55 protein-coding genes, 1 tRNA gene, 1 other RNA gene and 1 pseudogene (1 of these 58 cut by a window edge) are annotated in these 57,302 nt (G+C 50.8%); 38 read left to right on the top strand and 20 right to left on the bottom strand.

The window, feature by feature from the left end; translation table 11 throughout:
- The 5 genes from AWM70_RS03940 to AWM70_RS03955 form a co-directional block, all read right to left on the bottom strand.
- Positions 1-110, bottom strand: the start of a protein-coding gene (locus AWM70_RS03940; RefSeq protein WP_068694436.1) for a M42 family metallopeptidase. It extends 922 nt beyond the left edge of the window; the window shows 110 of its 1,032 coding nt (coding positions 1-110); the start codon lies at positions 108-110; its stop codon lies beyond the left edge, outside the window.
- Positions 111-139: 29 nt separating this feature from the next.
- Positions 140-523, bottom strand: coding sequence for a LapA family protein (locus AWM70_RS03945; protein ID WP_068694437.1), 384 nt, complete (start codon positions 521-523; stop codon positions 140-142).
- Between the two features lie 125 nt (positions 524-648).
- A complete protein-coding gene (gene pepF / locus AWM70_RS03950; protein ID WP_068694438.1) occupies positions 649-2,439 on the bottom strand; it encodes an oligoendopeptidase F in 1,791 nt (596 codons plus the stop codon).
- Positions 2,440-2,660: 221 nt separating this feature from the next.
- Complete coding sequence (locus tag AWM70_RS23395) at positions 2,661-2,831, bottom strand: hypothetical protein (protein ID WP_169823396.1); 171 nt, start codon at positions 2,829-2,831, stop codon at positions 2,661-2,663.
- 54 nt (positions 2,832-2,885) lie between these two features.
- A complete protein-coding gene (locus tag AWM70_RS03955) occupies positions 2,886-3,119 on the bottom strand; it encodes a hypothetical protein (RefSeq protein ID WP_068694439.1) in 234 nt (77 codons plus the stop codon).
- 249 nt (positions 3,120-3,368) lie between these two features.
- Between AWM70_RS03955 and AWM70_RS03960 the strand changes: the two genes are divergently transcribed.
- The 4 genes from AWM70_RS03960 to pfkA all read left to right on the top strand — a co-directional run bounded on the left by AWM70_RS03960 (position 3,369) and on the right by pfkA (position 6,359).
- Entirely contained in the window at positions 3,369-3,566 is a 198-nt protein-coding gene (locus AWM70_RS03960; protein ID WP_068694440.1) for a cold shock domain-containing protein, read from the top strand.
- A 232-nt stretch (positions 3,567-3,798) separates the two neighbouring features.
- On the top strand, positions 3,799-4,119 hold the full coding sequence (locus AWM70_RS03965; protein ID WP_068694441.1) for a hypothetical protein: 321 nt from the start codon (positions 3,799-3,801) through the stop codon (positions 4,117-4,119).
- Positions 4,120-4,207: 88 nt separating this feature from the next.
- Positions 4,208-5,287, top strand: a complete 1,080-nt coding sequence (locus tag AWM70_RS03970) for a tetraprenyl-beta-curcumene synthase family protein (protein WP_099093063.1) — start codon at positions 4,208-4,210, stop codon at positions 5,285-5,287.
- A gap of 100 nt (positions 5,288-5,387) precedes the next feature.
- Entirely contained in the window at positions 5,388-6,359 is a 972-nt protein-coding gene (gene pfkA, locus AWM70_RS03975) for a 6-phosphofructokinase (RefSeq protein WP_068694442.1), read from the top strand.
- A 523-nt stretch (positions 6,360-6,882) separates the two neighbouring features.
- On the opposite strand, the gene AWM70_RS03985 is transcribed toward pfkA, so the two are convergent.
- From AWM70_RS03985 to AWM70_RS03995, 3 genes are all read right to left on the bottom strand, one after another.
- On the bottom strand, positions 6,883-8,241 hold the full coding sequence (locus tag AWM70_RS03985; protein WP_068694444.1) for an MATE family efflux transporter: 1,359 nt from the start codon (positions 8,239-8,241) through the stop codon (positions 6,883-6,885).
- 223 nt (positions 8,242-8,464) lie between these two features.
- A complete protein-coding gene (locus AWM70_RS03990; protein WP_068694445.1) occupies positions 8,465-8,659 on the bottom strand; it encodes a hypothetical protein in 195 nt (64 codons plus the stop codon).
- Positions 8,660-8,862: 203 nt separating this feature from the next.
- Positions 8,863-9,684, bottom strand: coding sequence for a YitT family protein (locus tag AWM70_RS03995; RefSeq protein WP_068694446.1), 822 nt, complete (start codon positions 9,682-9,684; stop codon positions 8,863-8,865).
- A gap of 301 nt (positions 9,685-9,985) precedes the next feature.
- Between AWM70_RS03995 and cshA the strand changes: the two genes are divergently transcribed.
- The 4 genes from cshA (at position 9,986) to AWM70_RS04015 (ending at position 13,455) form a co-directional block, all read left to right on the top strand.
- Positions 9,986-11,551 (top strand): degradosome RNA helicase CshA, encoded by a 1,566-nt coding sequence (gene cshA / locus AWM70_RS04000; protein ID WP_068694447.1) that lies wholly within the window; start codon positions 9,986-9,988, stop codon positions 11,549-11,551.
- Between the two features lie 241 nt (positions 11,552-11,792).
- Positions 11,793-12,677 (top strand): YesL family protein, encoded by an 885-nt coding sequence (locus AWM70_RS04005; RefSeq protein WP_068694448.1) that lies wholly within the window; start codon positions 11,793-11,795, stop codon positions 12,675-12,677.
- Between the two features lie 77 nt (positions 12,678-12,754).
- Positions 12,755-12,944, top strand: a non-coding RNA gene (gene ssrS, locus AWM70_RS04010) — 6S RNA.
- Between the two features lie 118 nt (positions 12,945-13,062).
- Positions 13,063-13,455 carry a DUF1499 domain-containing protein gene (locus AWM70_RS04015; protein WP_068694449.1) on the top strand — a complete coding sequence of 131 codons (393 nt, stop codon included), beginning with the start codon at positions 13,063-13,065 and terminating at the stop codon, positions 13,453-13,455.
- A 106-nt stretch (positions 13,456-13,561) separates the two neighbouring features.
- On the opposite strand, the gene tpx is transcribed toward AWM70_RS04015, so the two are convergent.
- The gene (tpx, locus tag AWM70_RS04020) at positions 13,562-14,080 is read right to left on the bottom strand and encodes a thiol peroxidase (RefSeq protein WP_068694450.1); all 519 of its coding nucleotides are present in this window, start codon (positions 14,078-14,080) and stop codon (positions 13,562-13,564) included.
- Positions 14,081-14,236: 156 nt separating this feature from the next.
- Between tpx and AWM70_RS04025 the strand changes: the two genes are divergently transcribed.
- Together AWM70_RS04025 and AWM70_RS04030 are read left to right on the top strand one after the other, a co-directional pair.
- The gene (locus AWM70_RS04025; RefSeq protein ID WP_068694451.1) at positions 14,237-14,857 is read left to right on the top strand and encodes a rhomboid family intramembrane serine protease; all 621 of its coding nucleotides are present in this window, start codon (positions 14,237-14,239) and stop codon (positions 14,855-14,857) included.
- A gap of 62 nt (positions 14,858-14,919) precedes the next feature.
- The gene (locus AWM70_RS04030; protein ID WP_068694452.1) at positions 14,920-15,831 is read left to right on the top strand and encodes a glutamate biosynthesis transcriptional regulator GltC; all 912 of its coding nucleotides are present in this window, start codon (positions 14,920-14,922) and stop codon (positions 15,829-15,831) included.
- 71 nt (positions 15,832-15,902) lie between these two features.
- Here AWM70_RS04030 and AWM70_RS04035 read toward each other — a convergent pair whose 3' ends face one another.
- Together AWM70_RS04035 and AWM70_RS04040 are read right to left on the bottom strand one after the other, a co-directional pair.
- Positions 15,903-16,586 (bottom strand): zinc metallopeptidase, encoded by a 684-nt coding sequence (locus AWM70_RS04035; RefSeq protein WP_068694453.1) that lies wholly within the window; start codon positions 16,584-16,586, stop codon positions 15,903-15,905.
- 29 nt (positions 16,587-16,615) lie between these two features.
- Positions 16,616-17,044 (bottom strand): MerR family transcriptional regulator, encoded by a 429-nt coding sequence (locus tag AWM70_RS04040; protein ID WP_068694454.1) that lies wholly within the window; start codon positions 17,042-17,044, stop codon positions 16,616-16,618.
- Between the two features lie 302 nt (positions 17,045-17,346).
- Here AWM70_RS04040 and AWM70_RS04045 point away from each other — a divergent pair, with 302 nt between their 5' ends.
- The 3 genes from AWM70_RS04045 to AWM70_RS04055 are packed head-to-tail and all read left to right on the top strand — an operon-like array spanning position 17,347 to position 20,595.
- Entirely contained in the window at positions 17,347-18,738 is a 1,392-nt protein-coding gene (locus AWM70_RS04045; RefSeq protein ID WP_068694455.1) for an ammonium transporter, read from the top strand.
- 49 nt (positions 18,739-18,787) lie between these two features.
- Positions 18,788-19,864 carry a DUF294 nucleotidyltransferase-like domain-containing protein gene (locus AWM70_RS04050; protein WP_068694456.1) on the top strand — a complete coding sequence of 359 codons (1,077 nt, stop codon included), beginning with the start codon at positions 18,788-18,790 and terminating at the stop codon, positions 19,862-19,864.
- A complete protein-coding gene (locus AWM70_RS04055) occupies positions 19,861-20,595 on the top strand; it encodes an exonuclease domain-containing protein (protein WP_068694457.1) in 735 nt (244 codons plus the stop codon). Before AWM70_RS04050 ends, AWM70_RS04055 begins: the two co-directional genes overlap by 4 nt.
- Here the strand turns inward: AWM70_RS04055 and AWM70_RS04060 are convergent.
- On the bottom strand, positions 20,592-21,059 hold the full coding sequence (locus tag AWM70_RS04060) for a M67 family metallopeptidase (RefSeq protein ID WP_068694458.1): 468 nt from the start codon (positions 21,057-21,059) through the stop codon (positions 20,592-20,594). The two genes, AWM70_RS04055 and AWM70_RS04060, sit on opposite strands and share 4 nt — an antisense overlap.
- A gap of 104 nt (positions 21,060-21,163) precedes the next feature.
- On the opposite strand from AWM70_RS04060, the gene AWM70_RS04065 reads away from it, so the two are divergent.
- Positions 21,164-21,721 carry a TlpA family protein disulfide reductase gene (locus tag AWM70_RS04065; RefSeq protein WP_068694459.1) on the top strand — a complete coding sequence of 186 codons (558 nt, stop codon included), beginning with the start codon at positions 21,164-21,166 and terminating at the stop codon, positions 21,719-21,721.
- A 109-nt stretch (positions 21,722-21,830) separates the two neighbouring features.
- On the opposite strand, the gene cimA is transcribed toward AWM70_RS04065, so the two are convergent.
- Positions 21,831-23,450, bottom strand: coding sequence for a citramalate synthase (cimA, locus tag AWM70_RS04070; RefSeq protein WP_068694460.1), 1,620 nt, complete (start codon positions 23,448-23,450; stop codon positions 21,831-21,833).
- Positions 23,451-23,662: 212 nt separating this feature from the next.
- Between cimA and AWM70_RS04075 the strand changes: the two genes are divergently transcribed.
- The 3 genes from AWM70_RS04075 to AWM70_RS04085 all read left to right on the top strand — a co-directional run bounded on the left by AWM70_RS04075 (position 23,663) and on the right by AWM70_RS04085 (position 26,864).
- Complete coding sequence (locus AWM70_RS04075) at positions 23,663-24,892, top strand: DNA polymerase IV (RefSeq protein WP_068700353.1); 1,230 nt, start codon at positions 23,663-23,665, stop codon at positions 24,890-24,892.
- Between the two features lie 124 nt (positions 24,893-25,016).
- Positions 25,017-25,259 (top strand): ferredoxin, encoded by a 243-nt coding sequence (locus tag AWM70_RS04080; RefSeq protein WP_068694461.1) that lies wholly within the window; start codon positions 25,017-25,019, stop codon positions 25,257-25,259.
- Positions 25,260-25,439: 180 nt separating this feature from the next.
- Positions 25,440-26,864, top strand: a complete 1,425-nt coding sequence (locus AWM70_RS04085; RefSeq protein ID WP_068694462.1) for a L,D-transpeptidase — start codon at positions 25,440-25,442, stop codon at positions 26,862-26,864.
- Between the two features lies 1 nt (position 26,865).
- On the opposite strand, the gene AWM70_RS23400 is transcribed toward AWM70_RS04085, so the two are convergent.
- A complete protein-coding gene (locus AWM70_RS23400) occupies positions 26,866-27,003 on the bottom strand; it encodes a hypothetical protein (protein WP_169823397.1) in 138 nt (45 codons plus the stop codon).
- Positions 27,004-27,226: 223 nt separating this feature from the next.
- Here AWM70_RS23400 and AWM70_RS04090 point away from each other — a divergent pair, with 223 nt between their 5' ends.
- The 6 genes from AWM70_RS04090 (at position 27,227) to AWM70_RS04115 (ending at position 32,995) form a co-directional block, all read left to right on the top strand.
- Positions 27,227-28,321, top strand: coding sequence for a quinone-dependent dihydroorotate dehydrogenase (locus AWM70_RS04090; RefSeq protein ID WP_068694463.1), 1,095 nt, complete (start codon positions 27,227-27,229; stop codon positions 28,319-28,321).
- Between the two features lie 27 nt (positions 28,322-28,348).
- Positions 28,349-29,170, top strand: coding sequence for a GTP diphosphokinase (gene yjbM, locus AWM70_RS04095; protein WP_068694464.1), 822 nt, complete (start codon positions 28,349-28,351; stop codon positions 29,168-29,170).
- Positions 29,157-29,627: a DUF309 domain-containing protein gene (locus tag AWM70_RS04100; protein WP_418303198.1), complete on the top strand. Its 471-nt coding sequence runs from the start codon at positions 29,157-29,159 to the stop codon at positions 29,625-29,627. Before yjbM ends, AWM70_RS04100 begins: the two co-directional genes overlap by 14 nt.
- Before the next feature lie 113 nt (positions 29,628-29,740).
- Entirely contained in the window at positions 29,741-31,390 is a 1,650-nt protein-coding gene (locus tag AWM70_RS04105) for an RsmB/NOP family class I SAM-dependent RNA methyltransferase (protein ID WP_068694466.1), read from the top strand.
- Between the two features lie 37 nt (positions 31,391-31,427).
- Entirely contained in the window at positions 31,428-32,156 is a 729-nt protein-coding gene (locus tag AWM70_RS04110; RefSeq protein ID WP_068700355.1) for a pseudouridine synthase, read from the top strand.
- 20 nt (positions 32,157-32,176) lie between these two features.
- Positions 32,177-32,995 (top strand): Cof-type HAD-IIB family hydrolase, encoded by an 819-nt coding sequence (locus AWM70_RS04115; protein WP_068694467.1) that lies wholly within the window; start codon positions 32,177-32,179, stop codon positions 32,993-32,995.
- A 117-nt stretch (positions 32,996-33,112) separates the two neighbouring features.
- On the opposite strand, the gene AWM70_RS23710 is transcribed toward AWM70_RS04115, so the two are convergent.
- Together AWM70_RS23710 and AWM70_RS04120 are read right to left on the bottom strand one after the other, a co-directional pair.
- On the bottom strand, positions 33,113-33,208 hold the full coding sequence (locus tag AWM70_RS23710; protein WP_188793281.1) for a dihydroorotate dehydrogenase: 96 nt from the start codon (positions 33,206-33,208) through the stop codon (positions 33,113-33,115).
- A 117-nt stretch (positions 33,209-33,325) separates the two neighbouring features.
- Entirely contained in the window at positions 33,326-34,762 is a 1,437-nt protein-coding gene (locus AWM70_RS04120) for an RsmF rRNA methyltransferase first C-terminal domain-containing protein (protein ID WP_068694468.1), read from the bottom strand.
- 208 nt (positions 34,763-34,970) lie between these two features.
- Here AWM70_RS04120 and AWM70_RS04125 point away from each other — a divergent pair, with 208 nt between their 5' ends.
- Positions 34,971-36,098: a glycosyltransferase family 4 protein gene (locus AWM70_RS04125; protein WP_068694469.1), complete on the top strand. Its 1,128-nt coding sequence runs from the start codon at positions 34,971-34,973 to the stop codon at positions 36,096-36,098.
- Positions 36,099-36,214: 116 nt separating this feature from the next.
- Here AWM70_RS04125 and AWM70_RS04130 read toward each other — a convergent pair whose 3' ends face one another.
- Positions 36,215-37,264, bottom strand: coding sequence for a YkvI family membrane protein (locus AWM70_RS04130; protein ID WP_068694470.1), 1,050 nt, complete (start codon positions 37,262-37,264; stop codon positions 36,215-36,217).
- 171 nt (positions 37,265-37,435) lie between these two features.
- Between AWM70_RS04130 and AWM70_RS04135 the strand changes: the two genes are divergently transcribed.
- From AWM70_RS04135 to AWM70_RS04155, 5 genes are all read left to right on the top strand, one after another.
- Positions 37,436-38,038, top strand: a complete 603-nt coding sequence (locus tag AWM70_RS04135; protein WP_099093064.1) for a DedA family protein — start codon at positions 37,436-37,438, stop codon at positions 38,036-38,038.
- 93 nt (positions 38,039-38,131) lie between these two features.
- Positions 38,132-38,704 (top strand): xanthine phosphoribosyltransferase, encoded by a 573-nt coding sequence (locus AWM70_RS04140; RefSeq protein ID WP_068694471.1) that lies wholly within the window; start codon positions 38,132-38,134, stop codon positions 38,702-38,704.
- 109 nt (positions 38,705-38,813) lie between these two features.
- Positions 38,814-39,149, top strand: a complete 336-nt coding sequence (locus tag AWM70_RS04145; RefSeq protein WP_068694472.1) for a hypothetical protein — start codon at positions 38,814-38,816, stop codon at positions 39,147-39,149.
- A 117-nt stretch (positions 39,150-39,266) separates the two neighbouring features.
- Positions 39,267-39,497 carry a hypothetical protein gene (locus AWM70_RS04150; RefSeq protein ID WP_068694473.1) on the top strand — a complete coding sequence of 77 codons (231 nt, stop codon included), beginning with the start codon at positions 39,267-39,269 and terminating at the stop codon, positions 39,495-39,497.
- 162 nt (positions 39,498-39,659) lie between these two features.
- Positions 39,660-39,743: transfer RNA gene (locus AWM70_RS04155), tRNA-Leu, on the top strand.
- 149 nt (positions 39,744-39,892) lie between these two features.
- Here AWM70_RS04155 and AWM70_RS04160 read toward each other — a convergent pair.
- From AWM70_RS04160 to AWM70_RS04170, 3 genes are all read right to left on the bottom strand, one after another.
- The gene (locus AWM70_RS04160) at positions 39,893-41,143 is read right to left on the bottom strand and encodes an anaerobic sulfatase maturase (RefSeq protein WP_068694474.1); all 1,251 of its coding nucleotides are present in this window, start codon (positions 41,141-41,143) and stop codon (positions 39,893-39,895) included.
- 200 nt (positions 41,144-41,343) lie between these two features.
- Positions 41,344-42,534, bottom strand: coding sequence for an ROK family protein (locus AWM70_RS04165; RefSeq protein ID WP_068694475.1), 1,191 nt, complete (start codon positions 42,532-42,534; stop codon positions 41,344-41,346).
- A gap of 316 nt (positions 42,535-42,850) precedes the next feature.
- Entirely contained in the window at positions 42,851-44,389 is a 1,539-nt protein-coding gene (locus AWM70_RS04170) for a sulfatase family protein (RefSeq protein ID WP_068694476.1), read from the bottom strand.
- Between the two features lie 125 nt (positions 44,390-44,514).
- Between AWM70_RS04170 and AWM70_RS04175 the strand changes: the two genes are divergently transcribed.
- The 9 genes and pseudogenes from AWM70_RS04175 to AWM70_RS04215 all read left to right on the top strand — a co-directional run bounded on the left by AWM70_RS04175 (position 44,515) and on the right by AWM70_RS04215 (position 57,259).
- Positions 44,515-45,369, top strand: a complete 855-nt coding sequence (locus tag AWM70_RS04175; RefSeq protein ID WP_068694477.1) for an AraC family transcriptional regulator — start codon at positions 44,515-44,517, stop codon at positions 45,367-45,369.
- An 84-nt stretch (positions 45,370-45,453) separates the two neighbouring features.
- Positions 45,454-47,235 (top strand): sensor histidine kinase, encoded by a 1,782-nt coding sequence (locus AWM70_RS04180; protein WP_068694478.1) that lies wholly within the window; start codon positions 45,454-45,456, stop codon positions 47,233-47,235.
- 16 nt (positions 47,236-47,251) lie between these two features.
- Positions 47,252-48,844: a response regulator gene (locus tag AWM70_RS04185; protein ID WP_068694479.1), complete on the top strand. Its 1,593-nt coding sequence runs from the start codon at positions 47,252-47,254 to the stop codon at positions 48,842-48,844.
- Between the two features lie 116 nt (positions 48,845-48,960).
- A complete protein-coding gene (locus tag AWM70_RS04190; RefSeq protein WP_068694480.1) occupies positions 48,961-50,529 on the top strand; it encodes an extracellular solute-binding protein in 1,569 nt (522 codons plus the stop codon).
- 34 nt (positions 50,530-50,563) lie between these two features.
- Positions 50,564-51,524: pseudogene (locus AWM70_RS04195) on the top strand (ABC transporter permease).
- Positions 51,525-51,539: 15 nt separating this feature from the next.
- A complete protein-coding gene (locus AWM70_RS04200) occupies positions 51,540-52,439 on the top strand; it encodes a carbohydrate ABC transporter permease (RefSeq protein ID WP_068694481.1) in 900 nt (299 codons plus the stop codon).
- A gap of 23 nt (positions 52,440-52,462) precedes the next feature.
- A complete protein-coding gene (locus AWM70_RS04205) occupies positions 52,463-54,475 on the top strand; it encodes an alpha-L-arabinofuranosidase C-terminal domain-containing protein (protein WP_068694482.1) in 2,013 nt (670 codons plus the stop codon).
- A gap of 21 nt (positions 54,476-54,496) precedes the next feature.
- Positions 54,497-56,263 carry a glycoside hydrolase family 2 gene (locus AWM70_RS04210; protein WP_068694483.1) on the top strand — a complete coding sequence of 589 codons (1,767 nt, stop codon included), beginning with the start codon at positions 54,497-54,499 and terminating at the stop codon, positions 56,261-56,263.
- A gap of 288 nt (positions 56,264-56,551) precedes the next feature.
- Positions 56,552-57,259: a hypothetical protein gene (locus AWM70_RS04215; protein ID WP_169823398.1), complete on the top strand. Its 708-nt coding sequence runs from the start codon at positions 56,552-56,554 to the stop codon at positions 57,257-57,259.
- The last annotated feature ends 43 nt before the right edge of the window (positions 57,260-57,302 follow it).

Here is a 57,302-nt window from a genome sequence, read left to right on the forward strand (position 1 = left end):
TCCGCTTCTTCCTGAATCAATTGGATAATGTGGTGCGTGAAGCCGCTTGGACTTGGGGTATCCAGCAGTTTCTTCAGCAGGGTGATGACGTAGGGTTCATTAATCTTCATAAATGAGCAAACCTCCTATGTAAAATAAATCAGCGTCCGGCTTCCTTGTCCCCGGCACCGGTCAGACCGGACTGGGACGGGCTTCCTTCGTCAGAAGGCGGAACAGAAGCATCGGCAGGGGGGAGCGAATCAGCCGCAGGTTTGTCCAACTCGTAGCCTGTAGCTTCCTGAATGTGTGCGAGTTTGGCATTCAGCTGTTTGATCAGGCGCTGCTGGCGGTAACCGCGGTAAATCCCGAACGCGCCAACGATAATGCCACCGAGCAGCACAGAACCCAGAATCAGCAGAATCAAAGGCAGCTTCACCGAGCCGAACAATAAGTTCACTTCGACCTGTTCGACGTTAATGACGGCAAAAACAGCGGTGATCAGGGCAAAGATCAATGCCAGAATCAAAGACCATTGAATTTTCAATAGAGGAACCTCCTTCTCTCAGGGCGGGCTGCGGCATCCTTAAGATGGCTAACAGCATCTTTAAAAAGTATAAAATCCCTTACCCCGGGGGGCAAGGGATTTATTTAACACCGGTCTAGCCGCGATCACTTCGTCAGCTGTTCCATTTGAGCAATGACATTCTCAAATACGCTCATCGCTTCGCGGATCGGCTGAGGCGAAGACATGTCGACGCCGGCCTTCTTGAGGATGTTGATGGAGTAGTCGCTGCCGCCGCTCTTCAGGAAGCCGAGGTAACGGTCAACAGCAGGCTGGCCTTCTTCAAGAATCTGTTTGGAGAAGCTCGTAGCCGCCGAGAAGCCGGTTGCGTATTTGTATACGTAGAAGCTTCTGTAGAAATGCGGAATGCGGGCCCATTCCATTTCGATATCTTTGTCGACGACCATATCCTCGCCGTGATATTTTTTGTTCAGCTCATAGTAGATCGAAGACAGCTCCTGCGGCGTCATCGACACGCCGGCTTCCGCACGCTCGTGTACGATCTTCTCGAATTCCGCGAACATCGTTTGGCGGAAGACGGTAGTCCGGAACTGATCCGCATAGTAAGTAAGCAGGTACAGCTTTTGTTTCGGATTGTCGGCATGCTTCAGCAAATAGTCCATCAGCAGCGCTTCGTTTGTCGTGGAAGCTACCTCAGCCAGGAAAATCGTATACTGCGCATCCCGGTAAGGCAGGGCTTCGTCCGAGAAATAGGAATGCAGCGCATGGCCCATTTCGTGCGCCAGCGTGAACATGCTGTTCAAATTGTCGTTATGGTTCAGCAGCACATAAGGATGCGTGCCGTAAGCGCCCCAGCTGTAAGCGCCGGTCCGCTTGCCTTCGTTTTCATAAACGTCAATCCAGCGGTTGTTAAAGCCCTCCTGCAGCTTCGAGGAGTAGTTCTCGCCAAGCGGCTTCAAGCCCTCGATGCAAAGCTTCTTCGCTTCTTCATACGAAATGTCCCATTTATACTCTTCGACGAGCGGGGCAAACAAATCATACATATGAAGTTCATCGACGCCGAGCAGCTTCTTGCGCAGCTTCATGTACCGGTGGAGAAGCGGAAGGCTTTCGTGGATCGTGCCGATCAGGTTGTCGTAGACCTCTTTGGAGATGTTGTCCCCGTAAAGCGACATTTCCAGAACGGAAGGGTATTTGCGGGCTTTGGCATAGAAAATATTTTTGGTCACGTTGGCGCTGAGCGTAGCGGCCAGCGTATTTTTTTGTTTGGCATAGGTATCGTATACGGCTTTAAAAGCGCTGCGGCGCACTTCGCGGTCCGGACTTTCCAGGAACTGAATATAGCTGCCGTGGGTCAATTCAACCTCTTGGCCTTCGGCGTTTTTAATTTTAGGGAATTTCATATCCGCGTTGTTCAGCATGCCAAAGATGTTCTGCGGAGCCTGAGAAATGTTGCCGACCTGCGCCAGCAAAGCTTCTTCGGCTTTCGAGAGCACGTGGGCTTTCTCCCGTTTGATCTCCGTCAGGGTGAAGCGGTAGGCTGCAAGGTCCGGGCTGTCGATCAGCTTGTCGAGCTCGGCTTCGGGCAGCGATAAAATTTCCGGCGTCACAAAAGAAAGAGCTTCGCTGACTTCAACGCTCAGCTTTTTAGCTTTCTCGAGCAGCGCTTGGTATGTAGGGTCGGCCGTATCTTCGTCATGGTGCAGATTAGCATATACATACAGCTTCTCTGTAGCCTGACCGAGGCGGTCTTCAAGTTCAAAAATGGCTTTGATCTGCGGGGCGCTGTCCAGCTTGCCCTCAAATTCGGCCACTTTCTTCAAGTCTTTCTTCAGATCCTCATAAGCTTGGTCCCATGCCTTTTGATCGGCGAAAATATCCGACAAATTCCAGGTGTTCTCTTTAGCGACTTCTGAGCGTTTAGGCAATGTACTCACGTTTGGTGCCCTCCTTGAAAGAATATATGAAGACCTGTCATCCCGAACCTCTTGGTCAGCGGAATCCGCCTCCACCGGCATGGATGCCGTCAACAGACAGCAGGCAAGCAGAAGGGGAACAACTTTCCGTCTCTTCATCTCCAGAGCCTACTTTCATTTTTGACTCTAGTATGCTCCGGGTGGCTGTCAATTATTTGGCGGACCGCTCACAAGCGGGGATTTCAGGGGAAAAAACTGATGATAATAAGGACAAAAGCGATAACCACCATAATCAATGAAAACAAGGCCAGCCCGCGTTTGAATTTCGGCGGGATGTTGTTCCGGCTCATCAGAACAACCAGCGCAAGCGCAAAAGCGACAATAACAAAAATCGTAACATCAGAGGAATTCATATCTTTGTTCCTTGACTCCTTCAAAAATAAAATCGTAATTCCTGCAATTGGCCTTTACACTTCCTGAAAAGCTTTCATTAACTCTTCCCACTCCTGCTCGCGCCCGGCAAAATCCTCTTTGGGAAAACGCTGTTGAGCCCAGTTCATCAAAGCCGGACGGCTGAGAAAGGTATGGCATTCTTCGCCCCATTGGTCCGAGATTTCGCGGAGTACCAAGGTTTTGCCCTGGACCTCGACGGTCATCATGTTCCACTTGTCTTTTTTGTAAATCTCATGCTTTTTAATCATCTTGCAAATTCTCCATTCTTTGCTCCTGTTGAGGAGTCTTCATTAAGGGAAATCTTTTTTGTAAAATCATAACCCAGCACCTGCTGGAAAGCAAATAAATCAAGGAGGGAAGACGCTTGTGTTTGGTGCGAAATCCGGGCATGAAGCAAGCTAAGCAAGCGCTTTAAATCCTTCGTTGCATTATGATTGGGGATGGAGTATAATACAGTTATTCGTCCTCGATGACGATATTTTTAGGAGGTTGTTCACTTGAAAGGTACAGTTAAATGGTTCAACGCAGAAAAAGGCTACGGATTCATTCAAGTTGAAGGTGGCGAAGACGTATTCGTACACTTCTCCGCAATCCAAGGCGACGGTTTCAAAACTTTGGACGAAGGTCAAGAAGTTGAATTCGAAATCACTGAAGGCAACCGTGGCCCTCAAGCCGCTAACGTAATCAAATTATAAGAAAGTCTCCGCGTCTAAGCGGATAACTTATAAAGTTTAGGTTTCGGCACATGACAAAGGCACAGCTCCTCGCGGGCTGTGTCTTTTTTGCCGTTCTTTTCTTTCGGTCATCTTTTTTAGTCTTCAGCCAGCCTCATTTATGAGGTTTATTTATGGTTTTCTAGGGCAAATATCTTACGTCTCTTGTATAATAAAAGGTAACAATGACCTATGGGGGCGGTAATAGCGGATCATGGGAACCTTCGAATTTGTAATGGATGAAAGGCTGGGGATTAAGCTGCCGGATTTGAAGCAGCCTTATGAGGCCTATTCCTATCAGGAGCAGGCCGAAATTGTTGAGCATTGGGAAGAGATCAGAGGGAGAATTCCATCCCGGGTGATCGAACTGGAACGCATCATTGAACATAAGCTTTATCAGCTAGGGAATGAGGATAACTTTGAATGCTCCTGCGAGTTGAACCGGGAAATTGCCGAAATCGCCAGTATTATCAATGATCTTCATATTTGGTACAGGGTATCGGCCGACGTTTCCTCAATTAAACCACATTTGTGATATAGTTAATTTGTAGAAAGTTATAGGGCATATTATAATTAGGATTGTTTTGTTACGGATAACCCGACAACGTTGTGGAGGCAAAGCATTGATAGAACTTAATAAGAGCCGCCATCAAGTGCCAAGCGATCCGCTTCGTTTGATGAGCCGGGTATATAAATTCATATTGCCAACCGTCAAGACGGAGTTGAGCCGGATAAGACAGCTTGCTTCTATAATTCCCGATCCAGAACTGCGCAAGCAGGCTTTAGCCAGCATTCAGACCAAGGAATTCCATTGCCAGGGCGGCAGCGTTTATGCCGCGGCCAATCTGTCGCAGCGCCACGTGTTGATTCCGTTAATCGTGGCTTTTCAGACGATCAGCGATTACCTGGACAACCTGTGTGACCGCAGTACATCCATGGATGCGGACGACTTTCGCCTCATCCACCAGTCTATGCTTGATGCTGTCATTCCTGACCGTGAGCCGGCGGATTATTATGCGCTGCGCACGGAGAAGGAGGACGGCGGTTATCTGCTCGGACTTGTGAATCAATGCAGGATGTGCATTCGGGCACTGCCGGGTTATTCTGCGGCACAGCCTTATCTTGTGGATCTGGTTGGTTTATATATTGACTTACAGGTGTACAAACACATCAAACCGGAATTGCGCGAACCTGCGCTACTGGCCTGGAGACAGAAACATCAGGCAAGAGCGCCTCATCTGCATTGGAATGAGTTTGCGGCGGCAACGGGCTCGACACTTGGCATGTTTATGCTGTTCCTGTCCGCTTGCGACCCCGATCTTGATGATGCAGGAGCGTCCATGGTTCATCAAGCGTATTTTCCGCATGTTTGCGGTCTTCATATTATGCTTGATTATTTAATTGATCAGGCCGAGGACCGTCTGGGCGGGGATCTGAATTTTTGCAGTTACTATGAAAACGACAGCGAAACGCTGACCCGGATTGAAATGATAGCGGCATCTGCCAGACAGGATATCAAGGTACTTCCGGTTTCTTCCTTTCACCGGATGATTATAGAAGGGCTGCTGGCGCTGTATCTTTCGGATCCGAAAGTGGGCCAGCACATGGAGATTAAGGAAGTGTCCCGCAGGCTGATGCGTAGAAGCCCGCTTACACGGCTGTTTTTCTGGGCCAACAGCAGGTGGATACGAAAGTTTCTGTAAGGGAGCCGTTTCAGCTGCGAAACATCTCTTCGGACGTAGGGAGCTCTCCCCCGGGCTTTATTACGAAGGATAGGTTTATTTCATTTGAGGAGGAAATCATATGTCAGCAGTAAAAAAAATTGCAGTTTTAACTAGTGGTGGCGATTCCCAGGGGATGAACGCTGCAGTACGCGCCGTCGTCCGCAGCGCTATTTTTCATGGAATAGAAGTTTATGGAGTTCAACGCGGTTATCAAGGATTGCTGAACAACGATATTTTCTCCATGGATATTCGGAGCGTCGGCGATATTATTCAGCGCGGGGGAACCATCCTCCAATCGGCACGTTGTCTCGAATTCAAGACGCTTGAAGGCCAGCAGAAGGGCGCGGCTATTTTGCGCGAACGCGGCATTGACGGACTTGTTGTGATCGGCGGGGACGGCTCCTATCAGGGCGCTGCCAAACTCAGCGCGCTCGGCATCAAAACGATGGGTCTGCCAGGCACAATTGACAACGATATTTCCTTCACGGATTATACAATCGGGTTTGATACGGCCGTTAATGTTGTGGTGGACGCCATCAATAAATTGCGCGATACGATGTCTTCTCATGAACGTTCCTCTGTGGTAGAGGTTATGGGCCGCCATTGCGGGGATATTGCCCTGCATGCAGGTCTCGCTTCCGGGGCGGAGACGATCCTGATTCCAGAGGTTCCTTACGATCTGAATGAGGTTGCCGACCGGATGAGACAAAACTTCGAGCACGGCAAGAGACACAGTATTGTTATCGTGGCTGAAGGGGTTGGCCGAGGTGAAGACGTGGCCGATGCGCTGAAGGAACGTTATCCGAGCATTGACCCGCGTGTAACGGTTCTGGGTCATATCCAGCGCGGAGGTTCCCCAACGCCGTTTGACCGCAACCTGGCAAGCCGTCTTGGTGATTTTGCCGTCCGCAAGCTGATTGAGGGCGACTCCAACAAAGCCTGCGGCGTTATTAACGGCCAGCTGGTGGCAACGGACATCGAGAAAGTCGTCAAGACGAAAAAAGATTTTAACATGGAAATGTACGAATTGGCTCAACGTTTGTCTCAATAAGAGACTTCGCTTGGCTGCGATCTCCAATGTAGAAAGGCCTTCAGGAAGTGATGTCTTCCCGAAGGCCTTTTTTTGTGTGCTCCTTGCTTTGGCGTGGGTGATAACTTGGCTGTAGGGAAGACTTATACTTAAATGTCCTTAATGAGTACACAACCTGGACAACCAAACTGCCATAGCATTTTTAATCAATAACAATTGGATAAGGATAATGATACCTTATAAGGTATTATTTTGGTGATAGGAGGGAAATTTGTGATAAAAATATTTCTAGGCTGCACTTCGATTATTTGTGCCTTTATCGTCCTGTGTACCGGGTTTCTAATTTCTGCTCTAAGTTCCGTACAAAATGCAGCACATAATGTTAATTCGGGTGCTTTTGAATACAGCATCTTTAATATCAATTGGTTCTGGTTCTTGGTGCCTGTAATTCTGATTGTGATAGGTTTTTCTCTCCTGTATTCCGCGCGTGAGGAATAGAAGGGCAAAAAGGGTTCCCAGCTCGGGAACCCTTTTTTATAGCGCGTTAGGAGGGCAGTCGGAGGGCTTGCCGCTGTTCCACCTTTCTCAGGCGGAATAACAGCAGCACGGCTGCAATCGCAAGGCCGGTGATCAGGCCGACCCAATAGCCGTAAGGTCCAAGCTCCGTATACTTGGAGAGGACAAACCCTAAAGGCAGGGCGGCGCCCCAATACGAAAGCAAAGTAATCCAGAACGCTGAGTTGACGTCTTTGTACCCCCGGAGAACACCTTGTACCGGCGTTGCAATCGCATCGGAGATCTGAAAGAAAATCGCATAGATCAGAAAATGTTTCGTCATGGCGATCACAGCGTTATCGGTGGAATAAAGCTCCGCCACATCTTGGCGAACGATCATAAGAACGGCGGCGGTGATCAGGGACAGCAGCGCAGCGGAAATGACGCCGAGCCGGCCGTAAAGCTTGGCGTCTCTCAGGCGAGATGCCCCTGTTTCATAGCCGACAAGGATCGTCAGGGCCGAGCAGATGCTGAGCGGAATCATGTACAGGGTCGAAGCAAAATTGATGGCCGATTGATGGGCGGCGATAGTAATCGTATCAAACCCGCTCATCAGGAGCGTTACGGCTGCAAATACCGCTGTTTCAAAGAAGATCGCGAACCCGATCGGCACTCCGATCTTCAGCAGTTCTTTCCATTTGGCCAGCGAGATCTGGTACCCCTTCCTCAGAAGATTAAATTCCCTGAAAGTAGAGGTCTGCCGAACGATAAACAGCGCCAGAATGAAGATGCACCAATAGGTGAATGCGGAAGCTACCCCGGAACCGATGCCGCCTAGTTTAGGGAATCCGAATTTACCGAAGATTAGCACATAGTTAGCAGCTACGTTGATAGGCAGCGAGGCCAAAGTAATCACCATCGAAATCCGCGTTTGACCAAGCGCATCAATGGAGGATCTGAGCACGACATATCCGAACAGCGGGAGAACCCCCGCTCCCATGGCGGTCAAGAAATAGAAAGCAACATGGTGTACCTTTGGCGTCAAATGCATCCCATTCAAAATGGGGGAAACCAGCAGCGCTCCGGCCAAGATCACTACTAGCCCGACAACAACAGCGAGCATGAGGCCCTGCATCACCTGATATGCAACTTTGTCCTTATGTCCTTCGCCGATCAGATGCGAGATTACCGGAGTTACAGCCATCAAGATACCGCTTAAGCCGGTTTGAATGGGAACCCAGAGGCTGGAACCCACGGCAGCACCGGCCAAATCCGCCGGACTGGCATGTCCCGACATGACGGTATCAAAAAAGGTCATCAGCGACATGGTCACCTGGGTAATCAGTATAGGGATCAATATCTGCAGGAAAAGGGCATATTTCTGTTTAAGCGTCGATGTAGGTTTCATAAGAAATCAAAGGCTCCGATCCGTAAAAAGGTTACAAGTCATGTAAAATTATATTTTAGTAGATCCGATTCATTTTGACCAGGGGGCAATTGCCTGGTTTGAAGTTTGAGGGTCCATTTGCTGACCGGAGAACAAGCCGGGCAGTTAAAAAGCCGCCCCCAGAAGGAGACGGCTCTCATTACAAGACATGAAGTTCTTTAATTTCGAAAAGGATACACGTTCATTAATGAAGCAAATTTGAGTTTTGATGCTCGCAGATGCTGTATTGCATAATTTCCATCGCGTCTTCCTGTTCCAACATTTTAAATCCGTCTCTCAGCATGATGATGGAATCCAGTTCTTTCTGATTGAAGAACGGCAGCATGTCGGGAAACCACTTTATGACGATTTGTTCCAGTTTGACCGTTTCCATTTCCACAACAACCACTCCTTCTCCCTTAGAATCATTCGTTCACGAACAAACAGAATCATTCAAGATCATCGGAAAAGCAAAGTCTGTGAAATAAGGGGCAGAACAAGTACAGCTCATAAAAGGTGAAGAACCGGCGCAAGTTCATTGTATCATAAATCAGGGATAAAATCAGGTAACATCCACCTAAATGCGGGAATCCTGCCCGCATACTACCGTCTGCGGAACGCCCCCATAACGCCCACCGTCTCAACAATATTCACAAAGGCGGAAGGATCTGTTGATTTTATTATTTCGCGAAGTTCTGCCAATTCATACATGGTAGTAACTGTCATCAGCATGTCCTTCTCTTTGTGGGAGAAAGCACCTTCCGTTTTGATCAGGGTAACGCCTCGCGGATGGGTCAATAACCGTTCAAGCAAAGCCTGGGATTCGTTTGTAATGATATAAACCGTAATCTTGATGTGGCCCACATGAATGAAATCCAGCACCTTGCCAGTAATGTAAAGCGACAGGATGGAGGCCAGCACCAGATTCCAATCCTGGTTGATGTATCCCATAGCCAGGACGACGAGAGCGTTCATTCCGACCAGTACGTTGCCGATCGGGAAATCACGGTATCTCGTGACAATCGAGCCTAGGATATCAAACCCGCCCGATGATCCGCCCGCCCGGAAGGAGATGCCGCTGCCTAGTCCGACCAGCGCGCCGCCGAATACCGCGGAAAGAATGTTATCCGTAGCTACTCCTTTGTTGGGAATGATGGCTACAAACCAGGTGACGCAGACAACCGACAAGATGCTGAGCAGGATAAAACGTCTGCCGAGAAGAAAGAGTCCCGCTATCAGCAGCGGGATGTTGAAGGCAAAATATAAAAGGCTCAGATTAATGGGCGTCATATAATTTACAAGCATGGAGAGGCCGGATACCCCGCCGCTCAGCAGCTGATGCGGAACGAGGAACAAATTGAATCCCGCCGCAATTAGGGCAGCCCCGATAATAACAACTAAACCATTCCTTATTTCTTTAAGCAAACCTTTCACCTCATCGATAAAATTACCTTTTTAGAGCAACTGGTGTTTTGTGAATGTTTTGTGATATACTATTAAAGATATTCTTGAGTAGGTAGTGATTTCCATCTACGCAGAAGAGACCGGAAGCATTGTTTCATTTGAAACCGTGCCGTTTAGATATGTTTAAGATCGTCCTGGGTTGAATTTAGTTTGTCCGTGAAAAATTTTAGGTTCGTTGGGACAGTCTATAAACGTTTACCGCTACTTAAGAATAACGTCAAGATTGTGGAGTTGTCCACCATATAGAAGGAGTTTGAACATATTGAGCACATTCTCAGAATTCGGCCTTGAGCCAAAGGTATTGCAAGCCATTACGGAACTTGGTTTTGAAGAAGCTACGCCCATCCAGGCCAAATCCATTCCGTTTGCAATGGAAGGCAGAGACCTGATCGGCCAAGCACAAACAGGTACAGGCAAGACAGCAGCATTTGGTCTTCCTTTAATTAACAAGATTCCAAGGGAAGAGGAACGTATCGTTGCGTTGATTATGGCTCCTACTCGTGAGCTTGCCATTCAGGTTGCCGAAGAAATCGGCAAATTGTCGCGTTTCAAAGGCATCCGTTCCTTGCCGATCTACGGCGGACAAGATATTTCCCGTCAGATTCGCGCATTGAAGAAGAAACCGCAAATCATTATCGGTACCCCAGGACGTTTGCTGGACCATATCAATCGTAAAACCATCAAGCTGGACGACGTGCAAACTGTTATCCTTGATGAAGCGGATGAAATGCTGGACATGGGCTTTATGGAAGACATTCAGGCGATCCTGAAAATGGTTCCTGACGAGCGCCAAACAATGTTATTCTCTGCTACAATGCCTCCGAATATCCAAAAGCTGGCACAACAATTTTTGAAAAATCCGGAGCATGTTTCCGTGATTCCTAAACAAGTCAGCGCTCCATTGATCGACCAAGCCTACATTGAAGTGAACGAACGTCAGAAGTTCGACGCTTTGTCCCGCCTGCTCGACATGGAATCCCCTGAGCTGGCTATCGTCTTCGGCCGTACGAAACGCCGGGTTGACGAACTCTCCGAAGCTTTGCAGAAGCGTGGTTACTCGGCTGACGGCCTGCATGGCGACTTGTCCCAGAACCAGCGTGATAACGTTATGCGCAAATTCCGCGACGGCAGCATTGACGTCCTTGTTGCGACTGACGTTGCGGCCCGCGGTCTCGATGTTTCCGGCGTTACTCACGTCGTTAACTTTGACCTTCCGCAGGATCCGGAAAGTTATGTTCACCGTATCGGCCGTACAGGTCGTGCCGGCAAAGAAGGCGCTGCTTATTCCTTCGTAACGCCTCGCGAGATCGATCATCTGCATTTCATTGAACGGGTAACGCGCCACCGCATTCCGCGCAAACCTTTGCCAAGCATTGCCGAGGCGATTGAAGGCAAACAGCGCATTACGGCGGAGCGTTTGATTGATATCATCGAAAGCGGAGAGCTGAACGAATACAAAGGCATCGCGATTCAACTGCTGGAGCAGTATGATTCCGTGAACTTGCTTGCAGCAGCCATCAAATTGGTGACTGGCGACAAGAACGAGAACGCCCATATCGAATTGACTCCGGAAGAGCCAATTCGCGTGAAACGCCGCAAACCGGATATCCGTTCCAGCGGACGCAAGCCTTCCGGCTACGGCAATCGCGGAGGCAGCGGCTCCTACAAACGGGACAACCGTGACGGACGCGGCTTCGGCAGCGGCAAAGGCGGATACAGCAAGGAAGGCGGACGTGACTACAACCGTTCCTCTTCTTCCTCCTATGACCGCAAACCTCGTCCAAGCGGCGAACGCCGTCCGTACAACCGCAGTGAAGAGAATAACTAAGCTTTAGCTTTTAAGCTGAAGGCTGAATGAACAAGGCTGTGCCATCCGGCATGGCCTTGTTTTTCTTTTTTTTGGAGGAAATGAGAGGGTTCATTAGGCCCGGGCGTGGACTTTTTTGTGAAATAAAACAAAGATTTGGCTGGTTTGCTGAATTTACCGCGTGTCAAGCTGGATTGCTATTGTCGAATAAGGTATAGTTAAAGTAGAGACAGTTTATTGAATGGCGAGGGGGAGGACTTACTTGGAGTTTAGAGGAGTCATGGGCGGTTTGTACCGCATCACGGAATGGATTATGAGAATCGCAGGCAGCAACCTGCTGTGGCTGGTATGTTCATCTCCGTTTTTGTTTTTTCTGCTGACGAAATATCTGATGATTGTGAATGGACTGGAGAATGACGCATCATCGCTTTACGCCATGGCAATCTTGGCACCGTTTACATTGTTCCCGGCTACGGCCGCCTTGTTTACCGTTGTCCGCAAATGGGTTATGGGCGAAGCCGATGTCAGCGTTACCCGAACTTTTTTTAGAGGTTATAAAGAGAATTATAAGCAAAGCATGATCGGCGGGATTTTTTATACGCTGCTGTTCGTTATTATGGTGATCGATTACCGGGTTTATATGGTGAAGATGCAGAATTTGCAACTGATCGGCATTATTATGCTGCTGTTGCTCATTTTGCTGATGGTTTCGTTGTTTAACTTCTTCTCCATGGTATCGCACTATCATTTGAAAACCTCTACCATGCTGAAAAATGCCGTGCTGCTGACCATTATACGTCCTTTCCGCTCGTTCTCCACGCTTGCGGGCGCTGCAGTGCTTCTGTTCTTGACAGCTAAGTTTACCTGGCTGATCATATTTGGCACAGCGTCCCTTATTGCCTGGCTGGCATTCTTGAACTTCTATGCGACTTATATCAAGATGCAGGCCCAAATCGCCAAGATGAATGAAAAGGCCGAAGCCAAGGCAGCGGCGGAAGCTGGCGGCTCATTAGAAGCCGAAGTTCTGACGGGAGCTGAAAGCAAAGAGACTGCTGCTGGGGCTCCGGAGGGACAAGAACCGCTGGATAAAGAGTCTGAATCTGATGCGGGCCAGGAGAAAGATTCCCAAGGTTCAGATTCGAAATAAGTTTTGGAGATTTTTTCCGGGAGCGGAATCCCCGGTAGGTTGGTTTACTTTTGCCGGGGCAAGCTCTATAATGAATATACATCCTGCGATGTGCGTTGCGGTTATTTGTTGTTTTGAACCAATGACAATGTCTTGGGAGACTTATATGTCCAAGCGGCTGGAAAGCCCTATCTATACGATCAGGGGAATTCATAAACTTGGCTGCGGTCACCCACCTGCTGAGCAGGTTCACGGACGCTGTAACCGGACGGCATATGCGGGACCTACAACTATTCATTATAGCGCCGATCCGCCCTTGGGCTGGATGGGTGCTTTTTATTTTTGTGAATGTTACAATAAACAGCAAATAATGAAATTGTCGGATTTGACGGAGGAGGAAACGGTTTTGTCGCTAAAAAGAACGTTAACCGGGTTGTTCCGCAGTGTGGAGGGAACGAGTGACCGCGCCAAAGTGCCTGAGCTAAAGACCCGTTATTATCAATTGTCCAAAGATAAACTATGGGAAGAGGTTAGTTCTACGCTCAAGAAAGTGCCCGGCTATAAGGTCGTTCATGAGGTGCCTTCCGTAGGCGAGATTTTGCTTGAGAAAAGAACGGCTTTCGGACGGGTGATGGATATTACCGTCTCCCTGGTTGGAACCGGCCCCACACGAAGCGCGATCGACATCTATTCCGCTACCCGCGGTTCTCTGGGCGACCTCGGAGCCAATTACCGGAATATTCAGGGATTGTTCAGCATATTAGATAAGAAGCTGAGCCGTTACAAAACAACCGCCTGATCTGATCAAGGCTGAATCAAAATAATAAAAGCGAGTCCGAAACGCCGGCGCTCGCTTTTATTATTCTTACGGGGCAATCACATCCCCGTGGATAAGTTTGATTCTGTTACAGAAGCGCTTTGACAGCAGCAATCGCTTTGTCGTAATCCGGATGTTCGGACATTTCGGCCAGATATTCGACATAACGGATCGTATTGTCGGCATCAAGGACAAAGATGGAACGGTGGTCAAGCTGGAATTCCTTGATCAGCACGCCATAAGCTTCGCCAAAGGATCTGTGTTTATAATCGGATAAAGTGATGACACGGTCAATACCGGCTGCGCCACACCAGCGCGCTTGGGCAAACGGAAGATCGACGCTGACCGTAAGCACGGCTACCTGCTCGCCGAGATCGTGGCCTTCCTGGTTGAACCGGCGGGTTTGGGCATCGCAGACACCGGTGTCCAAAGAAGGGACAACGCTGATCAGCTTGATTTTTCCATCAAAGTCCTTCAGGGAAACTTCTTCAACAAGGCTTTTGCTGAGCGTGAAATCCGGAGCTTTGTCACCGACCTTCAGTTCAGGGCCAACCAGGGTGAGGGGATTGCCTTTAAAAGTAGCAGCATTCGCACGTTCTTGTGCCATTGTATATTCCTCCTTTGGTTTAACGGTTTGAGAAACACCAAGGAAAGCTTGAATTGCAGGCCTTTCGTTGGTATTTCGTGCCAAAATCCATTATAATCGTTTTGAAAAGCGCTTGTCCAATAAAATGAAAAATGCTTGATCAAAGGAAGGTACAGCATGATATTTATTCGTTACGAGAACTGGAGAAGTTATTTGAAATATTATCCGGTTACTTCACTCCTCCTGGTCATTAATCTGGTTATGTATTGTGTTCTGCTGTTCAACGGAGGAGCGGACAATACGGAAACTTTGTTCCGCTTTGGTGCTGTCGGTTCCGAGCTGCCATACAGCCGGGACTGGTGGCGGTATGTGACCGCCATCTTTCTGCACTTAAACTTCTCGCATCTTTTGTTTAACTGCTTTGCTATTTTGGTATTTGCCCCGCCGCTCGAACGTTTGCTCGGGTGGTGGCGTTATGCGCTGGTTTATTTGGTCAGCGGGGTGCTCGGCAACGCGCTGAGCATGGCTTATTACCGGCATGCGATGCAGTACACGCTTTCTGTGGGCGCTTCAGGCGCAATCTATGGGGTATATGGGGCGTTTTTATACATTGCCCTATTACAGCGTCACCTGATCGATGAAGGCTCAAGGAAGACGCTTTACGCGATTTTGATGGTAGGGATCATTTTTTCCTTTGCCATGACCGGAACAAACTGGATGGCCCATTTGGGTGGTTTGATCGGCGGATTTTTTGTATACGGCCTTCTGGTCCGCCTTACCCGGCGTCTCAAAGCTTAGATTGATTTGCAACTGACAGGCAAGGCAATGCAATGCAATTCGGAAATGGAGCGAACAACCGAGTGGAACTAAGACAACTGCAGTATTTTGTAAAGGTAGCAGGCAAAGAACATGTAACGCAGGCGGCGGAGGAGCTTCACGTCGCCCAATCCGCAGTGAGCAGGCAGATACATCAGCTGGAGAAAGAGCTGGGGGTCGAGCTGTTCAAGCAGAAAGGACGAAATTTGCAGCTGACAGCGGTTGGACAGCTGTTCTGCAGCCGAATAGAGTCTATTCTGAAGGATTTGGACCGGGCTGTGGCCGAGGTTCATGAATTCCTGGACCCGGAGCAGGGGGAGATCCGGCTTGGTTTTCCGCATAGTCTGGGCGTCCACATGCTTCCGATCATCATTGCGGATTTCAAGAAACGTTATCCGAATGTCAAATTTCGCTTTAAGCAGGGCATGTATACTACGCTGATAAAGGATGTAACCGAAGCCGAGGTGGATTTGGCATTTATCTCGCCGTTTCCGGATCATCATGATCAGGTATCGGGGGATGTGGTGCTGACCGAAGAGCTGTTCGCGATCCTCCCTCCCGGACATCCGCTGGCAGGGGAAAGCGAGATTTCGCTTTATCAGCTAAAGGACGACAAATTTATTTTGTTCAGCAAAGGTTATTCGCTTCGGCCGATTGTGCTTCATGCCTGTCTGGAAGCTGGGTTTACGCCTAAAATTGCTTTTGAAGGGGAAGAAACGGATACCATTCGAGGTTTGGTGGCAGCGGGGATGGGGGTAAGCCTGCTTCCCGAGATGGCTTCCTATCACAATGGAAAGCTGGCTCCAACCCGAGTCAAAATATCGTCTCCCAAGGTAACACGTACCATTGGTCTCATTTATCGATCAGATGATAAACTTCCGCTGGTCGCGCAGTCTTTCCGCACTTTTCTGCTTGAACATTTTAACGTCAAGTCCTGTACGGAAACAGACGTTTAAACAGAAAAACTCCCGCAAGGCCGGACGGCCCTGCGGGAGTTTTGATTTTACCGGCTAAACGTTTGGGTTAATTAATCCCGGTTGTTGTTCGTAAAGATCAGAATGTAGCGGAGCAGCTCCAGCACGGAGATCAGGGCGGCGGCTACATAGGTCAAAGCGGCGGCGTTCAGCACTTTGCCGACGCTCTTGGCTTCGCTGTGGGTGACATAACCTTGCTCAAGCATAATTTTGCGCGCCCGGTTGCTGGCGTTAAATTCGACTGGCAGTGTAATGAGCTGGAAAGCGACGGCCACGGAGAAGAAAATGATGCCCAGTCCGAGCAGGTTGAACGCGCTGAACAAAATACCGGCAATCAGCAGGAACGGAGCAATGCCGGATGCAAAGTTAACGATCGGGAAGATGCGGTGTCTGAGCACAAGCATCGGATAATGAACTTTATGCTGGATAGCATGGCCCACCTCATGACAGGCTACGGAAATGGCCGAGATGGAACGTTCGTAGTAAACCGGCTCCGAGAGGCGTACTACCCGGTGAATCGGATCGTAATGGTCGGTCAGGCTGCCGCGGACCGGTTCAATCGGCACATCGTACAGTCCGTTGGCATCCAGCATACGTCTTGCGGCTTCTTGTCCGGTCATGCCGCTGTAGTTCGGAACCTCGGTATATTTGTTGAAAGTTCCCTTGACCCTGAATTGGGCCCAGAGGGAGAAGATGAACGCAATGATGATAAGAATGTACATACCGTCAAAATACATGTGTCATACCTCCGTAATTTAAAGTGTTGTCATGTGAAGGGTCCGTGATTCATTAATAAACGGAGCGCTTCAATGCAGGCCAAGCTGGAAGGCATGATATGGGTATAAACTTTGTTAGCCTGACCAGGCTTAAGCTGCGAAATCAAAGGCTCCAGCTCCTTGACCTCGCGTTCCAGCTGCTGCAGATGAAGCTCGAGCGAAGTCAGCTTCTCCGAAACCTGCTCTTCGCTGATGTCCGTTAATTCATCGAGTCTGGCGCGGATCTCCTCCAGCGTATATTTTTCTTGTTTCCACTGGTTAATACGCTCCAGGCGGTTTAAGGTTTCAAGACTGTACAGCCGATAATTTTTGTGCGTTCTTGTCTCCGGGGAGATCAATCCAAGCTTTGTATAGTAATCAATAGTTCGTTCGCTGACGCCTGCGGCTTTGGCCAGTTCCCCGATTCGGTACAATTTTATAGTCCCAATTGTATCACTCCCTGTCCTAACCGTTTCTTAATTAAATATATGTTTTTTTATACATAGTATAATACAGGATATGAAAGTATACAGTCAAACGTCATGCTTTGAAATATAAATTCAATATATGTAGAGAATAGGCCGGTTATTCATAAGTAACATGTTGTGTAAAATATTTGAAAACGAACGGTTTTTTTTTCAGGAAAATCAAAAATTATGGTTGTCAAATTGCCAGCTTATTGATTATAATCGCTTTAACATAAAAAACATGTAAAGAAACATGACATTAAGGAGAGGGTTATATGAGGAAGAAGTGGTTGTTAAGCTTGCTGACTTTCGGTTCACTATTTGCAGTTCCTGTCTCCGCGTTTGCCGCAGATGAAGTAACTGCACCGGCAGTCGAAATCGGTTTGAATTCCTTGTTTGTATTTCTGGCTTTTGTGCTTGTATTCTTTATGCAGGCCGGTTTCGCCCTTCTGGAAGCAGGTTCTGTACGCATGAAGAATGCCGGGCATGTAGCCGGCAAAACGGTTCTCACCTTGGGGATCGCTGTTATCGCTTTCTGGGCTTTTGGTTTCGGCTTTGGATTCGGCAACGGCAATGGATTTTTTGGTTATGAAGGTTTCTTCTTCGGAGGCAACGGAGATACAGCTTCCTTTGACGCTTTATCCGGCGCCGGTATTCCGGTAGTTATTTTGTTCCTGTTCCAATTCTCTTTCGCGGCTGTTTCACTGGCCATCGCCTGCGGCGGTATGGCTGAACGCGCGAAACTGAGTGTTTACATTATTTTCGGACTTCTATTTATGATCATTATTTATCCAATCATCGCTCACTGGGTATGGGGCGGCGGCTGGCTGGCCGAAATGGGCATGCAGGACTATGCAGGCTCCGCGGTCGTTCACTTGACAGGCGCAACAGCGGCATTGGTTGCTACCTTCCTTCTTAAGCCGCGGCTTGGCAAATATAATAAAGACGGTAAACCAAACAGCATTCCTGGACATAACCAGGTGCTTTCGGTACTGGGTGTTATCATTCTGTGGTTCGGCTGGTTTGGCTTCAACCCAGGCAGCGGCCTTTCTGCAATGAGTGACGGATTCTTTGGTTATGTCGCATTGACAACCAATCTGGCTGCAGCATCAGGCGGCGTTGCAGCGCTGCTCGTATCGTGGGCGGTATTCGGTAAAGCCGATATCCCAAGCATGCTGAATGGTGTGCTCGCAGCACTCGTAGCGATTACAGGTTCCTGTGCCTTCGTTGAGCCATGGGCAGCCATCGTAATCGGGGTTGTGGCCGGTGTCTTGACGTTCTTCACGGCCCAATGGTTTGAGAAAGCCGGGCTTGATGATCCGGTTTATGCCTTCTCCGTACACGGTATCGCCGGTATGTGGGGCGCGTTGTCCACTGGTTTCTTCGCAACAGGCGATCTGGCCGAGTCGGTTGGCGTAGGTCAAGCCGGTTTGCTCTATGGCGGCGGCTTCCATCAGCTTGGCGTTCAAGCTTTGGGCATGATCGGAACATTCGTGTTTGTTCTGGTGCTTTCCTTCATTATTCTGGGCATCATCAAAGCCGTGACCGGCTTGCGTGTAACGGAGGAAGAAGAGACCATGGGCCTGGATATCAGTGAACATGGCACTTACGGTTATCCGGAACAAATGGGTCTCCTGAATCATTCGGGAAAAGATATTAGCAAGTAATTAAAAGCGGCTGTCTTAATAAAGATAGGTTAGAGAGGAAGTGCCCCGTATGAAAGAATCTGCTTCCATTCCTATTGATTTATCGAGTATTCATTCTGCGGAGACTTCCAGCGAACTGCGTTTGGCCAGGTGGAAGGAAGAGAACAAGCTGCTTCAGCTGTTCTCTTCGGTTCCCACCGAGGATTGGAACGAAAGCGTGAACCGGCTGCAGGATGAAGTGATGGCGCAGGCCATCTCCATCTGCGAGCGGGAATTGGCGGAGGCAGGTGCGGGAGTTCCTCCCGTCCCCTTCGCTTTTGTTCTTTTTGGAAGTGGAGGCCGCCAGGAACAAACTCCTTGGAGCGATCAGGATAACGGTTTAATTTACGCGGATGGCGGAGGAGCGTTGGCGGATTCATATTTTGAACAGTTTGGTCTGAGTCTGGCCAGGGTGCTTGAAGAAGTCGGTTACCCTCCCTGCAAAGGAAAGGTGATGGTCTCCAATCCGATGTGGCGGTTAAGCCTTGCCGATTGGCATACCCAGCTTGCGGGATGGCGGGAGGAACTCCGCTGGGAGGACGTGCGTTATTTAACCATTGCTTCTGATTTGCGTTTTGTTGCAGGGGATGGAACGCTGGCAGCTAAATGGCGGAATGATTTCATGCGGCTGATGAGCCGAAATGAAGAGCTGGAGGCTGCTTTGCTGGGAAATACAGTTAGACATAAAGCGGCTTTAAACGTGCTGGGTCAAGTGATCACTGAGCGGTTTGGCGAGCACGCGGGAGAATTTGATGTGAAATATGGTTTATATATCCCGCTGGTTAACGGAATCCGCTGCATTTCTTTGTATTATGGCATAAACGAGTCTTCAACCCAAGAGAGGATCTTGAAGCTGCATGAGCTGGAGGCCTTCCCGAGGCCTTGGCTTGATGCGCTGCGAAGAGCTTTTGTGAAGGCGCTGAAATTCAGGTCGCTGACCAATCGGTATACGGAAGACGGCGTTTTGCTAGGAGATTCTTATCTAACCCAAGAAACACTCAAGCAGAAGGATGTATCCAGAGAGCTGAGGGAAAGTTTGAATACGGTTCGCCAGCTGTACCGGATGCTTCAAAGGCAGCATCGTTTTGCGGAAAGGAGGCTTCCATGAAAGAGCCGGACCGAACGCACGGTTTATGGAACGCCATTAAAAACAGAACTTTACCCTCTGCAATCGCGTCTAAATTCGGCACGGAAAGCGCAGAGCAGATTGCCTTTCTGCGCTCGCTGAATAAAGGCCTTCGAAGACCCGAGACGCTTCACGTACAGCTTAAAGAACTAAAAACGGCCGTTTTTGACTTGGAAACGACAGGGTTTCACCCCAAACAAGGGGATGAAATCCTGTCGTTTGGTGCCGTTAGAGTAGAGGGAATCCAGGTACGGCTGGAAGAGACCCACCATGTGGTCGCTAAAACCTCAAAGCCGGTTCCAGAAGAAATCGTTGAGCTTACGGGTATTACCCAGGAAATGGCCGATCAAGCTCCACCGCTGGTCGAAGCGCTGCACGATTTTATGAGTTTTGTTGATGATCGGGTATTAATCGCGCATTGCAGCGGTCATGACAAAGCTTTTTTGGATATGGCCTTGTGGAGAACCTCCAAAAGTCATTTGAGCCACCGGGTATTGGACACGATGATGATCGCTCAGCGTCTGCATGAGGACAGCCGTAAGGTGAGTCTTGATGATTGGCTCCATTGGTATGGCATTCCGATTACACGCAGACACCATGCCCTGGAGGATGCCAAAATGACGGCTTTCCTGTGGACGGCATTAATTGACCAGCTGCGGGAAAGAGGTGTTTATACGCTGGGCGATTTGTATGTTTTCCTGAGCCATTCTTAATGTTCCTGCAGTTTCATTAATAGATAAGTTAAATCTTCCCCTGATTGAACCCCGTAAAGCGAGTGATTAGGGGGATTTTTGTGTTCGGTGGCAACAATCATATAAATCCGGATGAGGGCACCAAAGCTTTGCAGCTGCTTTAGATCTTCGAGGGACGGTACCGGTGCGGAAACCGGGTGGTTGTGGACAATGCCGAGCAGGCGGGGGGACAAGCTGCAGGGAACCCAGACAGCCGGGTCAAGGGTGAAGGCGCGGTCGGGATTTGGAGAGCGGTTGGCCGCCGGCTTAAACTCGGTGATTCTCCAGCGTCGGGCGATATCCGAGTTATCCAGGCACTCGCCCAATAAAATGCCGCAGCCTTCTAACGGATGGCAGGCCGTCAGATGTTTGTAAATAGCGGACAAAACCTGTTCGTCCAGTTCGATGCTTATTTGGGATTGAGGGTGGCTGCTTGTATAAATCATTCCGGTTCCTTTCTGACATTTAGGCGATGTTGGGTAATGTTTCTATTCCGGTTGGGCACAATAAGCAATAAATCTTCATAATCTTACCGTAAAGGAACGATGGCATGAAGTCAAAAACTTATCGCCGGAAAACGATTAGAACCTGGCTGGCTGCAGTGCTGATAGCTTGTTTGGCTTATTCAGCGATTCCGGGCTCTATGGCTTTGGTGAATGCGGCCGGCAGTGACCGTGGTGTGCGGATCGGGAAAGCGGCCCCGTTCTTTGAGCTTAAAGGACTGGACGGGCAGACCTACCGGGTAGCCGGAAAAAGGGACAAGCCGCTGCTGCTGAACTTCTGGGCATCCTGGTGCGAGCCCTGCCGCTTGGAAGCGCCGGATATGGAGAAGCTGTCCGAGAAATACAAAGGTGAACTGGATGTCTACGGAGTGAATGTGACTGCTTATGACGATGAAGCCAAAGTGAAAGCTTTTGTGGATGAATTCGGGATTCATTATCCGATTCTGATGGATCGCAGAGAGACCGTATATTCGGAGTACCAGGGACAAGCGTTCCCTACACAGGTGCTGATCGACCAAGACGGTATTGTCCGGGAAATGATTATCGGGCTCCTGCCGCCGGAGGAGCTGGAAGCAAAAGTTCGCAGGCTGCTGCTTGCCAAATAAACCGGGGCCAGGCGCGAAAGAAACATACGCTGCCCCTACCAGCGCAAAAATAAAACCCGGAGCCTCCTGACGCAGGAGGCTCCGGGTTTATCGCTGTGTTATTAAATCCTCAATGATTGACGAGCCCCTGATTTTGCTCCTCGGCAGCCGGATCGGCTTCCGGGAAGGTTTCGCCGATCAAGGCGTAGCGGATACTGTCGACCAGCGCTTCCCAGCTGGCTTCAATCACGTTCTCCGACACCCCTACGGTGTTCCAGCTGCTGGTAAGATCCCGGGATTCGATCAGCACGCGTACTTTGGCGGCTGTGGCGTCTTTCTCATCCAGGACACGAACCTTATAGTCGGACAAATGCATTTCCTTGAGACGCGGGAAATACGTGACCAGCGCTTTGCGCAGCGCATTATCAAGCGCATTGACCGGGCCGTTGCCTTCTGCGGCGGTATAAACGCTGGCTCCGCCTACATTGAGCTTGACAAATGCTTCGGAAACAACGGATTTGCCGGCCGTTTTCTCAACCAGCATTTTAAAGGATTCGAATACAAATTTTTCTTCAATGTCGCCGTTTGCGCTGCGGAGCAGCATCTCCAGAGAAGCGTCGGCCCCTTCAAAGGAATAACCCTGATGTTCAAGGTCTTTAATATGCTGGATAACCTCTTTCGTCTGATCATTGGCGGGATCAAACTCGATGCCCATCTCTTTCGCTTTGGACAAGACGTTGCTCTGTCCAGCCAGCTCCGACACCAGAATGCGCTGCTTGTTGCCGACAAGCTCAGGCTGGATATGCTCATACGTTTTGGAATCCCGCAAAATCGCGGACACATGAATGCCGCCTTTGTGAGCGAAAGCGGAAGTACCTACATAAGGCTGATTGTTAGGCAGATTGACATTCGCAATTTCGCTGACATAACGGGCTGTGTTGGTCAATTGGCCAATCTGCTCAGCGGATAAAACCTCATAGCCGAGTTTGAGCTGCAGATTTGGAATAACGGAGCAAAGATTGGCGTTGCCGCAGCGTTCGCCGTACCCGTTTATCGTGCCTTGAATTTGCGTTGCTCCGGCTTGAACGGCGCTCAGCGCATTAGCGACCGCAAGCTCGCAGTCATTATGCGTATGAATGCCCAGCCGTGCAGCGCCGAGCTGGCTGCGAACATCCGTTACGATCGAATGCACTTCGCCAGGCATGCTTCCTCCGTTCGTATCGCACATCACGAGCCAGTCGGCTCCTGCGGCAGCGGCGCTCTTTAGCACGGCGAGCGCGTAATCCTTATTATGTTTGAAGCCGTCAAAAAAATGTTCAGCGTCAAAAATGACCTCAAGTCCCTTTTGCTTAAGGAAAGCAATGGAATCCGCAATCATTGCCAGGTTCTCGTCAAGCGTTGTCTGAAGAGCAGTATGTACGTGGAAGTCCCACGATTTGCCGACCAGGGTTGCCGCTTGCACGCCCGATTCCAGAATCCGGTTCAGATTGGCATCCAGATGGGCTTCGCTGTTCTTGCGGCGGGTGCTGCCGAAAGCCGTGATCTTGGCCTGCAGGTTCAGCTCCTGAACACGCCGGAAGAATTCGATGTCTTTATTATTGCTGCCTGGAATACCGCCTTCAATATAATGAACGCCCAATTGGTCGAGCTTTCGGGCAATTTTGAGTTTATCGTCGGCCGAAAGGCTGATGCCTTCCCCTTGCGTGCCGTCGCGCAGTGTCGTATCAAAGATAGAAAGAGCCTTAGACATGAAGAGAGTCCCCCTTTTGGAATAGATGAACAAACAGTCGCTAATTTGATATAATTATTATAAAATAATCGTTCCGAAAATACTTTATTGCTTTACTGTATCATGGTTTGGCCGTTTTGTGTAATCTGTTTTGCATCTGGTTAGGAGGAATTGGCGTGAACTCTATAAATGAATATTATCCCGCCAAAGGCAGGGTGATTCTTCACGTGGATATGAATGCCTTCTACTGCTCGGTGCATGAAGCCGAGGAGCCGGAGAAATACGCCGGCAGAGCCACGGCTGTCGCGGGGAGCGTGGAGAAGCGCAAAGGGATCATTGTAACCTGCTCCTATGCAGCCAGAAAGCTGGGCGTCAAAACGGGCATGCTGGTCAGCCAGGCCTTAAAGTTATGTCCTGATTTAATTGTACTACAACCGGATTTCCATCTGTACCGCAGGTACTCCAGAGCGTTTCAAAGCATAGCCTATTCTTATACCCCGCTGATCCAGGTAGCTTCCATAGACGAATGTTATATGGATATTACAGGTTCCAGGCAGTTTGGCACGCCGCTTCAAATTGCGGAGGAGCTGCAGCGCCGTATTCGCGAGGAACTGGGACTTCCATGCTCGGTTGGGGTCGCGCCGAACAAGCTGCTGGCCAAGATGGCGTCCGATATGAAGAAGCCAAGCGGGATTACGGTGCTCAGAATCCGTGACGTTCCAAACCTGCTGTGGGATAAACCGTGCGCCCAGCTGTTTGGCATCGGCAGCAGAACAGCCGATAAATTAAAGAAACTTCATATCTACACCATCGGCCAGCTGGCGGCGGCAGAGGAAAGGAAGCTGCAGCAGCATTTCGGCGTCATGGGTTCATGGATGAAACAGGCGGCAAATGGCATCGATCATACTCCGGTTAATGAAGAGAAAGAAAAAAATAAATCGGTCGGCCATACGACCACCCTTCCTTATGATATTACCGATATCAAAGATGTTGAACGAGTTATGCTGAATCTGGCCGATCAGGTATCGAGACGGATGCGCAGACAAGGCTTGATGGCCCAGACCGTACAAATTACGATTCGTACGCCGGATATGAAGACGATTACGAGGTCGCAGACGCTGGACAGCGTTACGGAAACGGCCGATGAAGTGTATCACGAAGCCTGCAAGCTGTACCGGAAGCATTGGAAGGAAGGCAAACCCGTGCGTCTGCTGGGGATTACGCTGCAAAATCTTGTCCCTAAGGAGGATTCGGCGATGCAGCTGGATTTGTTCAGCTATGAGCAGCAGCCGAAGAAAGAGCAGCTGACCAAGGTGATGGATGAGCTTAGAGACAAATTTGGCGAAAGCGCGGTGCTTACGGCGGGCATGCTGGGAGACGACCCTTCGGCGTTGATCCGGAACCATAAAATACGGGGCACTTCGCTGCAAACGGATTTTCTGAAAAATCAGGACGAGGATTGAAAAGGCAGCGCTTTCTGACATGAATAACCAATTCAATTGAAATTGTCAATTATTTATATTATATTTGAGTGGGGTGCTTGACTGCACTTGGTCTTGTATTGTTTTTTAACAGGAGGCAGACGAAATGGCAAAATATACTTGGGTGGATAAGGATACTTGTATCGCTTGCGGCGCATGCGGCGCCACAGCACCGGACATTTTTGATTACGATGATGAAGGTTTGGCGGAAGTGATCTATCAAAGCGATGCTAACCGCGGTGTTACGGAAATTGAGGAGGGCTTGTACGACGACCTTCAGGACGCCTGTGACGGCTGCCCTACGGACTCTATCAAAATTGCGGATGAACCGTTTAATAAAGAAGGCTAATCCCAATACCGTGCATGCAGTTCAACTGCTGAAAAACATCTCTCGCTTCCGTGGGGGATGTTTTTTTATGGGTTTTTGCTAAAATCGCAAGCCGCGTCTGGTGCTTTTGTTGCATATCGAATTCCGGAATTCCGGCCGATAATAGAGATAGAGCGGGGATAACAATTGACGGAGGTCGTGATGAACAATTCGGCATATTTGAAAGATTATGTACGGATGCATCCGGATAATCGCATGGCCTGGTATTTACTGGGTAAGGAATATGAACAGAACGGACAAGAAGGCAAAGCGAATTATTGTTACATACAAGCGGGAGATATTTACGAAGCTTTTGAATCTAGCAAGACACCGGATGAGGTATGGAAGGAATACGCGGCAGAGCTGCTGGAAGCATCGAAGAGAAAAGAGAAAATCCGGATGCGCTGGCGGAAGGGGCTGGCAGCGGCCATGCTGCTTCTGCTGATCCTGCTCTCACCGCTTTGGACGATAGCGCCTTCCAGCGGGAAAGATGTGGCCGGTCAGCCGGAAGGGGCAACCGAACCAGCGGCTGCCGCCGGTTCCCCGGCTGGCCATGAAGCCGGAAGGCCTGCTGGGCAAAGCTTGCCCAAAGGGCCTGTTTTTACGGCTGCCGCTGCAGGCACGGAGGCGGAAAGAGCAGCAGCGCTCGCAGCGCTGCTTGAACATCCTGGCGGCGCGAACGGAAGTCTGCTTGCGCTGCTTGGCATGAGAAGCCAGGGCGACTGGCTCTTGTGGAGCAGGGAGATGCCGCTGGAATACAGCGTGGTCCAGGACGCGGATTCCGGGCGCAGCTCCGTTCAGTCGCTGAATCCGGCCACCTGCGCCTGCAAGCCGCCAGAGGAGCCTGCGCTTAAGCGCCAGGCCGAGGAATGGACAGGAGAGCAGGAACTGCTCGCGCTGCTGTCTACGGCCATGCTGGAGTTCAAGCAGGCACATGGACGTTATCCGGATAAGCCAAGTGAACTGAATCAGCCTTATCCGAACAACTGGATCGCCGGGGATACCCCGGGGCTTGGACAGGCCTTTCAAACTGCGCTGGCAAAGCTGAAGCAGCCGCAGGGTTTGGAGGGCGCTGCCTCAGGCAGCCAGGCCGGCCAGGCGGACGGACATGCAGCGGGCGAGCCGGGAGGAGTTTTTTTCGGGCAGCCGCTTGAAATCAAGATAGACAAAACCAAACATTTGCTGGCCTTGACCAGCGGAAATGTGATTCTTCGTGTGTATCAAGCGGGACTTGGAGGAGAGCGGACGCCGGAAGGGGTTTTTCAGATCACGGAAAAGGTCATCAATCCTAACGGACATGACAACGGAGAGTTTGGCAGCCGGGGGATGGCTTTGTCAGCCGGAAATTATGCCATTCATGGAACTAACGAATCGGATAGCATTGGGAAGGATGAATCTTTGGGGTGCATTCGGCTTGCCAAAGCCGATGTGGAGGAGTTATTTGATATGGTGCCCAAAGGCATTCAGGTCACTGTAGGAAAGGGGATATTGCCGGAACTGAAACCGGGAGAAAACAAACCGCGTTTCCTATTTCCCGATCGGCAGGATCAGACAAATCCCCACAAAACCTATCATTGGCTGGATTAAATTAAGCGTTGACCCAAATCAAAATGACCGCAAAAAAGAGGATGATCGCCGCGAGGATAGAACCGATCCAGATCAGCGCTTTTCGGTTAACCTCTTCTTTCTTCTGCTGAAGGGATGGCGGTTTTCTTTTTGTGGACATAGCGAGCACTTCCTTCCATATAGGTGGACTTCTTTCCCGGCAGCGTCTGCCGGAAGGACAACTCTATTGTAATGGCTTTCATGGTATTTTTCCATGATCGAATAGGTGAACGAGGGAACTTAGGCCCAATAACTTTCCTTTTTTAGCGGAAACCGCTAAACTGGGAATAGGGAAACAGGTGTGCGCCGAGAGGGGCGCTGTCATAGAACGGAGTGAAGAAGCAGTGCTGTATCGAAATTTTGGGAAACCGGTTTTCTTTCGGCTGGATCCGGAGAAAGCCCACCATCTGGTGATCGGAGGGTTACATAAAACCTCTGCTATGCCTGGAGGGATCGCTTTACTTAAATCTTTGTTTGGCATTAAAGAAACCCCGGAGCTTTCGGTCGACCTGTTCGGACTGCATTTTCCTTCCCCGGTCGGACTGGCTGCGGGACTTGATAAAAATGCGGAAGCCGTGGAAGGATTCTCCTCCATCGGTTTTGGGTTTATGGAGGTAGGCACGGTAACGCCAAAAGAGCAGCCGGGCAACGAACAGCCGCGGCTGTTCAGGCTTCCTGCAGACGAAGCGCTCATCAACCGGATGGGCTTCAATAATCATGGTGCCGAGGCGATGGCGGCTCAATTGGCGGCTTTGAAGAGCCGGCCGATTCCCATTGCCGTGAATATCGGTAAAAATAAATCAACACCCAACGAAGAAGCGTATACTGATTATAAGAAATGTATCCGGGTTTTGTATCCGGAGGCGGATTTTTTTGTGGTGAACATCAGCTCCCCGAATACGCCCGACCTTCGCAATTTGCAGCACGGCAGCGAGCTTTCCGGTCTGCTGGAGCAGGTGGTTGGCGAAATGCAGGTGCAGAATGCCCGGCATGGCGGCTCGAAAGCGGTGCTGGTCAAAATTGCCCCGGATGTGACGGATCAAGAGCTGGAATTTATGGTGGAGACGATCGCTGCAAGCGGCGTTTCCGGCATTATTGCTACGAACACAACGCTTTCCCGCGAAGGGCTGCAGCATCCTCATGCCAAGGAAACGGGAGGGTTAAGCGGAAAGCCGCTTCAGGAGCGGTCCACCGAAATTGTCAGCCGGATTTACCGGCAGACAGGCGGGAAACTTCCGATTATCGGCTCCGGCGGTATTTTCAGCGGCGAGGATGCTTACCGCAAAATCCGGGCGGGAGCCAGCCTGATTGAAATTTATACGGCACTTATATATGAAGGCCCTGAAATTAATCGCAGACTGCACCGCAGTTTACGGGAATTGATGCTGCGGGACGGATTTCATCATATTTCCGAAGCGGTGGGCGCTGACCATCGTTAACGGGCGGTATGGACAGGAGGAACAGACATGGACGGTAGAGATTGGGGAACCTTTCTCCTTCCCTATGAACAGACGGTGGAGGAACTTAAGGTTAAATTTAAAACAATGCGTTCGGAGCTCAAGAAACGGGAAGAATATGCACCGATTGAGTTTGTTACCGGACGCGTGAAGAAGATTTCCAGCATTCTCGATAAAGCCAAACGGCTGAATGTAGCCATGGAGGATCTGGAGACCGGCATTGAAGATATTGCCGGGATTAGGATCATGTGCCAGTTTGTCGAGGATATCCGGCGCGTGGCCCAATATATTCGGAACCGCAAAGATTTGAAGGTTCTTTATGAAAAAGATTATATTACCAATTACAAGGAAAGCGGCTACCGCAGCTTCCATATGATCGTGGAATATCCGGTTCAGACGGCCTTCGGCCAAAAGCCGGTGCTCGCCGAAATCCAGATCCGCACGCTGGCGATGAACTTCTGGGCGACCATCGAGCATTCGCTGAATTATAAATACCGGGACAGCCTGCCGGCGGAGATGCGGCTGCGTCTGAAGAAGGCGGCAGAGGCCGCGTTTGTGCTGGACAATGAAATGTCGAGCATCCGGGAAGAAATCTTAACGGCACAGCGCAGCTTTGAAGATGATTCCAATCTCGTGTCCGACACGCTCAAGCTGATTCATCAGCTTTATTTCTATCATAAAGTCAGTGAAGCGATTGACGCGCAGCGGAGATTCAACGAAATCTGGGAGCAGCGTGACCTTGCAGCCATGAAAGGGCTGCTGGACGAAGTGAAAAGTACGGTTAAACAGGCGAAAAAAGATATCGATCCGGAGCTTGATGATGAAGTATGAGGAGCTGTATCTGGCTTTTCTGATCTATTTCAACCGGGATCGGGATTATTTTGAATGCCATGAGGTCATGGAGGAGCTCTGGCTGGCCAGAGAACGTGATCCTTTATATAAAGGATTGCTGCAGGTGGCGGTCGGACTGTTCCATTTCCGGGACGGCAATGTGCGTGGCAGTCTGAAGATGCTGCGTTCCGCAGCCGCTAAGCTGGCCGATTATCCTGCGGACAGTTTGGGGATTGACCTCGGGAAGCTGCGCGGCGAGGTTGAACGGTATGTGCAGCGGTTGGCCCGTTACCACGAGCAGACGTTTGATTATTATGATTTAACGATTGAAATCAGAGACCCTGAGCTGGCCCGGGCTGTAGAAGAGGCTTCGTCCAAAGTTAAGGCGAATGCGCCTCTGCAGCTTAAGCGGCAACGGGGTCCCAAACATGAACTGCGGGGCAAAAACCGTACCTAGAGGAAACTCGGGGTACGGCATTTTTCCTTGTGCGGGGAATTGGATGCGCAGGGGCCGACAAAGCTGCTGTACGGAGACTGTCCAACGATTTTGTTAGGTGAAAGGGTGTCACTATGAGCGTTACGCTGCCTCCATTATTCCTGGAGAGAATGCAAACCTTACTTGGGGAGGAATACCCGGATTTTGTCGTTTCTTATGATCATCCCCGGTTTGCGGGAATCAGGATCAATACATTAAAAATCAGTCCGGAGGCGTTTGCGGAGCTGACTCCTTTTGAGCTGAAGCCGGTGCCCTGGTGCGAAACCGGCTATTATATTGACGAAGGACAGAAGCCGGGCAAACATCCTTATTATCATGCGGGCCTGTATTATATCCAGGAACCCAGCGCGATGGCTCCCGCCGAGGCGCTGGATGTCCAGCCGGGGGACCGGGTGCTGGACCTGTGCGCCGCTCCTGGCGGCAAATCGACGCAAATCGCAGCCAGGCTGCAGGGGCAAGGCGTACTGGTCACCAATGACATCAGCGAAATGCGGACCAAAGCGTTGGCGAAAAATATCGAGCTATACGGCGTCAAAAATGCCGTTGTGCTGAATGAAAGCCCGGAACGCATTCTGCAGGCTTTCCCCGGCTATTTCAATAAAATTCTGATCGACGCCCCCTGCTCGGGGGAAGGCATGTTCCGCAAGGATGAAGATATGGCCCGGCAATGGGAGAAACATTCGGTGGAAGTCTGCTCGGTCATGCAGCGCGATATTTTGAAGTCGGCGGCAGGCATGCTGGCTCCAGGCGGAACGATCGTCTACTCGACATGCACGTTTGCTCCGGAGGAAGATGAAGCCCAGATTGCGGAATTTCTGACCCTGAATCCGGACTTCGAAGTTGTGCCTCTCCCCGCAAAATGGGGGTTGGCCAAAGGCCGTCCCGATTGGCTGTACCCGCCGTATATGAAAGTAGAAAAGGGCGAATATACGGAGGCATCGGCAGCGCAAACGGGAGATGCCGGCAGGCTTTGGCCGCATCGCATCCAGGGCGAAGGCCATTTTGTCGCTGTGCTGCGGCATACGGGCGAAACGGGTCAACCGGGCAGGACTCAGAGCCGGAATCAGGACCGGGACTTTTCCGAGCAACACCAAGAGGAACAGGAACAAGAGCTGGATCAGGGTTCTGCCTGGCTTACGATCCAGCCGGCCCCAACGGCTCAGTCCGCTTTATCCTCTCGAGCGGCCAAGGACAAAACGAGGCAAGCGAATAAAGGAAAAGGCAAAGGCCGGGGGAGACGCCAGGAGTCAGCAGGAGCAGGCGCCGTTCAGGATCAGCAGGAGCTGCTGGCAGCCTGGCGTCTGTTCGCCGGGCAAAACTTATCGGATACGGCCGGAATGACCGGTTATCCTGTATTTTTTGGAACAAACCTATATCTGTCGCCGCTGACCCCGGACCAGCTTAACGGATTAAAGACGGTGAGACCCGGCTGGTATGTCGGAACGGTTAAGAACGGCCGTTTTGTGCCCGGTCAGCCTCTTGCTGCGGCTTTAAAGCCGGGAGAGAGCTTAAGAAGTGTGCAATTATCCTTGGAGGAAGGCGAAGCTGTTCGTTATTTGAAAGGGGAAACGTTGCAGCTTCCGGAAAGCCGGCTGGTCCGCCTGAATGACAGTCTGCCGAAAGGGTACGTCCTGGTGGGCGTTGGCGATTATTCGCTTGGCTGGGGCAAATGGCAGGACGGGATGCTCAAGAACGAATATCCGGCGGGCTGGAGGTGGACGTAACGTGGATAAAGGGAAAAAAACGATAAGACTGGATAAAATGCTGGGCCATATCGGCGTGGCTTCCCGGGCAGAGATCAAAAAGATGGTCAAACAGGGGCGCGTCACCGTGGATGGCTTAAAAGTCAAGGACAGCGGCCTGCAGGTGAATCCGGATCAAAGCCGAATCGAGGTCGATGGCGAGGCGGTGCTTTACCGCGAATACGTGTACCTGATGCTGCACAAACCAGCCGGGGTTGTTTCGGCAACCGAAGACAACCGTGACAAAACGGTGATCGACTTGCTTCCGGATGAATATCGGACTTTCTCGCCGTTTCCGGTAGGACGGCTGGATAAGGACACGGAAGGGCTGCTGCTGCTGACCAACGACGGGGCGCTTTCTCATGAGCTGCTTTCTCCGCGCAAGCACGTCCCTAAAACCTATGAAGCGGACGTAGCAGGTGAAATCGGAGACAGCCACAGGCAGCGTTTTGCGGCGGGCGTAGAGCTGGATGACGGCTACCTGACTAAACCAGCCGAGCTTCATGTGCTGGAGCATTATGAGAAAGACGGACAAAGCTGCTGCCGAATTTCATTGACCATAGTGGAAGGCAAATTCCATCAGGTCAAACGGATGTTTGAAGCGGTGGGCTCTAAAGTGCTCTATTTAAAAAGAGTAAGCATGGGAACGCTGACGCTTGATCCGGAGCTGCCGAAAGGCGCTTTTCGCGAGTTGACGGAGGAAGAGCTTTACCGGCTGCAGCATATTCATCAGAAAGAAAACCAATAGGGCAGATAAGGAGTGAAGAGATGAAATACCAACTGATCGCGCTTGATGTTGACGGTACGCTGCTGACGGATGATCATCAATTGACGGACGGAACGGCTGAAGCGATTCGCGCCGTGGCCGCGACAGGGGCGGAAATCGTCCTTTGTACAGGCCGGGCGCCGCAGAGCTCTATTCCCTACATGCAGGCATTGGGTCTGGAAGGCTCGATTATTACGCATAACGGGGCGGCTACGGTGGGGGTTAAGGGCGACCATTATACGGTCATTCATGAATTCCCGCTCGATTTGAACGGCCTTCAGCCTTATTTCGATTACTGCAGAGAGAACGGCGTTCATTTCGACGTCAATACCACCTTTGAACTGTATGTTCCCGGGGCTGATCAGCTGGAACAGGATGTGCTGGATATGTACCGGCAGTTTCTGATTACTCCTAAGAACCTGCCGCCTTTGAGCGAGTTCGCCGAGCCGGTTGTGAAAGTTACTGCCGCAGGCACCAAGGAATTTATGGATAAAGTCGAAGCGGATTGGAGTTTGTGGGATCAGCCTTTCAACATGCTGCGCAGCGGAGATTATTTCGTAGATCTGATGCACAAGCAGTCCTCCAAGGGAGCGGCTTTGCAGCAATTGGCGGAGAAACGGGGAATTGCCCGTGAGAACATCATGGCCATAGGCAACTACTATAATGATCTTTCCATGCTGACTTATGCCGGATTAGGCATAGCTATGGACAATTCTCCTTTGGAGGTTAAAGCGGCTGCGGATGACGTAACGATGTCCAACAACGAAGAAGGCGTCAAGGCTGCACTTGAGAAATATTGCCTGAACCAGGCGGTCCTTTAAACCAAAGGGACCTGATAGAAAAAGCAAAGAGACCGCGATCCAAAGATCGGTGGGTCTCTTTGCTTTTTCTATACCTGCTGCAGACAGCTTATGCCGCCGTACATAAGGCAGCCATGCTTAAATGAGGAAAGTTCTCGAAATGATGACCAGCAAAATGAACAAAACCAGAATTGCGCCTGTCGAAGTCCAACCTCCGCCATAGACAGCACCCATAGTTAATTCCTCCCTTTAGGTGATTCCGCCTGATTGCTGCGGTATGGGATATTGTATGAAGGAATGGGTAAAGAGGAAGGGCGAAAGCCCGGATGGTTAGTCATTTATTTATTTTCCTTAATAGCCGGTTTGCCGCAGGCCTTTAGGATAATGATTTTTGAGCTGACCCCCGCTGCATTTGCCAAAGCCAATCGGATAGCCGTCCAGGGCAACGAGTGTCCAGCCCTGGAGAGAAGGTTCCACGGCCAGCACTTCCCCGCGCAGATAAGCCGCTGCTTCTGCGGAATCTGCAGCAAGATCCACGCAGCGGACGGCTTGTTCCCGGGCCAAGGCAAGCGCCAGCGCATGATCAGGCTCAAAACGCCCTTTCCGGGCAATGCCGAGCCGAAGGCCGGCCCGCGGAATTTTCAGCCCGCTCAGAAGGTCTGGAGTGAGCCGGAGCTCCTTGCCCTGCGGCAGCAGATAAAGAGCTTCGCCGAAAGCGGCAAGCCTGTCCGGATCAACGTCGAAACCGCGGGTCTGCTCCTTGATCCAGGCCAGGCAGGACTGAACAGCCTGCACTTCTTCGCTTCCTTTGGAGGCGGCTGCTTTGCCTATGGAACTGCGTGCGGGTTTTGAGGTTTTGGTTGTGCCCAGGACTCGGCTGCTCTCGAGATGTTCCGGGCTGCCGGTATCCGGCAGGTTGGCCGGATGAGCGTCTGCGCGGTGAAGCAGCGCGACATAATGGCCTTCGCCGGCTTGCCGGTGGGGCCAGATCCTTTTCTCCTCGAGCAGTTCCATAAACGGATATTGCTCGAGCAGCCAGCGCATGTTCTCTTCATTCTCGGCCCGGTTGAACGTACAGGTGGAATACGCCAGCATGCCGCCGGGCTTTAGCATTTTGACGGCATCGTGCAGAATGTCCCGCTGCCTGGCAGCGCACAGCTCCACCGCTTCCGGCGACCATTCCTCCACCGCGCGTTCATCCTTGCGGAACATGCCTTCCCCCGAGCAGGGCGCATCCAGCATAATCCGGTCATAGGCCAGGGGGAAACGGGCGGAAAGCTGATCTGGCGAAGCGTTGGTGACTAGGGCGTTCCGAACGCCCATCCGCTCGATGTTTTCGGCTAAAATTTTGGCGCGGGCCGGATGAATCTCATTGGAGACAAGCAGGCCTTCGCCCTGCATTTTGGCGGCGATCTGCGTAGACTTGCCGCCGGGCGCTGCGGCCAGGTCCAGAACGGTCTCACCCGGTTTGGGGGCAAGGAGCTCGACGGCGGACATGGCGGATGGCTCTTGAATATAATAGAGACCCGCAGCATGGTAGGGGTGTTTGCCGGGCCGTCTATCTTCTGGATAATAGAATCCGTCCGGGCACCAGGGAACAGGCTGAAGGCCAAACCTTTGTTGTAGCGTACTCATTAGGGGAGCATCGGGCGACACTTTCAGCGTATTGATGCGCAGGCCGTAAAGACGTTCAGCCGAATAGCTGCTCAGGAACGTCTTCGCTTCCCGGGCGCCAAGCATTTGGATCATTTGCTCCTGATAAGCGGAGGGCAGGGATACAGATGGCATGAAACAACAGTTCCTTTCACTTGAAGCTTCTCATTGGATCCATAAATTCGATCTCTCAGCAGTTTATCATAATGGACCCTGATCTCAAAAGAGGGAATGACGTCTGCTTCCCGGCATGGCATAATGAAAGTAAGAACAGAGATTAAACGACTAAACAACGATTGAACCTGACTGATTACTTATTAGGAAGTGAAAGGGGGACTATCCCTTGAAGCTGCTGCAAGCCCTTTTTTTCCCCCCGGAGCAACCGGGCGGCGTGTCCTCGATGATTCCTTATCTGCAGGAGCGTTTCACGCCCCCGCGCTGGGAAATGGATTTGTTCTCTATTCCGAGACGTGTCCGCATGAAAGGCAGCGGAGACGTTGTATTCCAAACCTTCGACTGGACCCCATACGCTTCAAGCCCGGTCGTGCAGAAATATGTGCAGACTTATCTGGATTATGTCTGGTGGACGAAACTTCGGATCGATAAGAAATATGATGTCATTCATTCACATCATCCGATTGTCGGCATGGCTATGAAGGATGTATTCCCGGATGTACCCGTCATTCAGACCGTGCATTCCAGTTATGAGCGGGAGCTTATATTAAACGGACGGATTCGGGAGAACGGCCCCGAACATCAATTTTTGGTCTCCTTGTACCGGGAACTAGAGCAGCGTACAGACCGCCTCGTGACGGTGTCTCATTCTTTCCGCAATTATATGGCTCCTTACGTCGATAGACCGCAGGACATTGCCGTGATTCCAAATGGATATGACGAGAAGCGATTTAAACCGGTGGCTCATGAAAATGAGGTTGCTCAGCTGGTCACCGTCTGCCGGCTGGTTCCGGCGAAAGGTCTTGATATTTTGCTTAAAGCCTGCGCCGAGCTGAAACAGAAAGGCCTGCCTTTTGTACTGCATCTTATCGGGGATGGTCCGAGCCGGACGGAGCTGGAAGCGCTGGCCCAGTCGCTCGGGATCTACGACGAAACGATCTTCTACGGGTACACGCTGCATCCGGAGGAATTTATGCCCTTCTTCGATATCTTTGTTTTGCCCTCCCGCGCAGAGGCGTTTGGTTCGGTGTTTGCGGAGGCTGCCCTTTGTTCATTGGCTTTGGTGGGCAGCGAGGTCGGCGGGATTCCCGAGCAAATCGAGAACGGAATAAACGGATTGCTTGTTCCCCCGGAAGATCCTTCAGCTTTGGCGCTGGCGCTGGAGCAGCTGATCAACGACCCGGATTACCGGTATACGCTGGCCAGAGCTGCTTCAGAGCGGGCTAAATCGAAATATTCGCTCAACCGGGCTGTACATGAGCTGAAGAAGATGTATCTGGAATTTAAGCCGTCCTAGTGTAGTGGCGAATAGATCATGCTGGAGAATAAGCAAGCCGGTCTGTCCGGCCTCCCTGCTGGCAAGTCAACCGGGAGGCCGGCTTTCTTGTGGTGAGCGCTCCCTTTTTTATGTGATTAGCGTTTGGCTGTTAGAGACGGATTTCGATAAAGGACCAGCATGACCGCCCACAGCAGGCTGAACAGGCCGAAGACCGGATAGAGCACCGAAAGCAGGGAACTGAATCCGATCTGGCTGGTCAAATAACAGAAACAGAGGATAAGGAGCGAAAGCCAGCGTTCCGGAATGTTCCACATCATCCGAATCTGCAGGGATACGCCGTAAATATCGGCCACAAACGTGCTGAAGATTTCAAGGAAAATAAGAAGCACGTATACGAGCTGAACAGCCGTTCCGAGCTGCACGGCGATGTTGCCCATCGGGATCTCGAACTGGACAATGCCGGGCATGTGGGCAGAGAGCGCAAAATGGCCGGCCATCAGCATAAAGCCGATGCCGAGTCCGCCGAGGATGCCTCCCCAAACCAGCACCTTGCGTTCTTTGATCTGGCTGCCGATCGGGACAAGCACCGCCTGAGCCATTGAAAGGTTAAAAGCGCCGTAAATGAACGGAGAAGCCCAGGTTTGCAGCGGGCTGCTGTCCGTTTCAAGACTTAAGAACCGCTGGGCGCCTGGAGTGCCGACTGTAGCTCCAATGATAATGATCGATAACGTAATCATCAGCGGAACGACAATCGAATTGAGCTGCAGAATCGCGTTCATGCCTTTGCCCAGCAGCAAATAAGTGCCGATCAAGGTAATCCATAAGCCAAGCTGGTAAGAGAGGCCTAAATGCTCCATGAATACAGAGCCGGCTCCGGCAAGCATGACACTGTTGACGCCAAGCAGGACAACCAGCGTAAACAAGCTGATCCACCAGCCGATCCGGCGGCCAAACAATTTCCGGTTCAGGTCTTCATAAGAGCTGGCCCCGATGTCATGAGCGAGCAGCATCATTTTGGTACCCAGCCAGATAAACAGCAGTGTAGCCAGCAGGATAGTCACGACGCCCCATTTGCCGTATTGGGTGAAAAACTGCAGAATTTCCCGTCCGGTAGCAAAACCTGCACCGACGATCGTGCCGATATAAGTGAAAGCAACTTGCAAAACCTTGGCGGCGTTCCTCATGGTTGTTCCTCCTTGAATAAAGGACTGGCCGATCCTCGGCACAGGCATACATGTTAGTACAAGTTATGTTCTAGATGGCCTGGACATGACTTCTGCCTGTCCTTTTTGCCAAGCGAATTCAAAAAGGATTACAATGACTTAGGTTCTCCATATAGAAAGGAGGGGTTGGCATTGAGCGGTATAATGTCCTATATAGCCCAGTACGGGTATCTGGCGATGTTTGGGCTGCTCGCACTGGGGTTTATGGGAATTCCGGTTCCGGATGAAACATTGGTCATCATGTTTGGGGGCCTGACGGCTGAAGGACATTTCAAATTTGGCCTGGCGCTGGCGGTTACCTTCCTGGGCAGCATGACCGGCATGCTGTTTAGCTACGGGCTCGGACGGGGAATTGGCAAACCTCTCCTGGACAAGTACGGAAAATGGATCATGATCACCCCGAAACGGCTTGCCTCTACCGAAACCTGGTTCGCCAAATATGGCAGCTGGAGCGTGCTGTTCGGCTATTTTGTGCCGGGATTAAGACAGGTCACCTCTTATCTCGCCGGCGTATATCGCCTGAGTCTCCGGGTTTATCTGACCTATGCTGGAGTCGGTGCCGCTATCTGGTGTACGGGATTTATGTATATTGGCCATACGTTTGGACGGCATTGGCGAAGTGTAGCTTATTTCGTCCATATCCATGTCTGGCGGATTTCGCTTGCCGCAGCCGCTTTTCTGATTGTAGCGTGGATTCTTCACATGCTCTGGAAGAGAACGAATAAGGAATCGTAGAATCGCTGGGAAATTGAAAATTATAGGTTGCTGGCCGCGTGGCATTATGGTATTTTACAGAAAAGCATCGGCTTAGAAGTAGGAGGAACTTAAATGGAACTGTTGAAACAAAAAATTATAGAGCAGGGCGTTGTGGTGTCGGATCAGGTTTTGCTGCTGGATGCGATCCTGAATGAGCAGGTGGATCCTGAACTGACGATGGAAATGGGCAAAGCCTTTGCCGCTATTTTTAAAGAAGAAGGCATTACCCGCGTGGTTACCGTGGAATCCTCCGGCATTGCCGTTGCTTTTGCTACTGCTTATGAACTTGGAGTGCCGATGGTGTTTGCGCGCCGGAAGAAGACGCTGCTTGCCGACCCGGACTCTTATGTGGAGCGCGTGCCTTCTTTTACCAAAGGGATTGTGACCGATCTGCTGCTGTCGCGTAAATTCCTGAAAGCTGACGATCGGGTGCTGTTTATCGACGACATTATTGCCAATGGAGATGCAGCCAAAGGGCTGATTAAAATTATCGAACGTTCGGGTGCAAGCTTGTCCGGTGTAGGGATTGTAGTGGAAAAATGCTTCCAGCAGGGCGCCAAAACGCTGCGCGAGCAGGGCATACGAGTGGAATCGCTGGCTAAAATCGCCTCGTTGGAGGGCGGTACCGTCCATTTTGCCGAATAATCCGGGAGCTGGAGAGAAGTTAGGCTGAAGACCAATTTTTGCTTCGTTCTTTGCAGGTCAGGCTTTTTCCGATATAATAAAGAATAGCTAGAGAGGGGAGGCAATAACAATGGGGAAAGAACCAAATGCCGAGTTTTTTATTGAAAAGCTGCAAGCTGCCAAAGTTACGTTCGAAAGAGCGTTGGACTGTAAACATACCGAATTCGATGATCTCTATCCCTATATGCTGGAACATCCTCAATTTTTCTGGTACAAACGTTATGTGGGTTGGTCAGAGCTGTTAACCATCGCCGGCCTCTGCGAAGAGCTGTCCTACCCATGGAGAGACTTATTCACTCCGCAACAAGTAGGGTATATCGAGCAGAGAGTGATGTCTGCGAAGGTGCTTGACTTCTGGTTTGAGAAGAATGACAGCAAGGAACATGCGCAAGCAGATCAGAAATAAGGAAATGTCGGTTTAGGCAAGGGCATTTATTGAATTTCATACAAAGACCTAAATGGCGTTCCATTTAGGTCTTTTTTTGCGGGAAGAGAGCAGGCTTATACAAAAGGAGGGAAAGAAATGATCAGCGATGAGCAGCTAAACGCCTACCGTCTGTCCGGAGAACGGATTCGGGTTGTCCGGGATGCGCTGGAGAGCAACGATGTCAATGGCATCGTGGTGGCTTGGGACGCTACCCATGTCATGATCCGCAAACGCAACCGGAAGATCGTCAAGCTGGACCGGAACTATAGCTACCGGCCGTTTGACGAGCCGAGAGAAGCCGGGGAGAGCAAGCAGGAGAACGAATAAGCCGGCCAGCAGGCAGGCTAAGGGCAGGCTCGAGGATGTTAAAGTTAAAGGACAAGCCTTTGCTGCCGGTGGGCGGAAAGGCTTTTTTTCTTTTGATTGTTGCAAAGTTGCTTGAGATATGATATATTATTTCTTGTCGCTACTATTGGACACTACAAATATGCGGTTGTGGCGGAATTGGCAGACGCGCACGGTTCAGGTCCGTGTGGGCTAACCCCCGTGGAGGTTCGAGTCCTCTCAACCGCATTGCTCAAACCGAAAAGCTCTTGAATTCTTCTGTAGAATTCAAGAGCTTTTTTTGTTATTTAGGATCGGTCATACATGTGGGAATGAAAAACGATATGCCTGAATGAGAAAGAGCCTCTTTTTGACTTGTTGCCCTGAATATAGGTGGGCTATAGGGCGGCACAGCAGGCTTTATGCTTTTTGCCGCTTCCGCATGGGCAAGGCTCGTTTCGCCCTGGGCTTTTGCCGGCATAATCGTGCTGCAAATGATACGAATACATTTCCCGGCGCATTCGCAGGCTCATTTCCAGCATCCGTTCATGGGCGTAAGCGTATATCTGCATATAACTTTGGCAGAAATAATCCGGATCGGATTCGGTTCCCTCCGGGTTCCATTTGCGGTTTCGCGGACAACCTCCGTAACAAAGGCGCTGCCATTCGCAGGAACGGCATTTTTCCGGCAAAGCCGGCTTCATCCGTTGAAAGCGCGTGTAGTTCGGATGGGCAAGCATGTCGGCGATGGAAGAGTCGGCCACATTGCCGACGGTCCATTTCTCATTAATGAAGAAGTCGCACGGAAACGCATCGCCGTTCTGCTCCAGCACTAGGCTTGTCGGACATGCAGCCCGATGTACGCAATGTTCGGCCTCCCGGTTCAAATAGACGCCAAACATATTGTCGAAAAAGCGGATGGACACCTCCGGATAGCCGTCATTGTACCATTCGTCGAAGATCCTGCACAGAAAATCGCCATATTCTTGCGGCGTAATTTCATATTCGCCCGGTTTGTCCACCTGTTGGGATCGGAAATCCATGCAGGGGATAAGTTGGACAAAGTTGAAACCGTTCTCACGATAAAACGCCATTAACGCTTTGGCTTCCCTTACGTTGCCTTTGTGGATCACCGTCAAAATATTGAAATCGACCTGATGCTTTCGCAATTGTTCGATTCCTGCCATAACTCGGTCGAAGCTGCCCTTGCCAGCGGCATTGACCCGCCGTGAATCATGAATTTCCTTAGGTCCGTCCAGGCTGACGCCGATCAGAAATTGATAGGTTTTGAAAAAAGCCGCCCAGCGATCGTCAATCAGGGTGCCATTGGTTTGCAAGGAATTGCTGATAACCGTATGCGGCGGGGCGTAAAGGGCCTGAAGATAAACGACTTCTTTGAAAAAATCAAGGCCGGCCAGCAGCGGCTCCCCGCCTTGCCAGGCAAGTGTCGCAGCGCCTTGGCTGAGCTGCATGTATTCCTTGATGAATTTATCCAATAAGGCTGAATCAATCCGGTTGATCTTCGGTCCAGGCTTCCCACCGCAGGTGCTGTAGTAACAGTAATCGCAAGCCAAGTTACAATCTTCCGATACGGTTTTCCACATCACGCCGAGGTTGGCCAGCCCATTTGTCATGCAGGCTCCCGACATTGCTTCTCCTCCTGTCCATGTTTATCACAAAGATAGCACCCTGGGTGGGTTGATGTCAAAACAATAAAAAGTGGCCCAGGAATTGTACCTTTGTTCATCCTTATTTAACTAAAATCCGCTTTCTTTGTTTCAAAATGATTTTAATGAGTATGTTTTTGGGCATTAAAAAGAGGTGTTGTTCGTACAACACCTCTTCATTTTTAGTCTCCGGACCATCTTTGCATCATCATCACGGCAGCTCCTGTTGCTACGGCTTCGTCTGTCAGCAGTCCTTGCGTAAATACCGGGTTATATTCGGGATAGTGGTAGGTATTTTTTTTGGCGATCTCAACTGCAGAGTCAAATACAAGGGGATGAGCGCTGATGAGCGGGCCGCCCAGAATAACACACTCGGGATGGAGGGCATTAATCAGGTTGGCCAGTCCGATCCCCAAGTAAGCTGCCGTTTCCGTAAATTCTTCTTTGACAAGCGGGTCGCCTTTCGTCAGGGCATCGACTAGCGTGGCGAAATTCACAAGCTCCGGAGCGATGTCGGACAGAATGCTGCTGCGTCCAATTTTAAGTTGGGTGCGTACCCGTTCTTCGAGTGCCGGTACGGATACAAAAGCTTCCAGAGCACCATAGTTGCCTCTGTTTCGCAGTCTGGGTCCATTCGCCTGGATAATCATTTGACCAACTGCACCTTCTGTATCCGCGGCTCCACGGAGAATACGGCCGCCGGACATCACGGCCGAGCGGATATTAACGCCTGCATGAACATATAGGGCATGCTCGATAGTTTCGGACCGCAGCGCCCAATGTTCGCCGATGAGCGCGGTATTGGCTCCGTTGTCAAGGCTGGCCGGAAAGCCGAGCCGTTCCTCAAGCATGGCGCAGATCGGAACGTGCTTCCAAGCAGGGGACGGGAACAATTCCGGTTCAAGAATGACCCCTTTCCGGCTATCCAACGGCCCCACTGCTCCGATGCCGATGCCCAATACGTCCTCAGGCGAAAGGCCATGCTCGTCAAGAAAGCGTTTGGCAGTTGACGTAATGCTGTCGACCAGCTGATTGGGCGTCATCTCGGCATCCATTTTCCAGCGGGTCAACGATAACGAATTCAGATGCAAGTCATACAAGCCAAGTACAGAATAAATTCGGGAGATTTCCAATCCGAACAGAAACCGGTATGTAGGATTGGTCTGGAACAAAATCGGTTTTCTGCCGCCGGTAGAGTGTCCAAGTCCGGAGACAACAATCATGCCTTGGTGGGTCATCTCCTCCAATAACCGGGTCATGCTGCTGCTGGTGAGTGGAAAATCATTCAATAAGTCAGCCTTCGAGACGGTCCCGAGATAAGAGATTCGATCGTACACCTGCTTTTTTATCGAAGGATTGGAATGAGTCATCATAGGTACTGCTCTCCATTTCCAAGCTATTTAGTCGGGATATATAAAAGTATAGCGTTAACAACAGAGAATTTCCAGTTAATTTCATCATACCCATCTTAAGCAGACTGAAAAAGCGCAGGAACTGAAATTCCCGGTTATTATATCTGAAGAGAGAGGAACCCATGCTTGGGACGTTATTTTAGCTTCTTAGGAGCTTTTCCTTTGGGGGTTGACTATCGTGCTGTCAGCCGCCGCGGGTATTGTTCTTTTCTAAAAAGGCTGCCCTGATTTAAAGAGCAACCTTTGTTGAGTTATGAAGTTGATTTACATTTCCGCGCTAAGCGTGATGGATCCGCGGCATCGGCATCGGTTCCTTGCCAAGCTCAGCCCAGGCGTATTTGAGCAGCAGCTCTGTCTTCAGCCCTTCGTAACCCGGTTCGTCCCACAAATTGCGAAGCTCTCCCGGGTCCTCCTGAAGATCGAAAATTTCCCCATACGTTTGATTGTAATAAACCGTGATCTTATAGCGTTCGTCGACGTACGTTTTCTGATGAATCGTCGTCGGTTCGTGCCGGAACTCGCAGATGACGTGGTCCCGAGCTTTATCCCGGCGGCCCAGCCAGACCTCCTTCTGGTCAACCCCAGCCATCGTCCGCGGAATAGACAAACCGCAGAAAGAGAGAAAGGTCGGGGCTAAATCGACCAGGGATTGCAGCGCATCCGAACGCTGCCCGGAGGGTACATGGCCGGGGTACCTGACGATGAACGGCAGCTTAATCAAATCCTCGTAATGAAATCCGCCTTTGGCTTGCAAGCCATGCTGGCCAAAGAAGTGGCCGTGGTCCGTTGTAAAGACAACAAGGGTATTTTCGGCCATCCCCAATGCATCCAGCTTATTCAGGATGCGCCCAATATATTTATCCATCAAGCTGATCATGCCGTAATAAACTGCGACTAACTTCTTCTTATCGTACTCCGTAAGCCGCTGCTTCGCCCCGTATTCGTAATAGTGATGGGAACGGTAGCCATGGATGCCGAAGCCGGTTTCCATCAAATGGGAGAAATCCGGATTGTCCTCCTGGGTCAAGCCGAAGTGCGGCGGATTCCGGTCGTGTTCTCCCGGGGTCATCGACGGGATCGACAATTGCTCCGGATCGTACATCGTATCCCAAGGCTCCGGCGCCAAGTATTCCGGGTGAGGGTCGAAGAAGCTGGCCCACAGGAAGAAAGGGTCTCCTGTTTTGTGATGCTCTTCCAGACGGGCATTCGTCCGTTCCGCTATCCACGTGTTGTAATGATATTTTTCCGGAATGGGCCACTTGTAGGTTTGCGTGGGATCCATCGTTCCGGTCGGAGGCAGGAAATAGTCCCGCCAATTGGAGCATCCTTGTTCCTCCAGCCACAAGGCATAATGTTGCCCTACATGAGCTTCGTTGGTATGGTTGCGCGCGAGTTCGATGTGATCAAAGCCGTAAAACGGTCCTTCATCGTTCCGCCAATAGTTCAAATCCTGCAGTAGCGGATAAGCTTCCTTTGACTCGTATTCGGCCGTCGATTTCAAGGGCTGGAAATGCGCTTTGCCGATCAATGAGGTTTGATACCCGGCTTGCTTGAAATCTTCGCCGACGGTGTGACGGTCCTCCAACAGCTTTGTTCCCAGCGTCCATGCGCCGTGCTGACTTGGATACATGCCGGTTATGATCGAAGAGCGGCTTGGCGTACAGGTTGGATTCGGGCAATAAGCCCGGCCAAACGTCGTTCCTTCCCGGGCCAAACGATCCAGATTCGGCGTGGAGATTTCAGGTTGGAATGCGCCGATGGTATTCCAATGCTGCTGGTCGCTTGTGATTAGTAAAATGTTAGGTCTACTAGACAAATTTTATCCCCTCCTATTATGATAATATTGATTAAATCGTGATTTATAAATGGCGTTGTGTTACATAACATTTATCATTTTGTTATCTATGAACAGATCGAGTAGGGGGAGGGAAGTACGAGCTGATGCAGGAATATGAACATGAATATGCCGAGTTCCTTTATTACACGCCCGGTTACCTGGACCGGGAAGCCCAGCTGTGGCCTGTCCGGGCGGGTCGCAACGCAGCCAAACCCCATTATAAAGTAGGGCCGAAAAGGATTGAGTGCTACAGCCTTCATTTTGTGCTGGAAGGAGGCGTGTGTTTCGAATTCGAAGGCAAACGGGTCGAATTGCAGCCGGGCGATTTATTTTGCCTGTTTCCTGGCCGGACCTACTTTTATCATGCGCTGCCCGCGGAGCAGCCGCTTCAAATGCACTGGCTCGCTATAGACGGCAGCCGCGTCAAGCCGTTATTAAAGCTTGCAGGTCTGGTACCGGAGAGACCGTTTGGGAAAGAGATCGTCACTCGGCAAGCGAGAGAACTGCTGGGGGACATAATCGAGAAATTAGGAAATGTGGAGCGGTGGAGTCCAGCTGTTTCCTTGGAGCTCCAAGGAGGAATCTGCCGGCTGCTGGCCGAGCTGATCCCCGAGACGGCACCGGCCGAACTGACCGAGCCTTCGGGTTGGATCCGTGAGTGTATAGCGTTTATGGATCTTCATGCGACAGAGGGAATTACCGTGCAGCAGGTCGCAGCATTTGCAGGGGTGCACCGCTCGTATTTTTCCAATGTGTTCACCAGTCAGATCGGGGTGCCTCCGCAGAAATTTTTGCAGAAGATTCGAATGGAGAAGGCCAAGCGGCTCGTCATCGAAACGGATGCTTCCGTAACTGAGATCGCTTTGTCTTTGGGATATCCGAATCTGTACACGTTCACTCGAGCCTTCAAAATGTATTACAAAATGCCTCCTTTGGCGATGCGAAACCGTAAGATTTAATCGTGCAGAGAAGGGGAAACACCTGCAATTTCGTAAGCGCTTACCTGGAAGAAGGGGTGTATCGGATAAATAGGGGAGGAGATCATGACATTGGCAGGGCTGCGCAAGTGGATTTCGCCGAAATTAGGCATTCAAGGGAAAATATTTATCGCTTTTGGGATGCTGATGCTTCTAGCCATCGTCTCCGTGACCAGCATCATCTATGTGAACATGCGCGACACGATCAAAAAAAATGCCATCACCTCCGTTTCGGACAGCATTCGTCATGCCGACGAATCCTTGAACGTGATGCTCAAGGAAATAGACCGCTTGAATACGGTAGTGGCGACGAATAAAAATACGGTCATCAATACGATTCTGAGCCCCAACGAAGAAATCAGCTATGAATGGTTTCAGGAACAGAAGCGGATTACAGAATTTCTGTCTGGAATGATCGATTACAAACCTTACATTTCCCGCATTGCCGTAGTTGGCCTGAACGGCAAAGTATTTTTCTCAGGAGGCCCCTGGATCGACCGGACGTTCCTGGATACCGAGATGATGGACTTCATGTTAAGTAAAGGAGAACGCCACGCGTATTTCAAAAGGTCGGATACATCGGAGGCGATATCCGTTGGGCGCGTTCTCCGTTATAACCGTGAGACGATCGGTGTCGTCATGGTGGATTTGAAGTATGATTTCATCCGAACGACCTACGGCGTGAAACCTACTTCAGACAGCATTTTGTATGTGCTGGATGGGCAGAAACAGCTTGTTTTTCAGTCCGATTCTGCGCCCTCTGACATTTCCGCCGAAATGACTGAGGTTGTTTATGAGGAGATAGAACCGTCCGATCAGGAGGAAACCGTCGAACGGGCCATCGACGGCAAACGTTATATCGTCGTCAGCCGAAAGTCCGAAAATACCGGATGGACCACACGCGCTTTGATTCCGCTTGATTCTCTGCTGAGCAAATCTGAGAAGATCCGCAACCTGATGGTGGAGGTTGCCGTCGCCGTATTTGCCGTAGTTCTGATGGGGTCGCTGCAAATCTCCTCGCGGACTACCCTTCATATCCGCCGACTCAAAACGATGATGATGCGAGTCAAGGATGGAAATCTGGATTTTCCGCGGACAGAGATCGTTACCAAGGACGAAATTGGCGATTTGTACCGGGTCTTCATCAGCATGGTTGATGAATTGAAACGTTTGATGGAAGGGATCCGAATGAGCGAGCAGGCCAAGCGGGAGGCGGAGCTCACCGCGCTGCAGGCGCAAATCCGCCCGCATTTTCTCTATAATTCGCTGAACACAATCAAATATTTGGCTAAGCTGAACGGAGTTCCCAATATTGAGGAGGTATCCGGGGCGTTGGTTGAGTTGATGCGGGGCGTGCTTGGGAATTCCGGAGAGTTCCTGACCTTGCGGGAAGAGCTTGGTTATGTATCCAGTTATGTTGCCATTGCCAAATACAAGTTTCTTGAGCCGATCCCGGTGAAATTTCAGGTAGAGGATGAAGGATTGCTGGAATGCCGGGTGCTGAAGCTTACGCTCCAACCGATCGTAGAGAATGCTCTTATGCACGGATTCGGACCGTCGGTGCAGGGGGGATTTGTGCTGATCCGCATCTTCGAGGAGGACGGGGATCTGAAGATCGAAGTGATGGATAACGGAAAGGGGATAAGCAAGGAGAAGCTGGAAGCTTTGATGGGGGAGGAAGCAGAAGCTCCTTCGCGATTCAGCGGCATGGGGGTTCGCAATGTGCATGAGCGGATATCCAGGATCTTCGGTGAACCCTACGGCATCAGACTCTATAGCGAAGAGGGATTGTATACGAAAGTGGAGATTCGGTTTCCTCGATCGAAAGATTTGGACAAAAGCTATTAACAAAGGGGAATAGGCCATGTATCAAGTATTGTTGGTTGACGATGAACCTTTAGTGCATCACCATCTTCGATCGCTGTCGGATTGGCGAAATCAGGGGTTCGGGCTTTGCGGCGAAGCCTATGAGGGAGAGGAAGCGCTCCGGATGATGGATCAGCTTCGGCCCCATATCGTTATCCTGGACGTAAATATGCAGGGCATGAACGGCGTGGAATTAAACCGAGCTATCCGGGAACGTTATCCATCCGTGAAGACCATCATGCTTAGCAGCTATGATGATTATGACTATGTTCGCGAGTGTTTGAAGAACGGAGCAGTCGATTATCTGCTGAAGCATCGTTTGGACGCTGAGCAGCTTCTGGGCGTATTAAGGAAAGCGGTCCGCGAAATGGAGAAGGACCAGGACGGCCAAATGCGGAATTTCGGCAGCCCTTCAGAATTTCGGGAACTTCTTGCCCAAACCATGCGTGGGAGACCCGGGGCAGTCAAGGAATTGGAGGATTATGCCCGGGAAAGCGGACGGTTACAGGGAGTGGTATGTTATACCGCCGCAGCGATGCAAATTTCCTCCTTCCTGCTGCTGGCGGAATCCCGAAGCGACGTGCAGACCAGCCGGATGGTCCAGCAAGCCATTGCTCTTATGCAGCAGACCCTCGGGGATCAACCGGAACGGACCGTGACTTATGTGGAAAACGGACGCATCGCTGTCTTGTTCGCCTTCAAGGACAGGAGTGAGCAGGCTGCCGCTAGTGAAGCGGAAAGGCTGATGAGCCACCTGCGCCATTCGCTGGAGCTGTTTTTAAATTTGAAATGCACCTATGCGATTGGCCACGTATGTTCCAGCTTGTCCAAGCTTGAGGCTAGCTATCGTGCCGCCGAGCAGGTTCTTGACGCTTCTCGTCCTTTGACTATGGAGGGAGTATTCTCCGAACGGGTTTCTTTAACGATTGAAGAACAGAAGCAGATTCTCCTCTCCGTGGAAAATTTAGATCGGGGAGGCGTGCGGGAAGCGATTGCCTCCGCGTTTGAGGGCCTTCGTCAGCAGCCGGTCCATGCCCAAGCGGTCCAGATGATCGTCCGTGAGCTGCTTTCTATAGGGGAGAAAGCGGCTCGCAAATGGGTTCCTTTCGCCGGAGGTGACCAGGCAGGAAGCGCCTTCTCGGCGCGGGAGGATTTGGGCCGGATCGATAGCGTGGCCGGCTTGGAACAATGGCTGTACTCCTATTACGAGGAACTGCTGGACCGCTTGAAGCGAGAGCGTGCGGCCGGCCCCCATTCGCGGCATGTTTCGCAGGCGATCCTGCTGATTCTTGAGAAATATCCAAGTTATATCACATTGGAGCTTGCTGCAGGAGCCATCGGACTCCATCCCTCGTATCTCAGCCGGATTTTTAAAGAGGAGACGGGGATGACGTTTTCGGAATACGTGAACCGGGTTCGGATCGACGCCAGCCGCAAGCTGTTGGAAAGCGGCAGATATTCGGTTAAACAGGTTAGCGTGCAGGTGGGATTCAGCACCTATAACTATTTTTTTAAAGTGTTCAAGGAGTGGACCGGCATGACGCCCCAAGCTTATGTGCAGAAAATCAAACCTCCTCATTCCGTCAAATAAGTGGAGTATGTGGTCATATTTGTGGAATTTGGCGCCGGTGTGGATCGAATATACTGAATTCAGTAAACGCTTACAACGATTGATGTTTTGCCATTCACGAAGGAGGTCATGAAAAGATGCGAACACATTGGGGGAAAACGATCAGCACGGTGCTGATAGCCGCGTTGGTGCTGGGGGGCTGCGGTTCCGGTACGAACGCGAACAAAAATGCTTCAGAAGAAGGCGGAGTATCCGAGGTTAGCAAAGAGGGATTCCCGATCGTGCAGGAACCGGTCAAACTGAAGGCGTTTACCCGGATCGCGCCCGTTAACGGGCCGTTTAAGGACATGCCGGTATTTCAGGATTACGAGAAAATGAGCAATGTGCAAATGGAGTTCATTGAGTCCCCAACCGACGGTTTTGCCGAGAAAAAGAATCTGCTGTTTGCATCCAACGAGCTGCCGGACATTATGTACCGTTCCGCGATCACACCGCTTGAAGCGGTTCGCTATGGAGCCGGCGGTCAATTGATTCCGCTGGAAAATTTGATCGAAGAATATGCTCCCAATCTTAAGAAACTGATGGAGGAATACCCGGAAATCCGCGCATCGATCACTACGCCGGAGGGACATATCTACACGATTCCGGGCATCGTTACACTGGATTCGGCCCGTACGGACAAGAGATGGATCAATACGGCCTGGCTGAAGAAGTTGAACCTTAAAGTGCCGGAGACGCTGGACGAACTATACAATGTGCTTGTGGCCTTCCGGGATCAGGACCCGAATGGAAACGGGAAGAAGGACGAAATTCCGCTCACGGCCCGCAGCACCGGCCTCCCGATCGTGGCTGCGATGAGCGGTTCGTTTGGACTTGACCAGCAGTTCGGCTACAACGTCAATATCGTTGATGGCAAGGTTGAAATCTGGATGGGGAACGAACGCAACAAAGAAATGCTGATGTTCCTGAACAAGCTGTACCAAGAGAATCTGCTGGATCCTGAAATATTCTCCCATACGGAAGCGCAGTATTTGGCGAAACAAGGTTCGGGAAATACGGGAGTGTTCTTTGACCAGACTAACAACAACTTCCTGCCGATTGCCGATCAGTATACAGGCATCGCTCCGTTTGAAGGCCCGCATGGCGACCGTCTTCAAAGCCAGGGAGCCCCGGTTCCGCGTGACCAAGGTGCGTTCGCCATCACTTCGGTCAATAAATATCCGGAAGTGTCCATGCGCTGGATTGACTATTTCTACAGCGATGAAGGCTCGACGCTGCTGAGATTCGGACGGGAGGGCGAGCACTACGAATTAGTTGATGGCATACCGACTTATAAGCCGGAATTCTCTACAGCCGAAACCCAGCCGAAGCTTACTCCGTATGCCGGTGGAGGCGCGCCTCATCTGATCAGCGAATATGTGGCTTCCTACATTAATCCTCCACAAGTTCAAGAGGCCCAAAAGGCGCTGGATCCGTATATGCCGACAATCCGTTATGCTGCACCAATGTTTGACGAGGAGACGGCTCAAAAGGTGAATGTGCTCCGCAACGATATCGACAAGTATTATGAAGAGCAAAGCACCAAATTTATTGCGGGGGCTTTGAGCTTCGACAAGTGGGAGGAGTTCCAGTCGACGCTGAAAAAGATGAACATTGACGAGCTTCAGCAAATTTATCAAGACGCTTATGACAAAATGGATAAATAAGGCAGATCCTCAAGCGGGATAGGAGTGGATGTTCATGAATAACGCAGAAATCCATGAGACTGCCGCGGCGCCCCGGTTCCGAACGAAACGGGGCAGCCGCCTCATCAAGCAGATCGCAAAGAGATACGATTTGTATCTCATGCTGCTGCTGCCGATGGCATGGTATTTGCTGTTCCAGTACGGCCCCTTGTACGGGCTGCAGATCGCTTTCAAAAATTTTAATCCAGGCAAGGGGATTTTGGGCAGCAGTTGGGTTGGTTTTGAGCATTTTCAGCGTTTTTTTTGATTCGTACTACTTTTGGAGACTGCTCTGGAATACGCTCTCCATCAATTTGCTCTCCCTGATCCTTGCGTTCCCGATTCCGATATTCCTTGCTCTTCTCATTAACGAGATTCGAAGCAAAACCTACAGCAAACTGCTGCAAAATATCACTTATATTCCACACTTCATTTCGGTTGTCGTCATCGTAGGGATATTAACCGTGCTTCTGTCCACGAATGGTCCCGTCAATATGCTGATCCATGCCCTGGGCGGCTCGGAAATCCGCTTCATGGAATCGGCCGGATGGTTCAAGACCATCTTTATCGGCTCGAACATCTGGCAGAATATGGGCTGGCAATCCATTATCTACATCGCGGCGCTAAGCGGAATCAATCCGCAGTTGTACGAAGCAGCCAAGATGGACGGCGCATCGCGGATGCGGCGGATCTGGCATGTCTCTCTCCCGGGAATCGTCCCCGTCATCGTCATCCTGCTCATTTTGGATATTGGGCAATTCATGAACATCGGTTTCGAGAAAATTTTGCTTATGCAAAACAACCTGAATCTCGAAGCGAGCGACGTTATTTCCACGTTTGTGTATACGACGGGAATTTTGAAGGGGGAATACAGCTACACGGCTGCCATCGGGCTCTTCAATTCCTTGATCAACCTGACCTTGCTGCTGCTGGTAAACCGGTTCGCACGCAAAACGTCGGAGACGAGTCTTTGGTAATGGAGGGAACGAATTATGGCTAAAGAAGCAGTTGCTGCGAAAGGTCCATCGGACGAACGTTGGTTCGATGTTATCGTATATTTGATCGCTGCGATGATCATTATGCTCGTACTTTATCCTTTATTATTTGTGGTTAGCGCATCGTTCAGCGACCCTGCAAGGGTGCTGAGCGGAGAGGTTTGGCTGCTTCCAAAGGGCGCCAACCTTGAAGCTTATAACAATATTTTGCACAATGAGCAGATTTGGATCGGCTACCGGAACTCCATTCTCTACACTGTCGTCGGCACGCTGATCAATATTATGATGACCCTTCTGGCGGCATACCCGCTATCACGGCCGGATTTGCCGGGACGTAAAGGGCTGATGCTGATCATTACCTTGACAATGTTCTTCAGCGGCGGGCTTATTCCGAGTTACCTGCTCGTCAAAAGTCTCGGCATGGTCGATACGATGTGGGCGCTGATCATTCCGGGGGCGATCTCCACTTACAATCTGATCGTCATGAGAACGTATTTCCAGTCCAGCATCCCTTGGGAACTGCAGGAAGCGGCGCATATCGACGGCTGCTCCAATTGGAGGTTGCTGATCAGCATCATCCTGCCGTTGTCCAAGCCGATATTGGCGGTAATGGTTTTGTTCTATGCGGTTGGCCACTGGAATGCATTCTTTAATGCGCTGATTTATATTCGGAGCGAGCGGCTTTACCCGCTCCAACTGATCCTGCGGGAAATTTTGATGATCAGCCAGTCTGCGGGCGTCGATGGCGGCAACGTCGGGATGGAGGAGAAAATTCTGCTCTCCGAAAGCATTAAATATGCAGTGATTATTGTTTCCAGTCTGCCGGTACTGATCATGTACCCGTTTGTGCAGCGGCATTTTGTCAAAGGCGTCATGATCGGCTCTATTAAAGGATAAATGCGAACGGAGGTAAACCATTGATGAATAAAGCAACGATTGCCGTCGACGGCAGCCAGTCGAACGGGCATCCAATCAACCCCTATTTGTTTGGACATTTCGTTGAAGACATCCGCGACCATATGGAAGCGATGCTGGCTTTCCCGTTAAAAGACATGGATTTTGAGAGCGAAGCGGAAGGGAAAGCCGAGGTGTCGGGGCGATGGTATCCCTATACGAATGGTCGCAATACGAGCTATGCCCTGGAAGCCCCGGCTCCAAAACACTCGGGACGTGCTCAGCGCATCCGGATTCTGAGCGATGATGAAGCTTACGCGGGGATCGCTCAGCATCTGGCGCTCAATGGACCGATCCGTTATTCGGTCAAGCTGGTGGCCAGGGCTTCGGTTGAGATTCGCTATGTCATTGTCGAGGCTGTGGACCGGCTTCGTCAGGAACGTTTAGGCCTGGAACGGATTGAGCTGGACAGCCACAATTGGCGGGAATATGAAGCAGTATTGGACATCAGCAGGGATTGCGCCGATGCGGAATTCCGTATTTATGTGCCTGCCGAACATCCTAGATGGCAAGACAGCGTCTCTACCGGCATGCTCTGGATCGATCATATCTCCTTGCTGCCGGAGGACCATATCGGCTTCGTGAAGCGGGAAGTTGTTGAAATGGCAAAGGATTTGAACGCCGGGATGATGAGACTGGCCGGCAACTATATCAGTGCCTACCACTTTGAACATGGCATCGGACCGGTGCTTGAACGCCCGGTCATGTATAACGAGGCGTGGGGAGGCTGGACGAGCAAATATTTCGGAACGGATGAATTCATCCGGTTCTGCCGGGAGCTGCAGGTTGAACCGCTGATCTGCGTGAATGACGGCTCAGGAACGCCGGAGGAAGCAGCGCAGTGGGTTGAATATTGCAATGGCGGCACCGATACCCCAATGGGTGCGGTCCGCGCCGCCAATGGACACCCTGACCCCTACAATGTGAAGTATTGGGAGATCGGCAACGAGGTGTGGGGCGCTTGGCAGGTAGGCACGTGTGCGGCCGCCGATTTCGCCCGGCGAACCGTAACCTTCATTGAAGCCATGAAGGCGGCCGACCCTGAGATTGTGATTCTGGCCTGCGGGCATACGAATCAGGACTGGAACAAAGCGGTGCTTGACATCGCGGGAGAGCGGATCGATTATCTGACCCTGCACTTGTATCATGGATACAATCGCTTTGCGATGGACCGCAGCACGCCAGCAGAAGAGCGTTACAAGGCGATCGCCAGCTTCCCGGAATGGACGAGACATAATATCGAGCAGACGAGAGAACAAATCCTGTCAAGTCCGAAACACAGCCATGTGAAGCTGGCAATTACCGAATACAACACGATGTACTATCCCAATAACGTTAGAAAAGGAGTGCCGGAAGAGCATACGCTGGGCGCGGCGGTTGCCAACGCGGCCAATCTGAACGAAATGCTGCGTGCAAGCGATCTGGTGCACATCGGCAGCTTCTCCGATTTGGTCAACGGCTGGCTTGGAGGATGCATCCGGGTTGGCGATTATTATGCCGACCAATATTGCGGCAAGCTGCCAGGCTGGAGCGGACATCCGCTGACCGTTTATGGAACCCCGACTTATGAAGTGATGAAGCTTTATGCCGGGCGGGAAATTACGCGATTGCTGCCTGTGCGTACCGAATGCGGCACCTTCTCCGTTCAATCGAACAAACCGGCTCCGATCAAGCTGGATGAGCTTCCGGATCTGGATGTCGTAGCCTGCACGAATGATGAAGGCAGCTTGATCACGGTTTTTATCGTCAACCGGAGCTTGCAGGCAGTGACGACCACCCTTGATTTGCGCGGGCTTGAAGTTTCCGAAGGAACCCACCTTCATGTCATTACAGGAGATTCCGATCAGGACTTGAATACCGTCTTTGAGCCGAATCGCATCGCCAGCCAAATGAGCGATGTACCCGTTGAGACTTGGAAGGCCGGATATGTCCTTCGTCCGTCATCCATCTATGTATTGGAAATGAGAACGAACCGGTAAACAGGAGGCATCGCATATCACATGACAACCAAAGGTTATATCAAAGATTATCCAAGGCCTCAGTTTGTCCGAAATGAATGGATGAACCTGAACGGCGAATGGGACTTCCGCTTCGACGATCAGAATGTCGGGGAAATTGAAAAGTGGCATGAGCAGCTGACGGGAACACATAAGATTAAGGTTCCGTTTACGTACGAAACTGAGGCAAGCGGCATTGGCCTGGAGGAATTCCACGAGCGGGTGTGGTACAGCAGGAGCGTGCCGATCCCGAAGGAAGCGGCAGGAAAACGGGTCATCTTGCACTTTCAGGCGGTGGATTATATCGCTAAGGTATGGGTGAACGGGGAGCTGGCGGGCAGACATCAGGGGGCTTATGCTGCATTTTCCCTTGATATAACACCATACCTGACCTTCGGTGCGGATAATGTTATAACGCTAAAGGCAGAGGACAGTGACGACTGCACCCAACCACGGGGCAAACAGCGTTGGACGAAAGACAATTTCGAATGTTTCTATGTTCAAAGCACAGGCATTTGGCAGACGGTCTGGCTGGAATACGTGGAGGAGCAAAGGCTGGATTCGGTAAAAATCACGCCCGATCTCGATCGTGACCGGGTGTCGTTTGATTTCCGGGTGCGGGGTCTTGAGACCGCGGCAGGGAGCTTGAGGCTCGAAGCCATCGTGACCCTGAAGGATCACCATGTTAAGACGGTAAGCCTTGTAGCCGATCGGCCCCGCTTCAGCGTGGAAGTCGATTTGGTGCATGAAGCGAACGGCCCATGGAAGAAAGCATTCTGGTCGCCCGCGCAACCGAATTTATATGATGTGGAATTCGTGCTGTATCTGGATGAGGTCGTCATAGACCGCGTATTCTCTTATTTTGGCATGAGAAAGGTCTCGATCGAGAAAGGCAAAGTGCTGCTCAACAATGTGCCGATCTATCAGAGGCTGATGTTGGATCAAGGTTACTGGCCGGAAAGTCACCTGACTCCGCCGAGTGAGGATGCGCTTATTGCCGATATTGATTACATGCTGGAAATGGGCTACAACGGCGTGCGCAAGCATATGAAAATCGAAGATGCCCGCTTCCTGTATTGGTGCGACGTTAAAGGGCTTTTGGTATGGTCGGAAATGGCGGCAACATTCGAATTTCATGATGATGCGGTAGAGAACTTCACGCAGGAATGGCTGGAAATTGTCCGCCAGCAGTATAACCATCCTAGCATTATCACCTGGGTGCCATTTAATGAGTCCTGGGGAATTCCCTACATTCTGCACGATCAGAGACAGCAGAAATTTACGGAAAGCATCTACCATCTGACAAAGTCCATTGACCCGTACCGGCCGGTCATTACGAATGACGGCTGGGAGCATACGATTTCCGATATTATTACGCTGCACGACTATGTCGAGACGGGAGAAGGTTTCCTAAAACGGTACGCGGGCAACAAGGACGCCATTGTGAGTAAGGAAATTCCCTGCAACCAATGGAAATATGCATTAGCAGACGGTTACGAGTACAAGGGCCAGCCGATCATGATTACCGAGTTCGGCGGGATCGCTTTCGAATCGGATAAAGGTTGGGGTTATGGACATCAGGTAAGGACGGACGAAGAGTTCTTGAACCGTTTCGAAGGTTTGATTCAGGCGATCAAAAGCGTTGACTACATTTGCGGCTTTTGTTATACGCAACTAACCGATGTGCAGCAAGAAATCAACGGGCTGTTGACGGAGGAACGGAAACCGAAATTCCCGATGGACAAAATCAGGGGAATTAATCTAGCTTGATTTTAACTGAGCGGAGAAAGGGACTAACCGGCGAAAGACGGGTTGGTCCTTTTATTTGTTCCCAGTGTAGCCAGTCTGCGCAGATGCGCTTCGAGCCTTGAAGAAACGGCAGCCGCAGGACGTCTGAGAAGGACCCTATATTCACGTATTGCGTTGGGATGGCGGAAAGGTCGATAACGAATGAAAGGCCGTAATAATTGAGATTAGTTTTGGCATATACATAACGGAGCTTGGTTTTTTTTTTGCAATGTTGTCATCACGGATACAGTTCCCCGTCGTTCCAGCGCTGTGTCACCTCTGCAGAATGACGGCACCTTTACATTGGATACGAATTCCCTCCAGGTTGCTTTTGTGCAAACGCCGGAAAGTCCGGTTCTCTTTGAGCCTGCCGATTTGAACAGCGGACTTGTCAGCGCGACCGAAGAGGAAGATCGTTATATTATCGTTTTACACGCCGGAGACCTGTGGGCTCCGGAGGAAGCTGTCCTTCAAGAAGGGCGTTTCTTCCGGGCGGCTATCGCTTTTGACCTTACACCGAATCCGGGCGTAATTTCACACAGCGGTGAAAATATTCCTCATATCCCGGCCAATATCGAAGCCTCGGCAGACTGGACGGAGGCCCGTGTGAATAGGATGCTGCCTTATCCTCCAGCTTTGGTGTTCGTGCCTGCTTTCTGCACACCTCCACCTCCGCTTGTAGACATTGGGATGAACCCGCCTGACGTTTTCCCGGGAGGAGAAATAACGATGACAATAACGGTGCAAAACGTGGCCAACATTCCCATTGTGAAACAGCTGCATGTCGATCTTCCTGCTGGATTCCAATTTATTTCCCGCTCGTTGGTTGTCCGCAATCAGCCTGGAGAAGTGGATACGATCAGCTTCCGGCTTGCCGCCCCGCTTGTCCCGGTTAATACGCTTCGTGCCATAGTACGTACCGATCTGGGGAATGTTCAGGTGTTTGCCGACATTCCGATAGAAGAAGAGGAAGAATAATAGGAATAGGCCCGCCTAAGGTTTAGGCAGCTTTCTTTCATTT

This window comes from Paenibacillus yonginensis (assembly GCF_001685395.1).
Lineage (GTDB): Bacteria > Bacillota > Bacilli > Paenibacillales > Paenibacillaceae > Fontibacillus > Fontibacillus yonginensis.

Excerpts from the sequence above, each read along its gene's own strand:
- AWM70_RS04140 (WP_068694471.1), top strand. The coding sequence starts at position 38,132 with ATGGAACTGTTGAAACAAAAAATTATAGAGCAGGGCGTTGTGGTGTCG.
- AWM70_RS04065 (WP_068694459.1), top strand. The coding sequence starts at position 21,164 with ATGAAGTCAAAAACTTATCGCCGGAAAACGATTAGAACCTGGCTGGCT.
- AWM70_RS04035 (WP_068694453.1), bottom strand. The coding sequence starts at position 16,586 with ATGTATTTTGACGGTATGTACATTCTTATCATCATTGCGTTCATCTTC.
- AWM70_RS23400 (WP_169823397.1), bottom strand. The coding sequence starts at position 27,003 with ATGTCCACAAAAAGAAAACCGCCATCCCTTCAGCAGAAGAAAGAAGAG.
- tpx (WP_068694450.1), bottom strand. The coding sequence starts at position 14,080 with ATGGCACAAGAACGTGCGAATGCTGCTACTTTTAAAGGCAATCCCCTC.
- AWM70_RS04165 (WP_068694475.1), bottom strand. The coding sequence starts at position 42,534 with ATGATGACTCATTCCAATCCTTCGATAAAAAAGCAGGTGTACGATCGA.
- AWM70_RS04175 (WP_068694477.1), top strand. The coding sequence starts at position 44,515 with ATGCAGGAATATGAACATGAATATGCCGAGTTCCTTTATTACACGCCC.
- AWM70_RS04180 (WP_068694478.1), top strand. The coding sequence starts at position 45,454 with ATGACATTGGCAGGGCTGCGCAAGTGGATTTCGCCGAAATTAGGCATT.
- AWM70_RS04100 (WP_418303198.1), top strand. The coding sequence starts at position 29,157 with ATGATGAAGTATGAGGAGCTGTATCTGGCTTTTCTGATCTATTTCAAC.
- AWM70_RS04205 (WP_068694482.1), top strand. The coding sequence starts at position 52,463 with ATGAATAAAGCAACGATTGCCGTCGACGGCAGCCAGTCGAACGGGCAT.
- AWM70_RS23710 (WP_188793281.1), bottom strand. The coding sequence starts at position 33,208 with ATGGGTGCTGTCTATGGCGGAGGTTGGACTTCGACAGGCGCAATTCTG.
- AWM70_RS23395 (WP_169823396.1), bottom strand. The coding sequence starts at position 2,831 with ATGAATTCCTCTGATGTTACGATTTTTGTTATTGTCGCTTTTGCGCTT.
- AWM70_RS04210 (WP_068694483.1), top strand. The coding sequence starts at position 54,497 with ATGACAACCAAAGGTTATATCAAAGATTATCCAAGGCCTCAGTTTGTC.
- cimA (WP_068694460.1), bottom strand. The coding sequence starts at position 23,450 with ATGTCTAAGGCTCTTTCTATCTTTGATACGACACTGCGCGACGGCACG.
- AWM70_RS04190 (WP_068694480.1), top strand. The coding sequence starts at position 48,961 with ATGCGAACACATTGGGGGAAAACGATCAGCACGGTGCTGATAGCCGCG.
- AWM70_RS04160 (WP_068694474.1), bottom strand. The coding sequence starts at position 41,143 with ATGTCGGGAGCCTGCATGACAAATGGGCTGGCCAACCTCGGCGTGATG.
- AWM70_RS04120 (WP_068694468.1), bottom strand. The coding sequence starts at position 34,762 with ATGCCATCTGTATCCCTGCCCTCCGCTTATCAGGAGCAAATGATCCAA.
- pfkA (WP_068694442.1), top strand. The coding sequence starts at position 5,388 with ATGTCAGCAGTAAAAAAAATTGCAGTTTTAACTAGTGGTGGCGATTCC.
- AWM70_RS04185 (WP_068694479.1), top strand. The coding sequence starts at position 47,252 with ATGTATCAAGTATTGTTGGTTGACGATGAACCTTTAGTGCATCACCAT.
- AWM70_RS03965 (WP_068694441.1), top strand. The coding sequence starts at position 3,799 with ATGGGAACCTTCGAATTTGTAATGGATGAAAGGCTGGGGATTAAGCTG.
- yjbM (WP_068694464.1), top strand. The coding sequence starts at position 28,349 with ATGGACGGTAGAGATTGGGGAACCTTTCTCCTTCCCTATGAACAGACG.
- AWM70_RS04025 (WP_068694451.1), top strand. The coding sequence starts at position 14,237 with ATGATATTTATTCGTTACGAGAACTGGAGAAGTTATTTGAAATATTAT.
- AWM70_RS04110 (WP_068700355.1), top strand. The coding sequence starts at position 31,428 with ATGCTGGGCCATATCGGCGTGGCTTCCCGGGCAGAGATCAAAAAGATG.
- AWM70_RS04045 (WP_068694455.1), top strand. The coding sequence starts at position 17,347 with ATGAGGAAGAAGTGGTTGTTAAGCTTGCTGACTTTCGGTTCACTATTT.
- AWM70_RS03955 (WP_068694439.1), bottom strand. The coding sequence starts at position 3,119 with ATGATTAAAAAGCATGAGATTTACAAAAAAGACAAGTGGAACATGATG.
- AWM70_RS04085 (WP_068694462.1), top strand. The coding sequence starts at position 25,440 with ATGAACAATTCGGCATATTTGAAAGATTATGTACGGATGCATCCGGAT.
- AWM70_RS04075 (WP_068700353.1), top strand. The coding sequence starts at position 23,663 with ATGAATGCCTTCTACTGCTCGGTGCATGAAGCCGAGGAGCCGGAGAAA.
- AWM70_RS04145 (WP_068694472.1), top strand. The coding sequence starts at position 38,814 with ATGGGGAAAGAACCAAATGCCGAGTTTTTTATTGAAAAGCTGCAAGCT.
- AWM70_RS04115 (WP_068694467.1), top strand. The coding sequence starts at position 32,177 with ATGAAATACCAACTGATCGCGCTTGATGTTGACGGTACGCTGCTGACG.
- AWM70_RS04150 (WP_068694473.1), top strand. The coding sequence starts at position 39,267 with ATGATCAGCGATGAGCAGCTAAACGCCTACCGTCTGTCCGGAGAACGG.
- AWM70_RS04050 (WP_068694456.1), top strand. The coding sequence starts at position 18,788 with ATGAAAGAATCTGCTTCCATTCCTATTGATTTATCGAGTATTCATTCT.
- AWM70_RS03985 (WP_068694444.1), bottom strand. The coding sequence starts at position 8,241 with ATGAAACCTACATCGACGCTTAAACAGAAATATGCCCTTTTCCTGCAG.
- AWM70_RS04105 (WP_068694466.1), top strand. The coding sequence starts at position 29,741 with ATGAGCGTTACGCTGCCTCCATTATTCCTGGAGAGAATGCAAACCTTA.
- AWM70_RS04055 (WP_068694457.1), top strand. The coding sequence starts at position 19,861 with ATGAAAGAGCCGGACCGAACGCACGGTTTATGGAACGCCATTAAAAAC.
- AWM70_RS04080 (WP_068694461.1), top strand. The coding sequence starts at position 25,017 with ATGGCAAAATATACTTGGGTGGATAAGGATACTTGTATCGCTTGCGGC.
- AWM70_RS04200 (WP_068694481.1), top strand. The coding sequence starts at position 51,540 with ATGGCTAAAGAAGCAGTTGCTGCGAAAGGTCCATCGGACGAACGTTGG.
- AWM70_RS04130 (WP_068694470.1), bottom strand. The coding sequence starts at position 37,264 with ATGAGGAACGCCGCCAAGGTTTTGCAAGTTGCTTTCACTTATATCGGC.
- AWM70_RS04060 (WP_068694458.1), bottom strand. The coding sequence starts at position 21,059 with ATGATTTATACAAGCAGCCACCCTCAATCCCAAATAAGCATCGAACTG.